Origin of the sequence: Acinetobacter sp. VT 511, assembly GCF_001077515.1 — a bacterium.
Lineage (GTDB): Bacteria > Pseudomonadota > Gammaproteobacteria > Pseudomonadales > Moraxellaceae > Acinetobacter > Acinetobacter schindleri.
Genome location: NZ_LFRE01000062.1, coordinates 1 through 57,671 on the forward strand (window position 1 = coordinate 1; position 57,671 = coordinate 57,671).

49 protein-coding genes, 5 tRNA genes and 1 riboswitch (1 of these 55 running past the window's edge) are annotated in these 57,671 nt (G+C 43.4%); of the genes, 23 read left to right on the plus strand and 31 right to left on the minus strand.

Annotated elements, in window-relative coordinates:
- The 10 genes from ACS72_RS09395 to secA all read right to left on the minus strand — a co-directional run.
- Nucleotides 1-373, minus strand: a 373-nt coding sequence (locus ACS72_RS09395) for a transposase family protein (protein WP_048881957.1), incomplete at its 3' end; no start/stop codon positions are given.
- Nucleotides 321-716 (minus strand): transposase family protein, encoded by a 396-nt coding sequence (locus ACS72_RS17475; RefSeq protein ID WP_081405847.1) that lies wholly within the window; start codon nucleotides 714-716, stop codon nucleotides 321-323. The genes ACS72_RS09395 and ACS72_RS17475, both read right to left, overlap by 53 nt.
- 501 nt (nucleotides 717-1,217) lie before the next feature.
- Nucleotides 1,218-1,294: transfer RNA gene (locus ACS72_RS09400), tRNA-Pro, on the minus strand.
- 17 nt (nucleotides 1,295-1,311) lie between these two features.
- Nucleotides 1,312-1,387 (minus strand) — tRNA-His (locus ACS72_RS09405).
- Between the two features lie 34 nt (nucleotides 1,388-1,421).
- Nucleotides 1,422-1,498 (minus strand) — tRNA-Arg (locus tag ACS72_RS09410).
- 35 nt (nucleotides 1,499-1,533) lie between these two features.
- Nucleotides 1,534-1,610 (minus strand) — tRNA-Pro (locus tag ACS72_RS09415).
- Nucleotides 1,611-1,763: 153 nt separating this feature from the next.
- On the minus strand, nucleotides 1,764-2,831 hold the full coding sequence (nadA, locus tag ACS72_RS09420; protein ID WP_048881958.1) for a quinolinate synthase NadA: 1,068 nt from the start codon (nucleotides 2,829-2,831) through the stop codon (nucleotides 1,764-1,766).
- A 159-nt stretch (nucleotides 2,832-2,990) separates the two neighbouring features.
- Nucleotides 2,991-4,211, minus strand: coding sequence for a bifunctional glutamate N-acetyltransferase/amino-acid acetyltransferase ArgJ (gene argJ, locus ACS72_RS09425; RefSeq protein WP_048881959.1), 1,221 nt, complete (start codon nucleotides 4,209-4,211; stop codon nucleotides 2,991-2,993).
- A gap of 154 nt (nucleotides 4,212-4,365) precedes the next feature.
- Nucleotides 4,366-4,719 carry a hypothetical protein gene (locus ACS72_RS09430; protein ID WP_048881960.1) on the minus strand — a complete coding sequence of 118 codons (354 nt, stop codon included), beginning with the start codon at nucleotides 4,717-4,719 and terminating at the stop codon, nucleotides 4,366-4,368.
- A gap of 135 nt (nucleotides 4,720-4,854) precedes the next feature.
- Nucleotides 4,855-7,581 (minus strand): preprotein translocase subunit SecA, encoded by a 2,727-nt coding sequence (gene secA, locus ACS72_RS09435; RefSeq protein WP_048881961.1) that lies wholly within the window; start codon nucleotides 7,579-7,581, stop codon nucleotides 4,855-4,857.
- A gap of 322 nt (nucleotides 7,582-7,903) precedes the next feature.
- Between secA and ACS72_RS09440 the strand changes: the two genes are divergently transcribed.
- Entirely contained in the window at nucleotides 7,904-8,545 is a 642-nt protein-coding gene (locus tag ACS72_RS09440; RefSeq protein WP_048881962.1) for a peroxiredoxin, read from the plus strand.
- Nucleotides 8,546-9,012: 467 nt separating this feature from the next.
- Nucleotides 9,013-9,594, plus strand: coding sequence for a dual specificity protein phosphatase family protein (locus ACS72_RS09445; RefSeq protein ID WP_171249858.1), 582 nt, complete (start codon nucleotides 9,013-9,015; stop codon nucleotides 9,592-9,594).
- A gap of 12 nt (nucleotides 9,595-9,606) precedes the next feature.
- Here ACS72_RS09445 and ACS72_RS09450 read toward each other — a convergent pair whose 3' ends face one another.
- Genes ACS72_RS09450 through trpA form a run of 4 tightly spaced genes read right to left on the minus strand, consistent with a single transcriptional unit; the run spans nucleotide 9,607 to nucleotide 13,614 of the window.
- Entirely contained in the window at nucleotides 9,607-10,638 is a 1,032-nt protein-coding gene (locus tag ACS72_RS09450; protein WP_048881964.1) for an SPOR domain-containing protein, read from the minus strand.
- Nucleotides 10,635-11,921, minus strand: a complete 1,287-nt coding sequence (gene folC / locus ACS72_RS09455; protein ID WP_048881965.1) for a bifunctional tetrahydrofolate synthase/dihydrofolate synthase — start codon at nucleotides 11,919-11,921, stop codon at nucleotides 10,635-10,637. Before folC ends, ACS72_RS09450 begins: the two co-directional genes overlap by 4 nt.
- Nucleotides 11,918-12,814 (minus strand): acetyl-CoA carboxylase, carboxyltransferase subunit beta, encoded by an 897-nt coding sequence (gene accD / locus ACS72_RS09460; protein WP_048881966.1) that lies wholly within the window; start codon nucleotides 12,812-12,814, stop codon nucleotides 11,918-11,920. Before accD ends, folC begins: the two co-directional genes overlap by 4 nt.
- Nucleotides 12,811-13,614 carry a tryptophan synthase subunit alpha gene (gene trpA / locus ACS72_RS09465; RefSeq protein WP_004891514.1) on the minus strand — a complete coding sequence of 268 codons (804 nt, stop codon included), beginning with the start codon at nucleotides 13,612-13,614 and terminating at the stop codon, nucleotides 12,811-12,813. The genes accD and trpA overlap by 4 nt, the downstream gene beginning before the upstream one ends.
- 367 nt (nucleotides 13,615-13,981) lie before the next feature.
- On the opposite strand from trpA, the gene ACS72_RS09470 reads away from it, so the two are divergent.
- On the plus strand, nucleotides 13,982-15,316 hold the full coding sequence (locus ACS72_RS09470; RefSeq protein ID WP_048881967.1) for a Na+/H+ antiporter NhaC family protein: 1,335 nt from the start codon (nucleotides 13,982-13,984) through the stop codon (nucleotides 15,314-15,316).
- Between the two features lie 47 nt (nucleotides 15,317-15,363).
- On the opposite strand, the gene ACS72_RS09475 is transcribed toward ACS72_RS09470, so the two are convergent.
- Entirely contained in the window at nucleotides 15,364-16,404 is a 1,041-nt protein-coding gene (locus ACS72_RS09475) for an AraC family transcriptional regulator (protein WP_048881968.1), read from the minus strand.
- A 143-nt stretch (nucleotides 16,405-16,547) separates the two neighbouring features.
- Between ACS72_RS09475 and ACS72_RS09480 the strand changes: the two genes are divergently transcribed.
- Entirely contained in the window at nucleotides 16,548-17,426 is an 879-nt protein-coding gene (locus tag ACS72_RS09480; protein ID WP_008304233.1) for a metal-dependent hydrolase, read from the plus strand.
- Between the two features lie 59 nt (nucleotides 17,427-17,485).
- Here the strand turns inward: ACS72_RS09480 and ACS72_RS09485 are convergent, their stop codons facing one another.
- The 4 genes from ACS72_RS09485 to ACS72_RS09500 form a co-directional block, all read right to left on the minus strand.
- On the minus strand, nucleotides 17,486-18,478 hold the full coding sequence (locus ACS72_RS09485; RefSeq protein WP_008304231.1) for a DUF2804 domain-containing protein: 993 nt from the start codon (nucleotides 18,476-18,478) through the stop codon (nucleotides 17,486-17,488).
- An 84-nt stretch (nucleotides 18,479-18,562) separates the two neighbouring features.
- Nucleotides 18,563-18,811 carry a hypothetical protein gene (locus ACS72_RS09490; protein ID WP_008304229.1) on the minus strand — a complete coding sequence of 83 codons (249 nt, stop codon included), beginning with the start codon at nucleotides 18,809-18,811 and terminating at the stop codon, nucleotides 18,563-18,565.
- Nucleotides 18,812-19,140: 329 nt separating this feature from the next.
- Nucleotides 19,141-20,370: a tryptophan synthase subunit beta gene (gene trpB / locus ACS72_RS09495; protein WP_004816119.1), complete on the minus strand. Its 1,230-nt coding sequence runs from the start codon at nucleotides 20,368-20,370 to the stop codon at nucleotides 19,141-19,143.
- Complete coding sequence (locus ACS72_RS09500; RefSeq protein ID WP_048881969.1) at nucleotides 20,354-20,995, minus strand: phosphoribosylanthranilate isomerase; 642 nt, start codon at nucleotides 20,993-20,995, stop codon at nucleotides 20,354-20,356. The genes trpB and ACS72_RS09500 overlap by 17 nt, the downstream gene beginning before the upstream one ends.
- Before the next feature lie 145 nt (nucleotides 20,996-21,140).
- A riboswitch (cobalamin riboswitch) is annotated at nucleotides 21,141-21,347 on the plus strand.
- Between the two features lie 37 nt (nucleotides 21,348-21,384).
- On the opposite strand from ACS72_RS09500, the gene ACS72_RS09505 reads away from it, so the two are divergent.
- From ACS72_RS09505 to ACS72_RS18890, 6 genes are all read left to right on the plus strand, one after another.
- Entirely contained in the window at nucleotides 21,385-23,223 is a 1,839-nt protein-coding gene (locus ACS72_RS09505; RefSeq protein WP_004816113.1) for a TonB-dependent siderophore receptor, read from the plus strand.
- 94 nt (nucleotides 23,224-23,317) lie between these two features.
- Nucleotides 23,318-23,899: a cob(I)yrinic acid a,c-diamide adenosyltransferase gene (locus ACS72_RS09510; RefSeq protein WP_004891496.1), complete on the plus strand. Its 582-nt coding sequence runs from the start codon at nucleotides 23,318-23,320 to the stop codon at nucleotides 23,897-23,899.
- A 148-nt stretch (nucleotides 23,900-24,047) separates the two neighbouring features.
- Nucleotides 24,048-24,761 carry a glycerophosphodiester phosphodiesterase gene (locus ACS72_RS09515; RefSeq protein WP_048881970.1) on the plus strand — a complete coding sequence of 238 codons (714 nt, stop codon included), beginning with the start codon at nucleotides 24,048-24,050 and terminating at the stop codon, nucleotides 24,759-24,761.
- A 515-nt stretch (nucleotides 24,762-25,276) separates the two neighbouring features.
- Nucleotides 25,277-26,443, plus strand: coding sequence for an acyl-CoA desaturase (locus ACS72_RS09520; protein ID WP_004816108.1), 1,167 nt, complete (start codon nucleotides 25,277-25,279; stop codon nucleotides 26,441-26,443).
- Between the two features lie 125 nt (nucleotides 26,444-26,568).
- Nucleotides 26,569-28,014 carry a YdiU family protein gene (locus tag ACS72_RS09525; protein WP_048881971.1) on the plus strand — a complete coding sequence of 482 codons (1,446 nt, stop codon included), beginning with the start codon at nucleotides 26,569-26,571 and terminating at the stop codon, nucleotides 28,012-28,014.
- An 805-nt stretch (nucleotides 28,015-28,819) separates the two neighbouring features.
- Nucleotides 28,820-30,127, plus strand: coding sequence for a KGG domain-containing protein (locus tag ACS72_RS18890; RefSeq protein ID WP_048881972.1), 1,308 nt, complete (start codon nucleotides 28,820-28,822; stop codon nucleotides 30,125-30,127).
- 133 nt (nucleotides 30,128-30,260) lie between these two features.
- On the opposite strand, the gene ACS72_RS09535 is transcribed toward ACS72_RS18890, so the two are convergent.
- The 4 genes from ACS72_RS09535 to baeS all read right to left on the minus strand — a co-directional run bounded on the left by ACS72_RS09535 (nucleotide 30,261) and on the right by baeS (nucleotide 36,376).
- Nucleotides 30,261-31,943, minus strand: a complete 1,683-nt coding sequence (locus ACS72_RS09535; RefSeq protein WP_004816099.1) for a carboxypeptidase regulatory-like domain-containing protein — start codon at nucleotides 31,941-31,943, stop codon at nucleotides 30,261-30,263.
- A 429-nt stretch (nucleotides 31,944-32,372) separates the two neighbouring features.
- A complete protein-coding gene (locus tag ACS72_RS09540; RefSeq protein ID WP_004816097.1) occupies nucleotides 32,373-33,728 on the minus strand; it encodes an amino acid permease in 1,356 nt (451 codons plus the stop codon).
- A gap of 293 nt (nucleotides 33,729-34,021) precedes the next feature.
- Entirely contained in the window at nucleotides 34,022-34,708 is a 687-nt protein-coding gene (locus ACS72_RS09545) for a response regulator (protein ID WP_004891477.1), read from the minus strand.
- A gap of 12 nt (nucleotides 34,709-34,720) precedes the next feature.
- The gene (gene baeS / locus ACS72_RS09550; RefSeq protein ID WP_004816093.1) at nucleotides 34,721-36,376 is read right to left on the minus strand and encodes a sensor histidine kinase efflux regulator BaeS; all 1,656 of its coding nucleotides are present in this window, start codon (nucleotides 36,374-36,376) and stop codon (nucleotides 34,721-34,723) included.
- A 139-nt stretch (nucleotides 36,377-36,515) separates the two neighbouring features.
- On the opposite strand from baeS, the gene ACS72_RS09555 reads away from it, so the two are divergent.
- The 3 genes from ACS72_RS09555 (at nucleotide 36,516) to ACS72_RS09565 (ending at nucleotide 41,229) form a co-directional block, all read left to right on the plus strand.
- On the plus strand, nucleotides 36,516-37,145 hold the full coding sequence (locus ACS72_RS09555) for a hypothetical protein (protein WP_048881973.1): 630 nt from the start codon (nucleotides 36,516-36,518) through the stop codon (nucleotides 37,143-37,145).
- 329 nt (nucleotides 37,146-37,474) lie between these two features.
- Nucleotides 37,475-39,277: an acyl-CoA dehydrogenase C-terminal domain-containing protein gene (locus ACS72_RS09560; protein WP_004816089.1), complete on the plus strand. Its 1,803-nt coding sequence runs from the start codon at nucleotides 37,475-37,477 to the stop codon at nucleotides 39,275-39,277.
- 170 nt (nucleotides 39,278-39,447) lie between these two features.
- Nucleotides 39,448-41,229: an acyl-CoA dehydrogenase C-terminal domain-containing protein gene (locus tag ACS72_RS09565; protein ID WP_008305513.1), complete on the plus strand. Its 1,782-nt coding sequence runs from the start codon at nucleotides 39,448-39,450 to the stop codon at nucleotides 41,227-41,229.
- 54 nt (nucleotides 41,230-41,283) lie between these two features.
- Here the strand turns inward: ACS72_RS09565 and ACS72_RS09570 are convergent, their stop codons facing one another.
- Nucleotides 41,284-41,490: a hypothetical protein gene (locus ACS72_RS09570; protein WP_004891465.1), complete on the minus strand. Its 207-nt coding sequence runs from the start codon at nucleotides 41,488-41,490 to the stop codon at nucleotides 41,284-41,286.
- 181 nt (nucleotides 41,491-41,671) lie between these two features.
- On the opposite strand from ACS72_RS09570, the gene ACS72_RS09575 reads away from it, so the two are divergent.
- On the plus strand, nucleotides 41,672-42,166 hold the full coding sequence (locus tag ACS72_RS09575) for a phosphate-starvation-inducible protein PsiE (RefSeq protein WP_004891463.1): 495 nt from the start codon (nucleotides 41,672-41,674) through the stop codon (nucleotides 42,164-42,166).
- A gap of 215 nt (nucleotides 42,167-42,381) precedes the next feature.
- On the opposite strand, the gene ACS72_RS09580 is transcribed toward ACS72_RS09575, so the two are convergent.
- A complete protein-coding gene (locus ACS72_RS09580) occupies nucleotides 42,382-42,804 on the minus strand; it encodes an RcnB family protein (RefSeq protein WP_008306040.1) in 423 nt (140 codons plus the stop codon).
- A gap of 181 nt (nucleotides 42,805-42,985) precedes the next feature.
- Between ACS72_RS09580 and ACS72_RS09585 the strand changes: the two genes are divergently transcribed.
- Complete coding sequence (locus ACS72_RS09585; RefSeq protein ID WP_008306039.1) at nucleotides 42,986-43,438, plus strand: hypothetical protein; 453 nt, start codon at nucleotides 42,986-42,988, stop codon at nucleotides 43,436-43,438.
- A gap of 165 nt (nucleotides 43,439-43,603) precedes the next feature.
- Here ACS72_RS09585 and ACS72_RS09590 read toward each other — a convergent pair.
- Nucleotides 43,604-43,690 (minus strand) — tRNA-Leu (locus ACS72_RS09590).
- A gap of 168 nt (nucleotides 43,691-43,858) precedes the next feature.
- Here ACS72_RS09590 and queA point away from each other — a divergent pair.
- The 8 genes from queA to secF all read left to right on the plus strand — a co-directional run bounded on the left by queA (nucleotide 43,859) and on the right by secF (nucleotide 52,110).
- Nucleotides 43,859-44,893 (plus strand): tRNA preQ1(34) S-adenosylmethionine ribosyltransferase-isomerase QueA, encoded by a 1,035-nt coding sequence (gene queA / locus ACS72_RS09595; protein ID WP_048881974.1) that lies wholly within the window; start codon nucleotides 43,859-43,861, stop codon nucleotides 44,891-44,893.
- A gap of 15 nt (nucleotides 44,894-44,908) precedes the next feature.
- Complete coding sequence (locus ACS72_RS09600) at nucleotides 44,909-45,937, plus strand: hypothetical protein (protein ID WP_048881975.1); 1,029 nt, start codon at nucleotides 44,909-44,911, stop codon at nucleotides 45,935-45,937.
- 24 nt (nucleotides 45,938-45,961) lie between these two features.
- A complete protein-coding gene (locus tag ACS72_RS09605) occupies nucleotides 45,962-46,528 on the plus strand; it encodes a LemA family protein (protein ID WP_048881976.1) in 567 nt (188 codons plus the stop codon).
- A gap of 111 nt (nucleotides 46,529-46,639) precedes the next feature.
- Nucleotides 46,640-47,455: a DUF4303 domain-containing protein gene (locus ACS72_RS09610; protein WP_048881977.1), complete on the plus strand. Its 816-nt coding sequence runs from the start codon at nucleotides 46,640-46,642 to the stop codon at nucleotides 47,453-47,455.
- 158 nt (nucleotides 47,456-47,613) lie between these two features.
- On the plus strand, nucleotides 47,614-48,744 hold the full coding sequence (tgt, locus tag ACS72_RS09615) for a tRNA guanosine(34) transglycosylase Tgt (protein WP_004816067.1): 1,131 nt from the start codon (nucleotides 47,614-47,616) through the stop codon (nucleotides 48,742-48,744).
- Between the two features lie 102 nt (nucleotides 48,745-48,846).
- Complete coding sequence (gene yajC / locus ACS72_RS09620; protein ID WP_048881978.1) at nucleotides 48,847-49,176, plus strand: preprotein translocase subunit YajC; 330 nt, start codon at nucleotides 48,847-48,849, stop codon at nucleotides 49,174-49,176.
- Between the two features lie 52 nt (nucleotides 49,177-49,228).
- On the plus strand, nucleotides 49,229-51,127 hold the full coding sequence (gene secD, locus ACS72_RS09625) for a protein translocase subunit SecD (protein WP_048881979.1): 1,899 nt from the start codon (nucleotides 49,229-49,231) through the stop codon (nucleotides 51,125-51,127).
- A gap of 8 nt (nucleotides 51,128-51,135) precedes the next feature.
- Nucleotides 51,136-52,110 carry a protein translocase subunit SecF gene (gene secF, locus ACS72_RS09630; RefSeq protein WP_171249859.1) on the plus strand — a complete coding sequence of 325 codons (975 nt, stop codon included), beginning with the start codon at nucleotides 51,136-51,138 and terminating at the stop codon, nucleotides 52,108-52,110.
- A 50-nt stretch (nucleotides 52,111-52,160) separates the two neighbouring features.
- Here the strand turns inward: secF and ACS72_RS09635 are convergent, their stop codons facing one another.
- The 5 genes from ACS72_RS09635 to cysM all read right to left on the minus strand — a co-directional run.
- Complete coding sequence (locus ACS72_RS09635) at nucleotides 52,161-52,811, minus strand: hypothetical protein (RefSeq protein ID WP_004891409.1); 651 nt, start codon at nucleotides 52,809-52,811, stop codon at nucleotides 52,161-52,163.
- A gap of 103 nt (nucleotides 52,812-52,914) precedes the next feature.
- Complete coding sequence (locus ACS72_RS09640; protein WP_005223232.1) at nucleotides 52,915-55,224, minus strand: bifunctional (p)ppGpp synthetase/guanosine-3',5'-bis(diphosphate) 3'-pyrophosphohydrolase; 2,310 nt, start codon at nucleotides 55,222-55,224, stop codon at nucleotides 52,915-52,917.
- Nucleotides 55,225-55,268: 44 nt separating this feature from the next.
- Complete coding sequence (gene rlmD / locus ACS72_RS09645) at nucleotides 55,269-56,645, minus strand: 23S rRNA (uracil(1939)-C(5))-methyltransferase RlmD (RefSeq protein WP_008304938.1); 1,377 nt, start codon at nucleotides 56,643-56,645, stop codon at nucleotides 55,269-55,271.
- Between the two features lie 6 nt (nucleotides 56,646-56,651).
- Complete coding sequence (locus ACS72_RS09650; RefSeq protein ID WP_008304936.1) at nucleotides 56,652-57,470, minus strand: 3'-5' exonuclease; 819 nt, start codon at nucleotides 57,468-57,470, stop codon at nucleotides 56,652-56,654.
- A gap of 18 nt (nucleotides 57,471-57,488) precedes the next feature.
- Nucleotides 57,489-57,671: the 3' portion of a cysteine synthase CysM gene (gene cysM, locus ACS72_RS09655; RefSeq protein ID WP_004891398.1), read on the minus strand. It continues 747 nt past the right edge of the window; only the last 183 of its 930 coding nucleotides appear in the window; its start codon lies beyond the right edge, outside the window; its stop codon occupies nucleotides 57,489-57,491.

The window sequence follows — 57,671 nt, forward strand, 5'->3', positions numbered from 1 at the left end:
TGAAGGTTTTCAGGCTGCCAAATACATGCTCAATTCCGATTCTTCTTTTATTGATTTCCTGATTATAGATTTTCAATTCAGGATCTAATTTACAGTGTCTTTTGGCTTTTAATGGTAACAGGCTATTCGGATACAACACATAAATCCCCTGATAGCCTTTATCTGCAAGGATAAAAGCCTTAAAAGGAATCTGGTTTAAATTGCGTTTGAACAACTCGAAATCATGCACTGCACCGCGACTGGTACATAAACTCAGAATTTGCTGAGTTTTGTAGTGAATCATGGCCTGTACTTTAAAGGTATGGGTCTTTTTCTTGCCGCTATAGCTTTTTTTCTGTTTTTTTAGGCCTTTGGATTGGAATTTCCGTGGCATCCACGATCACAACATTCCAGTCGATGCCTTCGCCCTCGGGTAAATCTTTGGGTAAATTAAACAGATTGGACCGAATCAGGCAGTCTTCAACATGACGGACAATTCTTGAGGCTGTGGGCTCTGAAATCCCGTAACTCGTCGCAACGTGAAATAAGGTTCGGTATTCCCGCCAATAGCTCAGACAGAGCAGAACCTGATCCTCCAGGCTTAACTTGGGCGGTCTGCCTTTGGCAGAGACATGCTTCTGCAATTGCTCAACCATCAAATAGAAAGTTGACCATGAGATGCCTGTGTATCGCTTGAACTGAGGATCAGAGAGCTTGTTTGAATCGATGTATTTCATCCGCAGATTATGCACGAATGCCAAGAAATCCGGAGTGCAAATATTAACCAAAAAGAAGATCGTTTTTTGATTTATGAAAGAGATCTTTTATCTTTATCTTTATCTTTTACCAGCCACTCACTCTTATCATTTCAAAAAATAATTTTTCATACTTTTAAAACATCCTCAAGAAAAGCCCCGATAAATATCTTTTAGCGAAATATAGATAATTACTTCAAGCTTGTTATTTTCAATAAGTAGTGTCGCAATGATGGTTTTCAGCATCGTTATTATTTATGGTTATGTTATAGGGCCAGCAATCTGGATCAGTGATCACATCAGACCAAAGCAAAGTTATCTCAATAAAGTCAGACAATATACAAAGCAGAATATTTAAAGAAACAATTAATCTAATTGAGAAGTAATTTAAAAACTCATTCTAATTTTATTTGAATTATTAAATTTCAGGCATAAAAAAACCGCTTAACGCGGTATCTTTTATCTCGACCATCTTTAAGGAGATGGTCGGAGCAGTAGGATTCGAACCTACGACCCCCTGGTCCCAAACCAGGTGCACTACCAGGCTGTGCTATGCTCCGATTTCAACTTTAAAAGTTGGGGTGAATGACGGGATTCGAACCCGCGACAACTGGAATCACAATCCAGGGCTCTACCAACTGAGCTACATCCACCATCATTTTGATTCTAAAATACCAGGCAACCAAATGGCGCGCCTGACAGGATTCGAACCTGTGACCATCCGCTTAGAAGGCGGATGCTCTATCCAACTGAGCTACAAGCGCTTTACCGATGATACTTATCATCCGCCTTGAAGAATTGGTCGGAGCAGTAGGATTCGAACCTACGACCCCCTGGTCCCAAACCAGGTGCACTACCAGGCTGTGCTATGCTCCGATTCATCTCAGCTTTCGTATCAAGCTAATCGCTTGGTACGGTGTGCATTCTAGGCGCGACGCCCAAAGACGTCAACACCTATATTTAAAAAAAATCAAAAAATCGCTTCAAGCGTATATTTATCAAGCATTTCAGACATTTTTTATACAAATTCTAACGTTTTAGACCTGCACTAAAGTCCAACATCCGGTCAAGTGGTAATTTTGCCCGTTCTGCCAAAGCAGGATCGACATGAATTTCCTGATCGCCATGTTGCAACACATGCAGAATACCATCAAGTTCATTCATCGCCATCCAAGGACAATGCGCACATGAGCGGCAGGTAGCTCCCTCGCCAGCAGTTGGTGCTTCAATCAGGATCTTGTTCGGTACAGCCTGCTGCATTTTGTAGAAAATACCGCGATCTGTTGCCACAATCAGTCGCTCATTAGGCAAAGTCTGAGCAGCTTTAATCAGTTGCGAGGTACTTCCAACTGCATCTGCAATTTCAACTACAGACATAGGAGATTCAGGATGTACCAGTACCGCAGCATCTGGATACAGCGCTTTCATATTGGCAATGCCACGTGACCGGAATTCTTCATGCACAATGCACGCACCATCCCATAGCAACATATCTGCACCGGTTTTCTTTTCAATATAACGACCAAGATGCTGATCTGGTGCCCAAATGATTTTTTCACCTAAGCTATCTAAATGCTCGATAATTTCTACTGCACAGCTTGACGTCACCACCCAGTCCGCACGTGCTTTTACAGCTGCCGAAGTATTGGCGTAAACCACTACAGTATGATCAGGATGAGCATCGCAGAACTTGGTAAATTCATCGACAGGACAGCCGAGATCCAGTGAACAGGTCGCTTCTAATGTTGGCATAAGTACAGTTTTATTCGGTGATAAAATTTTTGACGTTTCCCCCATAAATTTTACACCAGCGACGACCAGAGTGGACGCTGGATGATCGCGACCAAAACGAGCCATTTCCAATGAATCAGACACACAACCACCGGTGAGTTCTGCCAGTTCCTGAACCTCAGGATCACAGTAATAATGTGCGACCAGTACAGCATCACGCTTTTTAAGCTCTGCCTGGATCTGTGCAAACTTTTCCTGCTTGGCCTGTTCACTCAACTGATGCTCTTTCGTTTCACCCAGGCGGTCTAAATGTGCCTGCACAATTGATTTGGCTTCATTGGCTATCAGTTTGGTTGCATCATTCATAACAACATCTTCTCTTTTCCTATATGCCTGCCTTACGTCAGACATCCACCCTACATCACATACCGGTCAGTTTTGGCAATATGCCTTTTTTGACCATTCAATAAAAATTTAAAAAGTATAAAAAAGCCTCCAAACGGAGGCTTTTGAATTAAATCAGCATTATGAACGGTAGTCCGCATTGATTCGGACATAGTCATAAGACAGGTCACAGGTATAAACCGTATCTTTCGCTGTCCCTCGTCCAAGGTCAACACGAATGGTCATTTCTGCCTGAGACATCACTCGCGCACCAGCTTCTTCCGTATAATCTGCCGCTGCACCACCATCTTTACAGATTTGTACATCATCTAACCAAACCTGAATTTTTGCAACGTCTAAGTTTGCCACACCAGCATAACCAATCGCAGCCAGGATACGCCCCCAATTTGGATCAGAAGCAAAGATCGCTGTTTTTACCAGCGGAGAATGGGCAATACTATAGGCAATATCACAGCATTCTTGTGTATTTGCTCCACCCTCAACTGCCACAGTGATGAATTTGGTCGCGCCTTCACCATCACGTACGATCAATTGAGCCAAACGTTTCATGGTACGTGCAAGTACTTCAAGAACTACTGCATAACGTGGATCTTCAGTAAAGCTAATTTCAGCACCGCCCGCCTGTCCAGTCGCAATAAAAATACAAGAGTCATTGGTTGAAGTATCGCCATCAATGGTAATACGGTTGAATGACACGTTCACTGTTGTAGATAGCAACTGTTGAACCAGTTCACGGCTAATCGGTGCATCAGTGGCTACATACCCTAACATGGTCGCCATATTCGGACGAATCATGCCCGCACCTTTAGAAATACCAGTCATGGTATAGGTGATGCCATCCATTTCGAACTGTTCAGAAGCACCTTTTGGTGTGGTGTCTGTGGTCATGATCCCAGTCGCTGCATCTCCCCATGCATCATCACGCAATGAGTCTAGTGCTGGCTGTAAACCGCTCAATAGGCGCTCCATTGGTAGTTGCTCACCAATCACACCTGTTGAGAATGGAAGCACTTGCTCTGGTTTTACGCCAGCAAGCTCAGCAAGCTTTGCACAAGTTGCTTCTGCATTTGCCAGACCGGTTGGGCCTGTACCAGCATTTGCATTACCCGTATTAATCACTAAATAACGTGGATTGCCTACTGTCAAATGTGCCTTAGACACATGAACTGGTGCTGCACAAAAAGCATTTTGGGTAAATACACCTGCAACATTGGAGCCTTCAGCCAGTTCAAATATCACCAGGTCACGTCGGTTCTGATAGCGCACATACGCTTCTGCCGAACCAATTTTTACCCCTTTCACCACATGCATCTGTGGCATAGATACGTCACCAACTGCCATTTTAAAATGTCCAATATTGAAGTTTTAGAAAAATACAGCTTAGTTGATCTGAGACAAAAAATCGAGCCAAAGCCTGATAGACGCTCACTTTTCTTATGGTTTTTCACAATAAAAAACCAGTCATAGTGACTGGTTTTATTAAGCTCAGCAAAACTTAGTTTTTTGCCAGCTGGGCAGCTTCATTTAGCAATGCTTGTTTCGCCTGTTGCTGACTAGTCGCGGACAATGCCGGATTAGATGCCACAATACGATCAGCATTGGCTGCATTGGCAGCAGTAATTGCAGCAGTTTGTAGTACGATCGGACGGTTCGGATTGGCAAAGGTATAACGGATACCTGTACGAGGGCTTTCCACAGTCACCTGACCGCTTGCATCTACCTGAACAGGTGCAGTCGTTGGGCCAATGGCTTGTTTGACTTTATCTACAGTTGTGGTTTCTGAAGCTGCAAAACTCAATGTAGGGATTGCCAAAGCAGCAATCATCAACGGTTTTAATACTTTTTTCATTGTCTGTCCGCAATTTGATGTCCAATGAGCAACTAAATAACACTTAATGTTATGGACTGCAATTCAAAATGTGCTTTTGAAAAACTTTTTCACATAAAAAAATCAGAGCCCTAGAGCTCTGATTTTTTATATCACTTAAATTTTACCGTGACACTGTTTGTATTTCAGACCTGAACCACATGGACACGGTGCATTACGGCTTGCAGGCGCTTCAAATACCGGTGCAACTGAAGTTGTATTGGCATTTTGCAGGGTATGATCCTCTTCCCCACCCTCCAGCAGACTGTCAAATTCCTGATGAGACAACTGGATACGCATTGCTTCAGCCTGAGCCTGTTGCTGTGCTTCCATCTCAGCCAGTTCTTCAGCAGTTGGTACATGGATACGGGACAGGTCCATTACCACATCAGATTTGATCACACCCAGCATATTCACAAACAGGTTGTACGCTTCTTTCTTGTATTCCTGTTCCGGATTTTTCTGTGCATAACCACGTAGATGAATACCTTGACGCAGGTAATCCATCGCAGCCAGATGCTCTTTCCAATGACGATCCAGAGAATTCAACAGGAAGTGACGTTCCAAAGTTGCTGCAGATTCAGCACCCATCTGTTCACGACGTTCGCGGTAGCGATTAATCACCTCATCGGTAATACGTTCAACCAGACCTTCTTCATCCAGACGACGGTCCTGTTCTAACCATTGACCTATTGGTAATTCGAAGTTCAGGTCTTCTTTCAATGCCTGTTCCAGACCTTCAATATCCCACTGGTCATGAATAGATTCTGGCGGAACATAGTTGGCAATCATGCCCTTCATGACATCGCGGATCATTTCTTCGATGTAATCTTGTAAAGAGCTTTCAGCCAGAATATCATCACGTTGAGAATAAATGATCTTACGCTGTTCGTTATTTACGTCATCGTATTTCAACAGGTTCTTACGAATATCGAAGTTACGCGCTTCAACTTTACGCTGCGCATTTTCAATTGAGCGCGATACCATCTTGTGCTCAATCGCTTCATCTTCTTGCAGACCCATGGCACGCATCATGGCAATGATACGGTCACCTGCGAAGATACGCATCAAGTCATCTTCAAGTGACAGATAGAAACGGGATACACCCGGGTCGCCTTGACGACCGGCACGACCACGCAATTGGTTATCGATACGACGCGATTCGTGACGCTCAGAACCAATAATATGCAAGCCACCTGATGCCAATACGGCTTCATGGTTCTCTTCCCATTCAGCTTTCAAGCGAGCTTCATCTTCAGCTGTTGGATTTTCAATTTTAGCGAGTTTGGCTTTCCAGTTACCGCCCAGCAAAATATCGGTACCACGACCTGCCATGTTTGTGGCAATGGTTACTGCACGTGGTGCACCAGCTTGGGCAATAATATCTGCTTCACGTTCGTGCTGTTTTGCATTCAGAACTTCGTGCTGAATGCCCGCTTCTCGCAATTTGTCAGAAAGAATTTCAGAAGCTTCGATAGTTGCAGTACCAATTAGAATCGGTGCTACACCAGCTTCATGAACACGTTGAATCTCCTGAATAATGGCGTTGTATTTACCTTCACGATTCAGGTAAATCAAGTCATTCTGGTCATTACGGATCATCGGACGGTGGGTTGGAATCAGCACCACATCCAGACCATAAATTTCTTTCATTTCCGCAGCTTCAGTATCCGCTGTACCGGTCATACCAGACAGTTTTTTATAAAGACGGAAATAGTTCTGGAAAGTTGTGGTTGCAAGCGTCTGGTTTTCAGGCTGGATTTCCAGACCCTCTTTCGCTTCTACCGCTTGATGCAAACCTTCAGACCAGCGACGGCCCGGCATGGTACGACCCGTGTTCTCATCAACAATGATGACTTCACCTTCATGGATAATGTAATGCACATTGCGTTGATACAGGTAATGCGCACGAATTGCCGCAGTCACGTGGTGCACAAGATTCAGGTTAGATGCTGAATACAGACTCTCGCCTTCAGCTAGCAAACCCATAGAGATCAGTTCATTTTCAACAAATTCAAAACCGGTTTCGGTGATTTCTACAGAACGCTGTTTTTCATCAATCCAGAAATGACCGCCATCCGGCACTTTCTCTTCTTTTTGCGGATGTAATTTTGGTGGAATACTATTGATTGCAGAATAAAGCTGAGAAGAGTCTTCACTTTGACCAGAAATGATCAATGGTGTACGTGCTTCATCGATCAGAATCGAATCGACCTCATCGATAATCGCATAAGTCAGACCACGCTGCTTTTTCTCTGCCAGCGAGAACACCATGTTGTCACGCAGATAGTCAAAACCGAATTCGTTATTGGTACCGTACGTGATATCGGCTTTATAAGCTTCAGCTTTTTCTGCCGGGTTTTGCATGGAGTAAATGATACCAATGCTCAAACCCAAGAATTCGAATAATGGACGGTTTAACTCAGCATCACGCTGTGCCAGGTAATCGTTCACAGTAATGACATGTACGCCCTGACCACTTAAAGCATTCAGATAACAGGCCAAGGTACCCATCAGGGTTTTACCTTCACCAGTACGCATCTCGGCAATTTTGCCTTCATGCAGGGTAATACCACCGATCAGCTGTACGTCGTAATGACGCATTCCCATAATACGTTTACCTGCTTCACGGCAGACCGCAAACGCTTCAGGGAGTAATTTATCTAGACTTTCGCCGTTATTATATCGTTGTTTGAATTCTTCAGTTTTTGCAGATAAGTCTGCATCGCTTAGGGCTGATATCGTCGGCTCGAGCGCATTAATCTTTTCTACGATTTTACGCATGCGTTTGAGTTCGCGCTCATTTTTGGTACCGAAGATTCCTCCGATCAGACTTGCCAACATGAATAGACTCTCTAAATCTTGCTTGTCAAATGAATATGTTCTTAGTCGTTTATTATGGTGCTAGAAATTTGAACTACAAGGGTTTTAATAAAAAAACCTTATTCCAGCTTCCAGCCCGGAGATCTAAGGCAACGTAATGTAGCAAATTTTGAACACGCAATATAGTAAAATGCATGGCTGTTTGATTCAAAAGCAGATAGATGGATTTTATCTTTATGCACTTTTTCTCATAAGAAAAGCTAAAAACGCTATTTTTAATTATAAAAAAACTGGTTCATATTAGTTTTATCCAAACCAATAACAGAATTTTGAGGCACATATCATGACTTTACGTTTAGGCGATACCGCACCGAACTTTGAACAACAATCAAGCGAAGGTCTAATTAATTTCTATGACTTTTTAGGTGATAGCTGGGGCATTCTGTTCTCGCATCCAGCGGACTATACGCCAGTATGTACCACTGAACTTGGCTTTACTGCAAAGCTTAAAGATGAATTTGAAAAGCGTGGTATAAAAGCTATCGCCTTATCCGTAGATGATGTAGATTCACATCATGGCTGGATCAAAGACATTAATGAAACTCAAAATACCAGCGTGAATTTTCCGATCATTGCAGATCAGGACCGTAAGGTGTCTACCCTATATGATTTTATTCACCCCAATGCAAGTGAAACACTGACCGTACGTTCTCTGGTGATCATTGATCCGAACAAGAAAGTGCGTCTGATCATCACTTACCCCGCATCGACTGGTCGTAACTTCCACGAAATTCTACGTGTGGTTGATTCACTTCAGTTGACTGATAACCATAAAGTGGCAACGCCTGCCAACTGGCAACAGGGCGATGATGTAGTGATTGTTCCTTCATTGAAAGACGAGGAAGAAATCAAACAGCGCTTCCCTAAAGGTTATAAGGCAGTAACTCCTTACCTGCGTTTAACGCCCCAGCCTGAGCAAAATTAAAAGGACTCCTTTTTAATTTTGCGCAAGACAAACGAAGTGCGTAGTAAAGGATCAGCAAGGCGCTGCCTTGCCCTGAGGAATATTCCGCAAGAAGACGAGAAGCTATGCTTCGAGTTAAAACTAAAGCGTTGCTTTAGTTTTTCGCAAGACAAGCGAAGCGCGTAGTTTCCAAATAGAAACCATGTTCCGTCCTGAGGAATATATTCCGCATGCAGACGAGAAGCCATGCTTCAAGCGGTAAACTAAAGCCGAGTTGCTCATTAAACTAAAATTAAGCTGTAATCAACTCTCCACCATGGAAATCAAGATAGTCAAAATCATAAATATTCATTTCGATGTTTTGATTAAAACCCATTGACGAGCCGGGTTATCGAGCTTTCTATTAAGCCTGTCTTCAGACAGGCTTTTTCTTTGTGAAAAGTTTTATTCTGTTTAAAATAGTGATTAAAACTACAATTCAGAGCACCATGAAAAATTATTATTCATTTTTTATCGTTTCTATCTTTGCCTTAGCTGGCTGTATGACTACACCTGCCTTGCCAGAATATCAGCGTCCTGCGCATTGGGGACAGGAAATTCATCAACAATATAATTTCTATCAGATTAGTAATGAACTCTATCGCAGTGAACAGCCCAGCCATGAACTGAAGCCTTTGTTGAAACAGTATGACATTGATGTGGTCATTAACCTGCGTTCACGTGATAAAGATTCTGAAATACTCGACAATGAAAATCTAAAGCTGAGACATATACCCATTCATACCTGGGCTATGCAAAGTGAAGATTTACTCAAGGTGATGCAGCTGATTCAGCAGGCACGGCAAAATAATGAAAAGGTATTATTACACTGCTATCACGGTTCTGATCGTACCGGTGCCAGTGTAGCCATGTACCGGATTATTTTTCAGAACTGGAGTATTGATGATGCGGTAAAAGAAATGAAACATGGCGGTTATGGTTTTCACAGTATCTGGCGCAATATTGAAAAATTATTTACCCCTGAAAATGTAAAATGGATCCGAGAGCAACTCACGGATCCATCTGTTTAAAGCAGACTTAAATTAACGTTTATCTAAAGGCACCCAATCGTTAACCCAGGCTGATTTCATGTTCAGACTGGCATCAGAGGCGATTTTCTTACGGATCGCATCAGCTGCTTCACGGTCTTTCGATGGACCCACCATAATCCGTATTCCTTTTGAGGTTGGGCTCTTGGTCACCTTATAGCCTTTGGCACGCAGTTTTGCGGCAATTGCATCAGCATTGGCTTCATTGGCAGCCAGTGCCACCTGAACCATCCACTGCTTGTCATCTTCACCTTCTAGCAACTTACGTGCTTTTTCAGCTTCAGCCTTTTTCTTGGCTTCTTCAGCTTTACGTTTTTCCTCAGCCTTACGTTTCTCTTCGGCAGCTTTTTGTTCAGCTTCTTTCTTCTCAGCCGCTTTACGCTGTTCTTCTGCTTTCTGCTGTTCGGCTTTATGCTTTTCTTCCGCCTTACGTTTTTCTTCAGCAGCTTTGCGCTCAGCCTCTTTCTTCTCAGCCGCTTTACGCTCTTCTGCCTTGCGCTTTTCCTCTGCAGCTTTACGCTCAGCTTCTTTCTTCACAGCATCAGAAGAATCTTGCTGCTGGGTTAAATTCTGTTGCTCAAGCTTTTTTTGCGCGGCCGCTTTGTCTTCGGCTAAACGTTTCTGTTTGGTCTGTTCATCTTCTACCAGTTCTGGCGGAATATTGTCTGAGCTTTGCTGGCCCATACGGTGTGCATTTAGGGCAGCATATTCTTCAGCCGCCTTACGTGCTGCATCCGCTTCAGCCTGCTGTTGCATCGCCAGGAATTCTGCTGCACGTGCTTCCTGCTCAGCTACGGCCTTTTCACGGTCACGGCGCTGCTGCTCCAGAAGACGTTTTTCAGTTTCAACATCTACCGTCAATGAACTCGGACCACCTACATCCCGACTTTCTACCTGAGCTGGCTGTTCTGGCACATTCACACTATGATGATCAATTTCTGCTTTGCCTTTCAGGAGTAATGCTGCCAATAAAACACCACCACCTAATAAAACAACGCCTCCCATCCAGCGTTGTTTGTTATTCATTGACATTCTTCCAAATACTCCCATACCGCTTCTAACGTATGAAATGAACCACACACTAAGATCAGCTGATTATTATTCGTTTCATCCAGCGCTGATTGAAAAGCTAATTTAACATTGTTATAGGTTTCCACCGCTTGCCCGGCTAAAGCATCAGTCAATACCGACAGCTCTGCTGCACGTGGAACATTTAACGGTGCAATTTTCCATAATCGGATACTGTCTTTCAATAACCCGACTACAGAATTTATATCTTTATCACCTAACATCGAAAAGACACAGACTACTTCCGAAATCTGCGAATGATGATTTAAATAGTGACTTAACTGTTTTAACAGGAATTCGACCCCATGCGGATTATGCCCGGCATCAAATATCACAGTTTTATTTGTAATTTCACGAATCTCAAAACGACCTGGCAATTTTGCCGTCTGAATTCCTTGTGCAATGGCTTCCTGACTGACTTCCAGACCACTCACCAGAATTGCTGCAACAGCTGTCGAGATATTATCCAGTGCCAATGAACCTGTCGGAAGTTTCAGTGTTGTCCCGGAAGATGCAAAGCCCCAGGATGCACCATCTTCAAAGGCTTCATAAAAATAATCACGATTGATGGCATATAACGGCGCTGTACATTCGGCAGCCTTATCTAAAATCGCTTGAGGAATGTCCTGCTGTCCGCCAAAAACCACCGGAATATTTGAACGGATAATGCCGGCTTTTTCAAAGGCAATTTTTTCAATAGTATCACCGAGCCAGTCGGTATGGTCCAGACCAATATTGGTAATCACTGCAACGTCTGGATTGACGACATTGACCACGTCCAGACGACCACCCAACCCTACTTCCAGCACCCATACATCACACGCTTCATTTTTAAAAATAACAAAGGCAGCGAGTGTGGTTGCTTCAAAGAAAGACAGGTTCAAACCACATTCGCGGCGAGCCTGATCAACTTCAACAAAAGCATCTACCAGCAACTGATCTTCAACTTCAATACCGCATAGTTTGACGCGCTCATTAAAGCGATACACATGCGGGGATTGATACAGACCCACCTTCAAACCTTGTGCATTTAGAATGGCGGCCAAGGTGGTCGTGGTCGAACCTTTACCATTGGTTCCAGCAACGGTCAGCACTTTGGCTTCAGGCTGTGTAACGCCCAGCTTTTCAGCGACTGGAATGACCCGTTCCAGACCTAAATCAATACCCGTAACGTGAACATGGCTCCAATAATCGAGCCATGTATCTAAAGAATCTGTTGCTAAAGGTGCTGCTGTGTTCAAGGCAAATTCATCAATTTCGTGACAATACGATAGACTGTATCACGTAATGCATGACGGTGAACAATTTGGTCGATCACACCATGATCAAGCAAATATTCTGCACGTTGGAAAGGTTCTTCCAGCTTTTCACGTACTGTTTGTTCGATGACACGTTTACCCGCAAAACCGATCATTGCTTTCGGTTCAGCAATATGCACATCACCTAACATAGCCAGAGATGCAGTTACACCACCATAAACCGGATGGGTAAGCACGACTACGTATGGCAGACCTGCTTCTTTCAGACGCTGGATTGCAGCTGATGTACGAGCCATCTGCATCAAAGACAACATGCCTTCCTGCATACGTGCTCCACCTGAAGCGGCAAAACAGATCAATGGCTGTTGAAGTTCAATCGCACGTTCAGCGGCTTGCACAAAACGGTCACCCACCACAGTACCCATTGAACCGCCCATGAAATCAAATTCAAAAGCAGTTGCAATCATTGCTACGCCTTTCAGCTGACCCTGCATCACAACTAAGGCTTCAGTTTCACCCGTTTTCTTTTGTGCTTCCGACATACGCTCAGGATAAGCTTTGCTGTCGACAAATTTCAGTGGATCTTTGGCCGTAAATTCCTGACCCATTTCAGTCTGTACCTGATCAAAGAACCAGTTCAGACGGTCACGTGCCTTCATTCTCAGATGTTCATCACATTGTGGACAAACATAGGCATTAAATGACATCGCGGTACGTGTCACCAAAGCATGACATTCTGGGCACTCAATCGTTGGCTCAGTAAATGTCGCCTTAAGTGCGGTTTGCTCATCAGGAACATCAATACCTGGAACTGTACGTTCCGTCCATGGGGTCGATGGGCTCAGAATTTTGCCTGATTTGACTGGTTGACTCATACTAACTCATCGAGCGCTGCTCGAAGCTCCTTGACTTTATTCACCGTTTCGACAACGGCTTGTTCTGGCGCGAGCGTTGCAAACTGCTTCACGAACGCACTTCCTACAATCACTGCATCGGCAGCAACACCCATCGCTTTCGCAGATGCGGCATCACTGATACCAAAACCAACGCCAACAGGAACATCTGTCTCGGTCTTAATTTTCTGAATGCGAGCGGCAGCTTCAGATACATCTAAAGTTGCTGCACCGGTCACCCCTTTTAGTGACACATAGTAAATAAAGCCGCTGGCCTGTTTTACCACGTGCTGAATACGGGCATCGGTTGAAGTTGGCGCCAGCAGGAAGATTTGATCCATGTCGTATTTTTGCAATACGATTTTCAAATCATCTGCTTCTTCAGGTGGCAGATCCACCAGAAGTACACCATCGACTCCACATTCATGAGCATAAGCCACGAACTTTTCATAGCCAATCACTTCAACAGGGTTTAAATAACCCATCAGAACCACAGGAGTTTCGTTATCTTTCTGACGAAACTCTTTCACCATTTCCAGAGCATTCAGGGTATTGGTTCCGCCTGCAAGTGCGCGTTCAGCAGCAAGTGCAATCACGGGACCATCCGCCATCGGATCTGAAAATGGAAGACCCAGTTCAATCACATCGACACCGGCATCTACCATTTGATGGAGCAGAGGTACAGTCACCTCAGGATGCGGGTCACCAGCCATAACATAAGAAACTAAAGCTTTACGTTGTTGAGATTTAAGTTGTCCAAATCGTGTGGCTAAACGTGACATAGGGTTGTGCGTTCCTTAACGTGTTTTCAAACTTGAAGCGTTGACTATTGTAGAAATACAAGACACCGCATTGTAACGCTATTTTTTGTTCATTGAACAGTACACAGCGAAGCGGTATTGTATTTCATTTCCTGCGCGAAGATTTCAGAACAACCCGAAAGACAGTATTTACGAATATTTTGATTTTTTTCTCAATGATCAAAGATGACTAATTTCGCTATTCTGTAAAATATTGAATGTTTAGATAAACTTATTTTTATCACTAAAAATTGAATAAAAACACAGGTGTTAGCGCATATATTTAAAGTTTTCTGAAATTGCAAAACCTGCTTTATACTACGCGCACTTTTTTACTTTTCTATCTCCTATGCAGACTGATTCAGAAGCTACAGTGCAGGCACGGGCCATTGCACTGTTGCCGCTTATTGTATTTTTAACAATCTTTTTAGGCAGCGGGATTTATCACACCATGATCGGAACCGAGTTCGCGTTCTATCAGGTGAAAGCGCCTGTTGCTGCCCTGCCTGCGATTATCTTGGCTGCATTAGTGTATCGCGGCAAACTCAACCAGGGTATTGAAGAATTTCTTAAAGGTGCCAGTCACCCTAACCTGATTCTGATGTTCATGGTGTTTATGCTGGCGGGAGCATTTGCCAGTGTTAGCAGTGCTATTGGCAGTGTCGATGCCACCGTGCAAATGGGCCTGTCGGTGATTCCACCAGAATTTGTCTTGCCGATGCTATTTATTATTTCGGCATTCATTGCCACCGCAATGGGCACTTCAATGGGAACGATTGCTGCCTGTGCACCGATTGCCTTTGGCTTTACTCAAGCCACAGATATTACCGTGATTCATGCCATTGGTGCTGTCGTCGGTGGTGCGATGTTTGGTGATAACCTGTCGATGATCTCGGATACTACGATTGCGGCGACCAGCAGCCAGAAAGTCCAGCTACGGGACAAGTTCCGGGTCAATGTCTGGATTGCGGTGCCGGCATCAATTGTCACTATTGCGATTTATTTCTTTCACACCAGTACAACAAGCAGCGTGGAATATAAGGAGTTTAACTGGCTATTAGTCCTGCCTTATATTGCGGTTTTTGTCTTGGCCTTTAGTCGTCTGCATGTACTTGCGGTCTTGGCAATTGGCGTATTGCTATCGGGCTTATTTGGTCTGTTCGCGACATCAGAGTTTGACCTGCTCAAACTGAATACTTCAATTTATGATGGTTTTGTGGGGATGTTCGAAGTCGCTTTGCTATCGATGTTCCTCGGTGGCTTGTCCGCCATCATGCAACGTGAAGGCGGTTTACGCTGGCTGATCGAACGGATCTATGCGCTAACCAGTTTATTTAAAGTTGGCCGTCAACGTGCCGGTGAAATTGGTATCAGTTTTCTGGTAATTTTCTCGAACCTGTTTGTGGCCAATAATACCGTGGCGATCATCTTGTCTGGTGATATGGCACGTGAAGTGGCAAAAGAATATGGCGTTGATCCAAAACGGTCTGCTGCCTTGATGGATATTTTCTCTTGTGTAGTTCAAGGCCTGATTCCTTACGGCGCACAGCTATTGCTGGCCTGTTCGATTGCCAAGCTGTCTCCGGTAGAATTGATTGGTGGCGTTTATTATTGCTGGATTCTAGCGATCTTTGCAGTACTGGCAATTGCGTTTAGGTTTCCCCGACTCAAAGCAAATGCTTAAGCAGTAAAAGTAAAAATCAGCGATCCTTATGGATGGCTTTTTTATTTCTATTTTTCTTCCTTTGTTTTGAAGAGTTTTCGTGCCTGTAAAAGTGTTTGCCCAGTTGCAGCTTTATAGGCACGCGCCAATGCAGATTGATCAGAATAATCCAGCTGCTGAGCAATTTCAGTCAGGCTAAGTCCCTGCTGTAATAGCGTCTCACAGCGTTTCATTCGCTCCTGTTCCAGCAACTTTTTAAAGGAACTGCCCTGCTTGCTTAAATAACGCTGCAAGCTGCGTGATGACATCCATAGCTGCTGTGCCAGTTGCTCAATTTTAATTGCTTGATATTCAGTACGTAGCTGATCAGCAATAATTTTTCGTGCCTGCTGTAATATTGATTCATTTGAAGACCTGGTAGCAATGGCTTCTTCAGCCTGGCGGACGAGCAGCTGTAACAGCATCGGATCAGCCTGTTCTGACCTGAATTGTAAATCTTGTAAGTCCAGCTCAAAACTATAATAGGCCTGAGAAAAACGCACGTCCACGCCAAAGAATTTCTGATAATGCCGTTGTGCCATCAACGGTACATGAGCTAACCGAACACAACGTAGTACCAGCGGATGATCCTGTAAAATATAACGACCCAGTTGCACCATCGCTGCAATCGTTAATTCATTCAGCAACTGATATTTCTCATGCAAAAAATCCCAGTACAGTTCAATACTTTGTTCATGCTGTTTTATCTGCAGAGGGACAAACTCACTACCATCCACTACTAGCCGTTGAAAACGCATGATATAACCGATCATCTCGGAAATACTGCTACTTTTCGAGGCCATATAACCCAATACCCCAAAATGCTCCGGACGAATAGACTGGACAATTTCAAAAATTAATTGCGGACAATGCAGATACGTTTGGGTTCTTTCAATAACTGTGTTTAATAACTCAAGAGGAACTTCAGTATCAAAAGGCTGGTCAATTAAATGGCGCAATGAGGTATTTAGATCTTTAAGAAAATCAGCCTGCAGGGGTTCTATATCCAGGCCGCGCAGATGCGTAGCCCACAGTTGAATATAACCATTTGATATTCGTATGTCCTGCATGTGTAATTCTCTATGAGTGCAGCAATTTGACAAGCTTTATTTTCATTTGGCGTAAAATGTATAAAAATTGGCAATAACTGTCAAAACAATTTGTGTAATAGTCGACATACTGTCAGCATCGACATCAACAAGAATGACAAAAGATGAATGCACCATTAAAAACAACTGTACAGCCGGTGGTTCGCACCAATCTTGACTTTAAACTTGATGAAATTCCTCGCTTCTGGTTTGGCGGTGATCCTTTCCTAACCCGTATGTTTGACGCCTTGAGCCTGACTTTTCCGGATGGTGAACGCTACTTCATTCAAAGCGTACGCCTATTTCGCGATAAAATTACCGATCCTGACCTGCAAAAACGGGTAGCAGACTTTATCCGTCAGGAAGCACAACATGGTATTGCCCATGAAAAGATGAACCAGATCATGAAACAGCAAGGTATGCCAGTAGATCAATTCATTCAGCGTTTAAACAGAATTTTTAAATTCGAACTGGAAAAACGCTCACCTCAATACAACATTGCCATGACCGCTGCGGCTGAGCATATGACTGCGCTGATGGCAGAAACCTTCTATGCTTATAAAGACACCTTGAAAGAAGCGCATCCTTATGTGCGTGCCCTGTTTGCCTGGCATGCAATCGAGGAAATGGAACATCGTGATGTTGCGTTTGATGTAATGAAACAAGTGGGCGATGTACCAGAAAATCTACGAAAGTTCACCTTAGCATGGACCAGTGTATTGATGATCGGCTTTACCATTTATCGGGCCAATGTGATGTTAAAGCATGACGGGTTTACGCCACGCCAACGTCTGCAGATGAATATTCGCGGCCTGCCATGGTTCTTTGGTAAAAAAGGCAAGCTGACCCGTATGGGCAAACAGTATCGTGACTGGTTTAAAAAGGATTTCCATCCTAGCCAGCATCCTGTAATTGCTCAATACGACGTCTGGGTAAAAACACTGAGTGAAACCGATGATCCAATTCAGGCTGGTGAAGCATTCTGGCGAGCAGCTAAAGACTAAAAAAATAAAAGTAAGAAAATAAAAAAGCCTTTAACTAAAGGCTTTTTTCTTGCTGATGATTACCATTTGGCATAATGCTGTTCAAGCAAAGCATATTCATCTAGCAATACATATTCCTGATCATCCTGCTGAATGGTCCCGGATACTCGTGCCTGCCATTGGCTAAACTGGCTACCGACCAGACGCAGATTCAGATTTTCATAACGGCGCCAGCCCGTCGTCACACGCAAATTTAGCTTCTCATCCAGTGAGTGTATACTCCACTGATTTTCTGATTCCTGCTGAAACAGCACGTCGGTCAAGGCATAAATCTTGCCGTTAACCCATAGACAGTTTTCATTGCCAAAGCTTTCATTTACGCCTGATGCAAGATTAATTCCAATCCGGTTCTGCTTGGTATCCCAAAAATTACAGGATAACCAGAACCATGCTGTTTCGGGACGCAAAAAACCACAGGTATCATCCAGTGAAGCAAAGGTACGTTCATTAAACTGGATGGTCTGCCCTTGTTTGTTAACAAAATGTCCTTCACAGCCCAAAGTCGTTAATTTCTGGGTATAAGTCCAGCCATTAATACCTGTTGGACTACACATACTGAGTGGATCTGTTCCGGCACAGAAAATCCGGGCACTCAGCTTTATATCTCCATATTTGGTCACAGTGATATAACGCACACCATTGGCATGCTGAATTTCAATCTGGTATGGAGATTTATGAAAATAACTATGATTAAACAGCGGCTGTTCATCTAAAACAGTGTGACGTGACAGAAAATTGATCGCATTCCATTCCCGCACTTCATTGGTCTGATGATCATAGATATAGAAGAAACCATGCCCTGCCCAGGCAATATCAGCGATCGCTACGCCAATACTGTAGTGTTCATGCTGAATGCTACAGAATTTGAATTTTTTGTATTTAAGATGCTTACGCCAGCCGGCAACAATCTGGCCATAAGGAGTTTTGTACTGGTAAGCATTGTAATCGATACTTTTGGGAATCTCTTTGAAACGTCCGTAACGGGGTTGTCCATTTGCCTGAATTAAATCCATATAAGGCATTCCATCTAAGTCGGAGAGTTTATACAGCCGTGTTCAATATTATGCTAATTCCTTAGTCTTGATAAGGAAATTTTTCTACCGTTTATCGCCAAATTGTGAGCAAGAATTTGATTTCATTTGAATCTTATTCTTTTTCTGAGGATCCAAAATTTTAATTATCTGTATAGGAGACTTTTTTTGCGACATGGATGTCGCCCATTGAGCAGCATTATCAGGATGTAATGTCTGCTGATTAAAAAGCCTTTGGTTACTTTGGGCTTTTCCAAAGTAATATCTACCTGCAGAAAAGTTTTTGAAGCATTTTTCTCGCACACCCATTTTCATTATAAGTCGGCATATTGATTCTTTAGTAAATCATTACTTTTGTTTCGGCAAAAGTAACAAAACTATTTTGTAATGGCTGCAAGTATATCCCTATACCTCAGCCTTACGGCAACATCTATATTGTCTAACCGATCTGCTCATACGTAAGCATTAAAAAAGAAGGCTGTAACTCTCAATCCTTGCCTCCCCCTCCTTTTACAAAGAAGGAGGATTTTTATTGCATAAAAAAATCGCACTCAATTGCTTGAATACGATTTTTAAATCGTCCCAACCCTCCTTTTTTAAAGGAGGGCTATTCCCTCTTTCGTAAAGAGGGTTAGGGAGATTATTTACATCTCAACCATTTCCACGCCATCAATGCCTGCAACAGTCATCAAGTCTTTGTCACCACGACCTGAAACAGTGGCAATGATGATCTGGTCTTTAGACATCGTTGGAGCAAGTTTAGTCACATATGCCATCGCATGTGAGCTTTCTAGCGCAGGAATAATACCTTCGATCTTGGTGAGGTCACGGAAACCTTGTAATGCTTCTTCATCATTGATCGGTACGTATTTCACGCGATCCATATCTTTCAGGAAGCTGTGTTCCGGTCCAACACCCGGATAATCCAGACCCGCAGAAATCGAATGCGTTTCGATAATCTGACCTTGTTCGTCAGACATCAGATAAGTACGGTTACCGTGTAGCACACCGACATGACCAGCATTCAATGGTGCAGAATGCTTACCACTTTCGATACCATGACCTGCTGCTTCAACGCCATACATTTTCACATCTTGATCATTCAGGAATGGATAGAATAAGCCCATCGCATTTGAACCACCGCCGACGCAAGCAACCAGAGCATCCGGAAGACGACCCGCCTGTTCCAGAATCTGACGGCGTGCTTCACGACCAATAATCGACTGGAAATCACGAACCAGTTGTGGATATGGATGTGGGCCTGCTACCGTCCCGATTGCATAATATGTAGTATCAACATTTGTCACCCAATCGCGCATTGCTTCATTCATGGCATCTTTCAAAGTTTTAGAGCCACTTTCTACTGCAACAACTTTTGCACCCAACAAACGCATACGATACACGTTCATGGCCTGACGTTTTACATCATCTGCGCCCATATATACAACACATTCAAGACCCAAACGCGCTGCAATGGTTGCCGTTGCAACGCCATGCTGACCTGCACCAGTTTCCGCAATAATACGTTTTTTACCAGACAGTTTTGCCAGCAGCGCCTGACCAATCGTGTTATTTACTTTATGCGAACCTGTATGGTTTAAGTCTTCACGCTTCAAGTAAATTTGCGCACCACCCAACTCTTTCGACCATCGTTCAGCATGATAAAGCGGACTTGGACGACCTACGTAGTAAGCGAGGTCACGGTCGAATTCTGCCAAAAACTGTTCGTCATTTTTCATACGGAAATACAGCTTCTCCAGGTCTTCCAGAGCTGCCATAAGTGTTTCTGACACAAAACGCCCGCCATGAATACCGAAATGCCCTTTTGCATCAGGGAATTGGGTATAGTCAATCACATTATTTTGCTGATCCACGTAGGACTCCTTGCATAAAGCGTTCGATGAGTTGTTGGTCTTTAATACCTTTTGCGGACTCGACACCGCCGCTCACGTCCACCGCATACGCATGTGTGGTGAGAATTGCCTGTTCGATATTGTCAGGATTTAATCCCCCTGCCAAGATCAAAGGAATATTGAGTTTAGGGAAAGTGGTCCAGTCAAAACTATGCCCTGTTCCACCTTTTAAGTCTGGATGCCATGCGTCTAACAGCACTGCACTTGCGCCTACATCCTGATATTTTTGAATTTCAGCTACTACATCCAGACCGGGTTTGACCTGAATGGCTTTGTACCAACGGCGTCCAACCTGTCTGGCAATCGACTGACACTGCTCTGGTGTTTCATCCCCATGAAATTGCAGGATATCCAGCGGCACGGTTTTTAAAATAGTCTGAATTTCATCGGCACTGCTATTTACGAATAATCCCACTGCCTGTACATAGGCAGGAACTGTCTGAATCAGTATTTCAGCGTGCGCTAAAGTCACACTACGCGGACTCGGCGGATAAAATACAAATCCAATCGCATCACAGCCTGCATTGACTACAGCATGTACATCTTCAACTCGGGTAATTCCACAAATTTTGGCACGGGTTCGCATATTGATTTGGCTCGAAAATTTCCTCAATGTCATAGCCGATCTATAAAATTGAGCAAATCATTGTAAAGCAATTTTTATAGCTTGCGTAAAGTTCGATCTGATATTTATTTATTCAGATTGTTTAAATGACATGCTCGACTTATACTGCGCTCAACTTGCAACAAGTCAAAGCTTTCTGCTTTAGGGAAGCTGGTGTAAATCCAGCACTGCCCCCGCAACGGTAAAAAATGAAATGTCAATCAGTTTACACCACTGCATACAACGATATAGAGATGTGGGAAGGTGGATTGGCAGCATGGCAACGGCCCTGCACATTTAAGTCCGGATACCTGCTTGTTGTGTTCTTTAACTCAATCATTCACGGGGAGTGAATGTATGGAGCACATATCATGAATATTCAATTTCAGCCTGCTGCTTTAGCGGGTTCGATCGCACTTGCGTTGGGTTTCACATCTTCTGTTCATGCTGCTGAACAAAATATTGCTAGAGCATCTTTAAATACGATTGTAGTGACCGCTACACGTTCTGAGGAAAAAATTGAAAATGTGCCAGCGCGAATTTCGATTATTGAGCCACAAGTCCTTGAGCAATCTCCTATAGCCTCATTTCCTGAGCTTTTAAAATCAGAAGCTTCAGCAAATATTGTCCAATTAGGTGACTTGGGACAGCAATCCTCAATTTTTCTTCGGGGTACAAACTCGACTCAAACGCTAGTTCTACGGGATGGTGTCCGCTTAAATACCGCAACTACAGGTGCTGCAAGTATTCCTTTCCTTGATACGACCGATATCAAGCAAATTGAAATTCTCAAAGGCCCAGCATCTGTACTTTATGGAACAGATGCTATTGGTGGTGTGATACAACTCATTTCGAAAACGCCTGAAAAAACAAGTGCATTTGTTACTGGAGAAATCGGCGAAAATAAAACTTATAAATCATTGGTAGGCGCTGATCTGGCCGAAGACGGACTTTATGCCCAAATCCGTGGTCAACGCTTAGAAACAGATGGAACAGCAGTTAAAGAAATTAAAAATAACCCTAAAGCTGCTTTCGAACAAAAAGGCTATAGTGCCAAAATTGGTGTAGATAAAGATGCTTACGGTCTGTCTTTAGACTACAGCCAAAATGAAGGCAACAGCCAATATGATAATTTTGGTGCTTTGACCGATCAGGATTTCAAAAATGAAATTATTAACCTGAAAGGTCATATTCAAGTCCAGCCTTCTATTGAACTAAATGCACGATTATCTCAGTTCAAAGATGATCTGTATCAAAATGATCCTAATTACCTTGGCGAACTTGATTATGTATTAAGTAAAACTCAGGAAGCTGAACTATACGGTAAATGGCAAATCACCCCTCACCAAAATATTTTACTTGGTTCCACTTTCCAGAATATTAAAGGTGACGTTTTATCATATGGCAAAAAATATGATACCGACGTAGATTCTCAAGGTTATTACATTCAACACCAATACAATCATTCTGGCTTAAACACACAGGTTGGCCTTCGTATTGAAGATCATGAACAATATGGTACTCATACAATAGGACAGGCTGCTGTTCGCTATCAGATTCTGCCACTAACTAGTATTTATACAAATATCGGTACAGCTTTCCGTTCACCCACATTGAATGAGCTATATAGTTCATCTGGCAATCCGGATTTAAAACCGGAAGAAAGTATTTCTTATGAAATCGGTTTAGATCAAAAACTTACTTATGGGTTTAGTAGTGGTATTTCCCTATATCGAAATCAAGTAGATCATTTAATTGATGCGACTGGTGCAACGGGTTATAAATTTAAAAACTTGGACAAGGCGACATTTGAGGGTACTGAAGTTTACCTGAAATGGGCTGGCGAACATCTTTATGCGAATGCAACATACAATTATGTACGGGCCCAAGATGATTCCACAAATGAAGATTTGAGCCGTCGCCCTCGTCAAAAAGCAGCATTTACGACTGGTTGGCAGGAACCAACTTTTGGTTTTTCTACTACCCTGACTGCTAACTCATCTTCTGATAATAGCGCATACGATAATGTCCGTATTCCAGGTCATTTCAATATTGATATGCATGGTTATTACAACGTTAATGAAGCTGTGAAGTTATTTGCTAATATTCAAAATGTGGGTGATAGCAAATATCGTACAGCTTATGGTAGCGGCAGTTACTACATCAACGGCGGCCGCCTTGCCTCTGCCGGTGTAACTTTCAAATACTAATTTCATCCAGCTTGAACAAATACTTTTGAGAATCATGTCATGCCTATGGCATGATTCTTTTTATTTACAGCATTTAATTATTTAAGGATCTATTATGGGCCACCGTTTAAGTAAGATCTATACCCGTACCGGCGATTCAGGTACCACAGGTCTGGGTGATGGTTCACGTGTTGCCAAGGATGATTTACGTATCACCGCTTTGGGTGATGTCGATGAACTCAACGCAACCATTGGTGTATTACGCTCCCAGATCAGTATAAGTCCAATTGAAGATAAAGCGACTTGGGACAAATCACTTAGCCTGATCCAGCACTGGTTGTTTGATTTGGGTGGTGAGGTCTGTATTCCCGGTTTTAACTTGGTTCAACCGGTATCTATTGATTTTTTAGAAAATGATATTGACCGTATGAATGAAGCCTTACCAATGCTGAAAGACTTTATTTTGCCGGCTGGTTCATTGTCTTGTAGCTATGCCCATCAGGCGCGCGCTGTTTGCCGTAGAGCTGAGCGCAGTGTCATGTCTGTACACAGCCGTGACCAGAATATTCAGGCAACCTCACTTCAACTACTTAACCGCCTATCAGACTGGTTATTTGTAGCTTCACGTACTTTACAACGTGCTGAAGGCGGTTCTGAAGTACTATGGCAGAAAAATATCAATGAAACTATTGATTAATAAAACCGCTAAAACTTATTAAACTCCACAGAAAAATCTGCGTCGACGATCTTTGCAATAAAGTTCCAATGGCGCAGAATATCGTCATTGTTCCGTCATAATTATTCGACATCATGTATTTATCTTTATTTTTTCAGGTTATCGCAACATGCGTATAATCGGCCATCGTGGTGCGCGTGGGGAAGCACCAGAAAACACCCTCGGTGGATTTCAATATATTCAGGAAATCGGGATTCGCGCGGTTGAGTTTGACGTACGTCAACTTAAAGACAATGCCTTGATTATTATGCATGATGATGATTTTGTACGTACCACAGGCCAGCAAAAGCATCTTTATGAATGCAGCCGTGAAGAACTGTCCCCATATAATCATGCCGTACAATGGTCTGAATGGAATCAGGTTGAACCAACTCCCCTTTTAAACCAGACTTTAAATGTCATTCAGAACTTTGATCATATCGAAGTCGAAATCAAAGAAGTGGCTTCCGAAGCTGCCGCGGAACAAATCACCCTGGAATTACAGCAACAACTCCAGGGCTTTGAACATTCAGCTATTATTACCAGTTTTGATGCCAAAATTCATGCTGCACTGCAACAACAAAAATCACAGTTTAAGCGTGGTTTATTGATTGAAACTGATGTAAAACATAAAGCCATTGATCAGGCACTTGAACTGGGTTGTTGTCAGATTGGTTGGATGAATGAATTGGCCAACAAAGAAATGATTAAGGCAACTCAAACTGCCCAACTGAATATCAGTGTATGGACAGTCAACGATATTGAGCGTGCCAAAGAATTACGTGATTTAGGTGTGCAAGGTTTAATCACTGATTATCCTAAACTTATGCTGCAACAACTCTAAAGATAATAAATTTTTTGTTTTCTCCACCTCTTAGATTTAAGAGGTTTTCTTTTAATTGTCAGATAGTGAAAAGCTGAGTAAACGTATTGCTATACATCTGTATCTAATCTTATTAACAGTGTACTCATTATGGAGAGCTTCCATGAAAGTACTGACTTGATGGTCATGACTGATAATACATTCTTAGAACTATTTGTTTTGAACTTATTTTTATATGGCTAATACTGATACACGCATGAACTAAATAGAAATTTTCTGCTTCATAACAGGTCAAATTCTTAATTTTGATGGTTAAAAACTGCACCTTGTCACAGCTTAAAATGTCACATTTCGTTTTAATTATTCTGTTACTCATAAGTACAATACACCTGTGCAATAAAGCTAGTGCCACCCTATTGCCCATGTTAATATGCATAAGTTCAATTCCCTATAAAGCTTAGAGGATTTGGCCTTTTAGATATACCTTCCTAGGTTCAGAAACATCTTCTTCCTAGGTTCCAGGAGTGCTGTTGGAGATGAATGCTCCCCTACCTCAAGCCCCAATTAACTGGGTCGCTGTATTTGCTTTGGTTGCATTGCCAATCGTAGCTGTCATTGCGATCCCGTTGTATGCGTATCACCATGATTTCAGTCTTGCTGCCTGGATCAGTATGTTTGTTTTACTTGGCGTTAGTAGCCTTGGTATTACAGCGGGTTACCATCGTCTTTGGGCACATCGTGCTTATGAAGCGACTTTACCACTAAAAATCATTCTGATGATCATGGGTACATTTGCTGTACAAAACAGTATTTTGTACTGGGGCTCAGGTCACCGTACCCATCACCGCCATGTCGATGATGTCGAAAAAGATCCATACTCGATCAACAATGGTTTCTGGTATGCGCACCTGGGCTGGATGCTTCGTGATTATCCGGCAGCAGAACCGAACTACAAAAATGCACCTGACCTGCAGAATGACAAAGTCGTGATGTTCCAGCACAAGTACTATGTACCGCTGGTGATTGCTGTGCATGCTGCGATTCTGCTTCCTATTGGCTGGGCAGTAGGCGATGTGTGGGGTGTATTGTTACTCGGTGGTCTGGTTCGTCTGATCCTGAGCCATCACGTGACTTTCTTCATTAACTCATTGTGTCACATGTGGGGTTCACGTCCATATACCGATGAAAATACAGCACGTGATAACTTCTGGTTAGCAATTGCCACCTGGGGTGAGGGTTATCATAACTATCATCACATTTTCCAGTACGATTACCGTAATGGGGTGAAATGGTGGCAGTATGATCCAACAAAATGGTTAATCTGGACCTGCTCTAAACTGGGGCTGGCAAAAAACCTACGCCGTATTCCAAGCTTTAACATCAAGAAAGCTGAGCTGGCAATGAAGTTTAAATATGCCGAGCAAGATCTTGCCGTGTATGGTCATGATGTTAATGAAGACATTGCCAATGTCAAAAGCAAGATTGCTCTTGAATATGATGCTTTCACACAGACCTTGAATGACTGGGCTAAGCTGAAAGAAAAAGAAATTCAAGTGAAAAAGGCAGCAGTTGCTGAAAGAATCCATCAGATGGATGACAAGTTGAAGATGGAATTCCAGCTGGTGGAACAACGCCTGTCTCATCACCGTGAAACTCTGAATTTACTGGTTCGTAACCTGAAAAAAACGCCAGTATCTGAATAATTTAGATACTGTACAAATGCTCCGAATTCGGGGCATTTTTTATTTATAGCTGGTCAAAAATGATCAACAGTTTTCGTTATCATTCTTTGTTATAGTGAACTAAACATACGTTAAATCTGATTGCTATGCACTTTAATGCCCGTTATAACACGCTCCCTTCCCGCCTCTATCATCATCAACAACCGGTTCCATTAAAAGGACCTAAAGCAGGTCATTTCAATGAGGCTTTGGCTGATCAGCTGCAGTGGTCAGAACAGGACAAAGCTGAATGGATAGAAATTTGTAGTGGTCAGAAAACTTTCGCTGAATTTGAACCCCTCGCAATGGTATATGCCGGGCATCAGTTCGGCCAATGGGCGGGACAGCTCGGTGATGGACGCGGTCTGTTGATTGCGCAAATTCTGGATAAAAATAATCAGACTATTGATCTACATTTAAAAGGTGCCGGATCTACACCATATTCCCGCATGGGCGATGGTCGTGCTGTATTACGTTCAGTCATTCGTGAATATCTTGCAGGCCATGCCCTAAACTGTTTAGGTATTGCTTCCAGTAATGCTGTTGGTTTTACCTCCTCTGCTCAAGGGATTCAGCGTGAAAAACTTGAACCTGGCGCGATGATGTTACGGACCTCCGACTGTCATATTCGTTTTGGTCATTTTGAATGGATCAATCAGTATCAACCTGATCTTTTAAGTGAATTTGCCCAGAAATGTATGGAGTGGCATTATCCAGAATGTCTTGAAGCAGAGCAGCCGATTCTGGCGTTTGCAACAAAAGTTATTCAACGTACGGCTGTGATGATTGCGAAGTGGCAACTGGTCGGCTTTGCTCATGGCGTCATGAATACCGACAACCTGAATATCACTGGTTCTACACTGGACTTTGGTCCTTATGGATTTATGGAGCGTTTCCGCCCGAACTGGATCAATAACCATTCGGATTATCAAGGGCGTTATACCTATCAACAGCAACCAAGTATTGCTCACTGGAATTTATGGCAATGGCTGAATAATCTTGTACCACTCTGCCCTACTGACTATGACAGGGAACAATGGAAGCAGGATTTAGCAGCTTGTTTAGAGCATTACGAGCCGACTTTCCTTGAGCACTATAAACTCGGTCTAAATCAGAAAATGGGCTTGCCAGGTTTTCATAAAGACAGTTTTGATTGTGCCATGGCGTTCCTGCGTATCTTGCAATCTGAGCAATTTGACTACACGCAAAGCTTTATCCGTTTGCATAATAAAGAGTATGACGTCATTAAGGATGATTGCTTAGACCGTCGTGCTTTTGAAAGTTTCTTGAGCCAGTATGAAACTATTCGCGAGTTTCAAGATACCACTGAGCTGGATACGCAAATGACTAAAGCTAATCCATATTATATTTTGCGTAATCATATGGCCCAGAAAGCTATCGAGCTTGCTGAAGCAGATGACTTCTCAGAAGTAGATCGCCTGTTCAAGTTACTTGGCCAGCCATTTACCAAGCAATCAGAACTCGAACAGCCTGAAGATTTAGGCCCTTTACCAAGTGATGTCCCAGAAGTCATGGTGAGTTGTTCATCTTAATTTATTCACAACTTTCCACTAAGCTGTGGATAATATTTAAATTATCCACAACTTTTCTTTAAATTATTCAAAGCTTATGACCTTGTACCCAATAGCATCTGAAAATCACACTCTCTCCATGAGGTCAGTTGTACCCAATCGTTCAGTGAGAGCAGTGATGTATACAGTTAAGCTGAAAATTGAATATGGAGAAATACTACGAGATATTTACCCTTGTATCCGCACCGGTTAGCATATGAATAAAAAACATTAAATTATAGGATTGGAAGAGCCAAATCTCGATGCATCTCCAATCAAAGAGTTGATAAAAAACTCTTATCAACAGGTGGCTTTTAATTTATCTCGAATGAAGCAGAAAGATATTGAACTATTGAAGCAGATCAAATTATTTGCCTTCTAAAAAAATTATTTATTATCTCCTATATTATTGTTATTTTTTATTTTCTTAATTCTTTTTAAATTTATAAATGAGCTTATTCCTCAATTATTTTAATAAAATAATTAACAGACTTAACCTAGTAAATTTAAATATATAGTTAGACATCTCAGAATATATACATAACTCCTATTTTTCTACTCTCTTTATTTTTATGCGTAAAATAATAAGATTGAATTGTCGTTCTCTGTAATTAAAAAATACAGATCGAATACTAACTCTTCATTTTCTAATAATAAAAATAAAAACTGGTATTACTATTTTTAAATTCAGTCACATAATATCCATTCTGTATTTAGCTTTTAGCTCCTACCTTAGTACAGGCAAATTAACCTTTGCTGAAAAAAATAATTTAAAGGAAGGAAAAAAATGGCAACTCAAGATAATGATAACGATACAGGTACTTCAAATCGCGGATTTGCAAGTATGGACTCCGAAAGACAACGAGAAATAGCAAGTCAAGGCGGTCGAGCTGCCCATGCCAGTGGAAATGCTCACGAATTTAGCTCTGAAGAAGCCAGAGAAGCAGGACGTGCGGCTCATCGAAGCGGTAATGCACATGAATTTACCTCAGAAGAAGCCCGTGAAGCTGGTAGCCGTAGTCATTCAGGACGCCGCAGCAGCTATGATGACGATGATGATGACGATCGGGATCGTTCCAGCGGTCGTGGTCGTGGTCGTAACCGTGATGACGATGATGAGGACGATCGCGGTCGTTCCAGCGGTCGTGGTCGCAGCCGTGATGACGACGATGATGATGACGATCGTGGCCGCTCAATTGGTCGAGGCCGTGGTCGTAACCGTGATGACGATGATGAGGACGATCGCGGTCGTTCCAGCGGTCGTGGTCGCAGCCGTGATGACGACGATGATAATGACGATCGTGGCCGCTCAAATGGTCGAGGCCGTGGTCGTAACCGTGATGACGATGATGATGACGATCGCGGTCGTTCCAGCAGTCGAGGTCGTGGACGCAGCCGTGATGACGACGATGATGATGATGACGATCGTGGCCGCTCAAATGGTCGAGGCCGTGGTCGTAACCGTGATGACGACGATGATGATGACGATCGTGGTCGTTCCAGCGGTCGTGGCCGTGGTCGCAGCCGTGATGACGATGATGATGACGATCGTGGCCGCTCAAATGGTCGAGGCCGTGGTCGCAACCGTGATGACGACGATGATGATGATGACGATCGTGGTCGCTCAAATGGTCGAGGCCGTGGTCGTAACCGTGATGACGATGATGATGACGATCGTGGCCGCTCAAATGGTCGAGGTCGTGGTCGCAGCCGTGATGACGATCGTGGCCGCTCAAGTGGTCGTGGCCGTGGTCGTAACCGTGATGACGATGATGATGACGATCGTGGTCGTTCCAGCGGTCGAGGTCGCGGTCGCAACCGTGATGACGACGATGATGATGATCGTGGCCGTTCAAGTAATCGTGGACGTGGTCGCAGCCGTGATGACGATGATGATGACGATCGTGGTCGCTCAGGTGGTCGTGGACGCAGTCGCAGCCGTGATGACGACGATGATGATCGCGGTCATTCTGGCGGTCGAGGCCGTGGTCGCAGCCGTGATGACGATGATGATGACGATCGCGGTCGTTCGGGAGGTCGAGGCGGAAGAAATACCCCGCCACGCGATGACCGAGGTCGTTTCACTTCCAGGTAAGTTATTTAGGAGCAACCGGAAAGATATAGATGAAAGGTTTATATTTTTCTAAAAAACATTTTGAATTTCTTATAAATTTAAAGCGAGCAGATTAGTCTGCTCGCTTTTTTATATGATTTATTTACATGCTATTTTATTGAATACGCTCTGGCGGATTTTCTATCCATCGGGAACTCGATGCCGATTGCATTAAAGCTTTCGCTGCTTTTGCGACAAACATCGAAACCTCGTCATCTACTTCCTCATTGTCGCTATAAAGCGGGAAAGTACCAGGCTGGTTTTGAATAACAATGTCATCAATAATCCAGCCACGATATGCATTATAGTACTGATCGACAGTATCGAATTTAAACCGGATTTTAACATTGGATTGCCCCGCATATTCATCTAAAGAAATAGCTTCTTGCTGGGCAAATTGAGGTGCAAGGTTAAAGCCAAAGTTTGAGAATGGAATTGACCAGCGGTTATAATCTGTTTGCGGATCAGACAGCGGATTTAATCGCGCCAGTTTTTTAAATTCCCCTCCATTGACTGAAACTTCCACATCCATGGCATCATACCCTCTGCTACTTGGATTTACTGATTCAATTTCCCACCAGGTTTTAAAACTTAAGCTGATTGGTTTTTGTGTAGTGCTCAGGTCAATTACTGGTGAAGTCAGTGTTCCATAATACGCCTGTGCTGACGTTCCACCATTCAGTCTTGTTTCTACTGGCTGCCCTTCCTCGGTTAAAAGACTGGCTTCTTTATTTAAGAAACTACCTGCAACACCATTGCCATACCAATATGCATAATTGCCTTGAGCAGGATCTGGCAGTTTGCCATTACTGCTATCATCTGGTGCCAAGGTCACTAAACGATTCATATCTTTATTAATAATCTTGTGATTTTTTTGCAGTAAAGACCATTTTGTTTCTTCAACTGTAGAGGCATTTTCCCATTCATCTCGGGTAGCAGAGTCTTCTTCAAAAGTTTCCTGCCAAATACTGGTCGTAGCTTCAGTATTTTGTATCAAGGTAAATTGACTACCCCCTGAAATAGAGGACGTCACTGCAACCTGCTTTGTTAGACTTATATACCCGGGTGCGCTGATCATAAGCGTTGCATTTTTTAAGGTATCGCCAAGCTCATCAGATACATTAAAAGCTAGACTGAAATATCCTTTCGCATCAGTTAATGCTGTAACGAATGCGCCATTGGTAGCGGCACCACCTGATAATGAAACCTGTGCATTTGCCAAAGGCTGACCTTGCGCCAAAACTTGCCCTGATAGTGTCCCAATAATTGCTTCATTTACCGGATGAATCGTTTCACATTCAGCATTATTACAAGTCAAAGGCACATTGATCGACAATTCCTTATTGGTATTTGTCGGATGAATAATGAATGGCACGATTGCAGTTTCAGAATGCTTTCTGACCAAAATATAGTAAATACCTGGTGCTAAATGAACTGAACCAGAAACACCCAAATGGTCTGTTGTATATTCTCGTGCCGAGGAAAAATCATTAATCACCGGAAGACGGTCATACTGGACAAAGAGACTGTGATCAACCGTATTATTATCAGAAATACTGGTGACGTTATTACTCCATTGTGCAGCTGATAAAATTCGAATGTCAGCATCTGCAAGCGCCAGATGACTTGCATCGGTAATGATTAATCGTTCTACTCCATTTGCTGGCGTTACGGTTTCTTCCGGGGTCGTTTGAGATGGTGGTGTAGAGCTACCAGAACTGCCTGAATCTGAACCACAGCCAGTCATTATCATTCCCGTAGAGGCAAGCAGCATTGTTGCTATAATATTGAGTTTCATGAGTAAAATCCTTATTAAAATAATAAATTAATTCTTATAATTCGCCTTTTAATAGGTATTTATTTTTATTATTAAGAAGCCTAAAAAATATATAACAAATCCATAGAAAATAAAAATATAAATTATTTCAAACCCAATTATTCAAAAAGTATTTATTAATATAAAATTCTATTTTTTTTGATTCAATCAACCCCTCAATTAAATTATCTTTTAATACTTATTTTTTATGAAAATAATTCTAATTATTTACTACATTTATTCTTAATAAAAACTTTATCACCTTGTTTTAAATAGAATATAGACAAATCAATTTATTCCAATTTCAATTAATCAAGCAAATATAAATCACATTATTATTTTCTACTAAAGCATGAAAAAAGGCACATAAAAATGGGCTCTAATGAACCCATTTTTAAAAGGATAAAAAATTTAAGTTTTCTTGGCTTGTAATATTTTGAAAAAAATAAATAATATTACAATCCACACTGGCAGCATCAGCACTGACAACATGAAACCTTGATCCCACATGATATAGAGCACTGTCAGCATAAAGACTAAAACCAGATAGTTACTCAGGGGTGAAAACAATGCAGGGAATTTAGTTTGTACAGTTTGGAGGCGAATGGCTTGCTTAAATTTAAGATGAATCAGTGTAATCATGATCCAGTTCAGTACTGCTGCTGCCACCACAATGTAAATTAGATAGCTTAGTGCTTTTTCAGGTACAAAATAGTTTAATAAAACACAGCCAAAAATCAGTAATGCTGAGAATAGCACCGCTGGCACTGGAATTCCTCGTGCATTCACCTTCTTAAAGGCTTTTGGAGCATTACCCTGCTCTGCCAGACCTAATAGCATTCTGCTATTGGCATACATCCCGCTATTACACACCGATAGCGAGGCTGTCAAAATAATAAAATTTAATAAGTGGGCGGCCCAATCAATACCCATCAGATTAAAAATCATCACAAACGGGCTATGCTCTAAATCACCTAAATTCAGCTGATTCCACGGCACAAGTGATAATAGAATTGCAAGTGAACAGATATAAAATAGAAATACACGAATTACAGTTTGATTTACAGCTTTTGGAATATTCTGATCCGGATTTTCGGTTTCCGCAGCAGCCATACTGATCAGCTCAATCCCGCCAAATGCAAACATCATAAAGGCCAGCATATAAAATAGGCCTTCAAAACCATTCGGGAAGAAACCGCCATGTGCCCATAAGTTCGTTATTGAAGCAGTAGAATCAACATCAGCAGTGACCAGCAAATAAATCCCAAATAAAATCATCGCGACAATCGCAAGGACTTTTATCATTGATAACCAGAATTCAGATTCGCCATAAATCTTTACATTGGTCAAATTCATGCCAGTGACCAGAATAAAGAAAAATAAAACCGAAACCCATGCCGGAATTTCTGGCCACCAGTAATTGATATATTTACCAACCGCAGTCAGCTCAGTCATCGCTACCAGAATATACAGAATCCAGTAATTCCAGCCCGTTAAAAATCCTGGAAAATTCCCCCAATATTTAAAGGCGAAATAGCTAAATGAACCGGTTACAGGTTCATGTACAATCATTTCACCGAGTTGGCGCATAATCAGGAAAGCAATCAAACCGCCCATCAGATAACCCAAAATAATGGATGGACCAGCAGACTGAATAATATGAGCTGAGCCTAGAAATAGACCGGTACCAATCGCACCGCCCATGGCAATCAGCTGGATATGACGATTCTTCAAACGGCGTTGAAGCTGCGGTGTTTCACTCTCCAAAACATATTCCCATGATGAATAAAAAATGGGATTGTATCGAGTCTATTGCCAATCAGCTAATCTATAAATTTAAGTGATTAGTTCTTAAACTTTTATTTTTTATTTAAGAAGGTTTCTTTCATTAAATTTTTACGTGCTCGAGTATCGATCTGCTATTCCTCACCAATTCAGATATTCATTTAAGTTGCTTTTATCGCGCTATTTTTATAGTAAAACGTACCACAGTATTCTTTAGTGAATAAAAAAGCGAATAGAGAAAATCTATTCGCTTTCGTGATTTCCTTGAACCAGAGTTAGTCCTCAGGATATTCAAAACGGTAACCTACACCATAAACTGCCTGAATCCACTCATGACGGTTACCCGTTTCAGCAGCCTCGGAAATCTTGCGGCGCAGGTTCTTGATATGACTGTCAATCACACGGTCTGCCACATCGAAGCTGTCCGGGTTAATATGATCCAGCAATTGCGCACGTGAATACACCTGACCCACATGTTCCAAAAACAGTTCTAATAAACGGAATTCTGTTGGGGTCAGGTTCAGCGCTTTTTGTTGATACCAGATGCGCTGTTGTGATTTGTCCATACGGAACAAATCATTGCTTTCCGGTTCGGCTTTGCGATCCAGACGGCGTAGAACTGCCTGCACGCGCGCGACCAGTTCCTTCGGACTAAATGGTTTACAGATGTAGTCATCTGCACCCATATTCAGGCCGAGTACACGGTCAATTTCTTCAGTACGTGCCGTCACCATAATAATCGGTAGATCGGACTGCTCACGCACCTTACGGCAGATGGTCAGGCCATCCATACGTGGCACCATCAGGTCCAGAATCATCAGGCTCGGCTTACGTTGAGTGAAACTGTTATAAGCTTCCTGTCCATCATGAAACATGCTGACTTCAAAACCAGCAGCTTCTAGATAGTCTCGCACCAATTGTGCAAGTTCGACTTCGTCTTCAACCAGCATAATGTGTTTCATGAATAAACTTCCTTATGATTTTATTTGTTTAGGAAAAGTCAGCTTGCAACGTAATCCACCGAGTGGCGAATGATCGAAGCTTAAACTTCCACCTAATGCTTGCGTAATTTTACACGATAATGCCAAACCCAGTCCGGTACCACCAGTGGCACGGGTACGCGAGTCATCTACACGATAGAAACGTTCACCTATTCGGGCCAGCTGTTCATCGGTCAGACCAAACGGACTGTCATCGACATATAAGGTCCATTCTTTGTCATTCTGTTCAGTATGAATATGTACCTGTCCACCCGCTTCAGTATAGCGAATACTGTTGCTCAGCAAATTAGCCACGATCTGTTTAAAGCGGTCCAGATCCAGCTCTACATCTGCGCCTTCACCTTCCGCAGTCACAGTTAATTGCGCCTGTTCAAACTTTGGATGGAAGTTCATTAATTCCTGCTGTACCACATCCCATGGATTAATCGTACTGACATACATCTGCAATTGCTGGGCATCAGCCTGTGCCAGGGCTGCCAAATCTAGAGTCAGTTTTTTCAGACTGCTCACCTGTGCCAGCATCGAAGCAAAATGTTCTGGGGTTGGCTTACGGATTCCATCCTGCATCGCTTCAATCTGTGCCTGCAACACGGCTAGTGGTGTTTTCAGCTCATGTGAGGTATCCGCTACCCATTGGCGACGTGAAGTCTCATGTTGATTGAGAATGACAGCTAATTGATTTAACTCATTGGATAAATCACCCAGCTCATCATTGCGGTTGACTTTAACCTGATGCTGATAATTACCTTTGGTTAACTCACGTGTACCTTGCAACAAGCGTTGAATCGGCTTTTTGAAATAAGTCGCTAACAGGAGTGCAGCGATCAGACTGGTCAGGATACTGAGGCCATATACCAGGAACAGGTAACGTTTCTGATTACTAAAGAAATTGATACTTAATGCATCTTCCTGATCCAGTACCGGTTTTAGCCCCAGGTAACCGACAATTTTATCGTCTACCATAATCGGGCGATAAGAAATCTGCTCATCCGAAGGTTCACCCACGACAAAACGGCGTTTGGCATCATAAAGAGATAAACGTGAGCTCAGACCCAAACGGTCAGGCATCTGGATAAACTGTTTTTTACCCGCTTGCGGCTGCGTTGTTAACTGCGAGCCATTTTTACGATCGGTTCTAAACAGGTTCTGATTAGAACTCAGCGGGAACTTCAAACCTTCAAAAGGCTGAAACTGCGAAGGTAAATTTGCTGCCAATACACGCAGTTCTTCCTCATTTACAGTACGTTGTTCAGCATCTGTGCCCATCAGGCTTGGTGCTACATTGGCTAGGGTGTGATCCTGAAAATAACGTTGCTGTAAGGCAATATCATACTGACGACGTAACCACCAGCGTGACAAACGGTCATAATCGTCCGGCGCTGCCTCACCTTCGATCTGTAGGATCTGAGCCTGAATTGCATTGCCCCAGTCATTATAAACGCCATAGACTTCGGCCAGGTTTTCAATGACATGATCAAGTTTCTGCATTTCCACATCGGCAACATAGCGGGTGAAATTACGCTGCATGTTGAGATGAAGCACACCGAGACTCACCGTGGTAATCACCAAGGTGGTAAACAGCACTGTTAAAAACAGCCGGAGTGCAATCGGAATGCGGCGAATATTCAAAAGCAGAGTCTCAGTTTTTCCTCTAGATTCATTATTGTAGCGAACACAAGCTGAAAAAACTCTTCATTGTTTCTTCATCTTTATTGTTTATTCTTTGCAACATAATACAGATCAAGCTCGTGGCTTGGAGACAAATACAATGAAAGCAATGACAAAAATCATCGTCCTGGGTACAAGTGTGTTATCAATGGGGGCATTGACCGCGTGTCAATCGACTAAGCATGCACCAAGTGAAGATCATCCGCAAATGATGAAACATCAACAAGATCATAAAGGTCGTCATCTGACTCCAGAGCAGCGCGAACAGTTCAAGCAAATGCGTGCACAACGTATGCAGCTGCATAAGCAAATGCAACAGGCCTGTGATAACAAAGCTGTTGGCAGTGCAGTTCAGGTGAAAGCCGGTGATAAAACTGTAGACGGTATTTGTCAGATCTCTTTCAAAGCAGACCGTAAAGATATGAAAGCTGCGCGTGGCGAGTTCCGTGGCATGAAAGGTGAACATCGCCCAATGCGTGGTGACTTCCGTGGAGCATTAAACCGTGGTGAAACATTAACTGATGCGCAACGTGCAGAGATGGTAAAACAGTTCGACCAGCGTCTGGCTCAACGTCAGGCACAGCAAAAAGCTGTTGTTCAGGCCTGTCAGGGTAAAAAAGATGGCGCAGCTGTACAGCTCAAAATAGGTGAAAAAACCATTAATGGTCAGTGTCACGTCCGTTTCCAGCCAAATGCTTCAGTTAAAGCACCAGCCGTTAAGACTTCTTAACTGAACGTTTCAAATTTATTGTTAAAAAAGGCACTTCCGGGTGTCTTTTTTTATGCGTGTTGATTGTTAGAACTAAGTCTATCTAAGTGTGCAGGTTTTTGACCATTCGTGTCAGATATTTTTTTATAAAAACGTTTACACTCAATATACTTAAGATTTCAAGGGTAATTATCTTTGACTTTACAGTCACCAAGAAATAGCCTTGAAATGCTTGTGCCAACAAGGAAGATGTTGCACGATTAGACCATGTCAATACGTGTCAATGAAGGCACGTTTCAATTTAATTCAGGATTATAACGCTGGTATAAACCAGTATTGAGGAAACCGATATGCCACAATACAAAGCGCCCTTACGTGATATGCAATTTGTTTTGCATGAGCTTTTAAATGTTGAACAACATTATGCCAGCCTGCCTGCATTCCAAGACAACGTAAGCCGTGAGCTCGTGGACCAGTACCTGGAAGCTGCCGCTGATTTCTGTGAAAATGAATTATCTCCTTTAAACCAGGTGGGTGACCGCGAAGGCTGTACCTGGAACGACGGTGTTGTAACGACTCCAACAGGCTTCAAAGAAGCGTATCAAAAATACATCGAACTTGGCTTCCCTTCTCTTTCTGCGGAAGAGCAATATGGCGGTCAAGGCTTACCGAACTCTTTAGGTATTACCATTTCTGAAATGGTCGGTACTGCGAACTGGGCATGGGGCATGTACCCTGGCCTGTCTCATGGTGCTGTACGTACTTTAGAACACCATGGTTCTCAAGAACAAAAAGATGCTTACCTGCCTAACCTGGTATCAGGTGTCTGGACAGGTACAATGTGTCTGACAGAATCTCATGCAGGTTCTGACCTGGGTATTATCCGTACTAAAGCTGAGCCACAAGCGGACGGCAGCTATGCAATCTCTGGCGAGAAGATCTTTATCTCTGCTGGTGAACATGACATGGCTGAAAACATCATCCATATCGTACTGGCTCGTCTACCGGGTGCACCTAAAGGTACTAAAGGTATTTCACTGTTCATCGTACCGAAGTTCAACCTGAATGCTGACGGTTCTATCGGTGAGCGTAATGGCGTACGTTGTGGTTCGATCGAACACAAAATGGGGATCCATGGTAATGCAACGTGTGTCATCAACTTTGATAACGCAAAAGGCTTCCTGATTGGACCTGAAAACCGTGGTCTGAACTGCATGTTCACTTTCATGAACACTGCACGTATCGGTACTGCTGTACAAGGTTTGTCTGCATCTGAGTCTTCTTTCCAAGGCGCGTTAGCTTATGCGAAAGACCGTTTGGCAATGCGTTCTTTAACTGGTCCTAAAGCACCTGAAAAAGAAGCAGACCCGATTATCGTTCACCCAGCAGTACGTAATATGCTGTTAACTCAAAAAGCATTTGCTGAAGGTGGTCGTGCACTGGTTTACCTGTTAGCGCAATATGCAGATGTGGTTGAACATGGTGTAGAAGAAGCAGACCGCAAATTTGCTGACAACATCCTGTCTCTATTGACGCCAATTGCGAAAGCATTCCTGACTGAAACTGGTTCAGAAGCTGCTAAACATGGCGTACAGGTATTTGGTGGTCACGGCTTTATCTCTGAGCACGGCATGGAGCAAATCGTACGTGATACACGTATTGCCTGCCTGTACGAAGGTACGACTGAAATCCAGGCGCTTGACCTGTTAGGCCGTAAAGTTTTGGGTACTCAAGGTGCAATGTTGAAAGACTTCACCAAGATCATCCACAAGTTTGCTGAAGCGAACAAAGACAACGCTGGTCTGAAAGAGTTCGTTGAACCATTGGCTGCACTGAACAAGGAATGGGGCGACCTGACCATGCAGATCGGTATGCGTGCAATGCAAAACCCTGAAGAAGTGGGTGCTGCTGCAGTAGACTACCTGTACTTCTCTGGTTATGTAACGCTTGCTTACCTGTGGGCACGTATGGCACTGGTTGCTCAAGAGCAATTGGCTGCAGGTACCACAGACGTAGACTTCTATAACGCGAAGCTGACGACTGCACGTTTCTACTTCAAGAAAATCCTGCCACGTGTTCGTTCACACGTTGACCTGATTGCGACTGGTGTAGAGCCGTTAATGAGCCTGGATGCGGAACATTTCGCATTCTAAGCTGATGCAATTTTAAATGCAGAAACAAGGAAAAGGACGGTTACTTTTAAAGCGTCCTTTTTCTTTATAAAGCGTTACAGAATTAACCTTTAGTCGTCTAATAATAAGATTTTTAATGCATTAGACTGACTCAAAATCAATCGATTCAAACAAGAAACAGGTGACCCACTATGCCAATTTATAACGCGCCACTTGCCGATATGAAATTCATCCTGAACGATGTATTCAATGCTGAACAATTCTGGCAAGCCAATGAAAATTTAGCCCATTTAGACGCTGCAACAGCAGAAGCAATTCTTGAAGAAATGGCTAAATTTGCGCAGAACGTCACCCTTCCATTGAACCGTACCGGTGATGAAGAAGGCGCGAAATATGAAAATGGCGCTGTGACCACACCTGCAGGCTTTAAAGAAGCATTCAAACAATATGCTGAAGGCGGCTGGATTGGCCTTGGTGCTGATGCTGAATGGGGCGGTCAGGAAATGCCAAAAATGCTGACCGTTCTGTCAGATGAAATGCTTTTCGCTACTAACCCCTCTTTCATGCTGTATCCATTGCTGTCTGTCGGTGCGGGTATGGCATTGAACAGCTATGGTTCTCAAGCGCAAAAAGAAACTTACCTACCAAAAATCTATTCTGGCGAATGGTCAGGTACCATGTGTCTAACCGAACCACATGCGGGTACTGACCTGGGTATTATCAAAACCAAAGCTGAACGCAATGGTGATGGTACTTATAGTATTACCGGTACCAAAATTTTCATTACTGGTGGTGACCACGACCTGGCTGAGAACATTATTCACCTGGTATTGGCAAAAACACCGGATGCACCTGCGGGCTCTCGTGGTATTTCCCTGTTCATCGTGCCTAAATTCTTGGTGAATGAAGATGGTTCAATGGGCGAACGTAATCCGGTAGGTCCAGGTTCGATTGAACACAAAATGGGGATCAAAGCATCTGCCACTTGTGTAATGAACTTCGACGGTGCCAAAGGTTACCTGGTAGGTAAAGAAAACGAAGGCCTGGCAGCCATGTTCGTAATGATGAACTATGAACGTTTATCTATGGGTATCCAGGGCTTAGGCGCTTCTGAATTCGCTTACCAAAATGCGGCACAATATGCGACAGATCGTCTGCAAGGCCGTAGTGCTTCTGGCGTTCAGTCTCCAAACAAACCAGCAGACAGCATTTTAGTACATGGCGATGTACGTCGTATGCTTTTAAATGTACGTGCAAACAATGAAGCCTCTCGTGCATTCGCTGTGTACGTTGGTCAACAGCTTGACATCACCAAGTTCTCGACGGATGCAGAAGCAATCAAGAAAGCCAATGATCGTGTTGCCCTGTTAACACCGATCGCGAAAGCGTATCTGACTGATACAGCCTTCAATGCAACACTTGATGCACAAATGGTCTTCGGTGGTCATGGTTATATTCGTGAATGGGGTATGGAACAGTGTATCCGTGATTTACGTATTTCACAGATTTACGAAGGGACTAACGGTGTTCAATCACAAGACTTGATTGGCCGTAAGACCATTAAATGTAATGGTGAATTTATTGCTGAATACATTCAGGAAATCCGTGATTTTACCAATGCACTGGATGCTGACCTGAACTTCATTAAAGATGCGACCCTTGATGCGGCTGCAGAAGTTGAAGCAGTAACCCAGCATATTATTGAAGCTGCGAAAGAAAATCCAGAATATGCGAATGGTGCTGCAGTAGATTACCTGCATGCAGTAGGTCTGTTGAGCTTCTCTTATATGTTCGCACGCATTGCCCATGCTGCGAAAGATAAACAAGGTGAGTTCTATCAGAACAAACTGGGTCTTGCTCGTTATTTCGTACAACGCATTCTGCCTGAACTGGCACTGCGTATTACTAAAGTCAAAGCAGGTTCAGAAGCATTAACACAGTTCTCTGAAGAATACTTCACAACTCAGTCTTAAAATATTTAAGCCATAAAAAACGCCTGCAATTGCAGGCGTTTTTTTATTATGCTTTTAAACTTTTTCGATCAGAATCGTATCTGGCTGATTGGCCACCTTAGGATTCAGATGCTTGTTCACAATTCGGATTTCCCCTTCAGACTGCAAAGATTCACACAACTCTAATACTTTCTGCATGTCATCACTTTTAATCCCTGTACCCAGAATTAATTTTTTGCCTGTTTCTAATTGATTAATCTTATTTTGGATTTTTTCTAACATCTTTTTTCTCCCTCATTATTCGATGTATAACTTCTACAATATAGCAATTTGGTATGAAAAAAGTACACTTTTTCATCTTTTTACATTTTTATTTTCCATATTTTCATTTTCTTTGCATGAAATTTGCAGAAAATTTCCTAAGATTTATAAATTATTTATTTTTAATCAGGAGGACATAGTGATGAAACCTAATTCCAAAGCCAAGAAAATAGAAGCCCTCCTCGACCGCGGCGGTAATCTTGCCGTAGAAAGTTTTCATTATCTCGCCCTGTTCATTATTGGCTGTATGGTGATCTGGTCTGCCGGTCATACCGTCATCGACATTTTGACAGTCAAAAAATTTGCCAGTATTGATGATATTCTGCTGTTATTTATTTATCTGGAATTAGGCGCGATGGTGGGTATTTATTTTAAAACCAATCATATGCCAGTTCGATTCCTGATCTACATTGCGATTACTGCGCTGACACGTCTCTTGATTTCTGATATTCAACACACACATAAAGCCAGTATGGATCAAGTGATTATTACGGGTTCTATCCTCATTTTGGCTTTCGCCATTTTAATTGTGCGTTATGCATCCTGGAACTATCCATCAATTATCCGAGACAAACATACTGAAAAACCAGTTCCTCAAGGCAAGACCCCTCGCCCTGAAGATGATGAGTTGGCATAAAATGTTTTATTCATAACTGTATTGAAGAATCCTCTCTGCCTTTGGGAGAGAGTTAGAGAGAGGGACTTAATGTATACATGTCAATCTCTTTTAGAATTTGAGAAACATATTATTCCAGATCACCTCTCCCTAGCCCTCTCCTCACCGGTGAGGAAATTATTTTGTTTTTTTGAGGTATTGACGCATAACCTCAGTATCTCTTCATTCAGGGCGGTTTAACGATTATTCACCAACACATAACGTCCATTTTCATAGATCCAGTGCATTCCAGTAGGCGGATCAGGCAGACCCAAACGGCGCCAGTCATTGATCAGTACATAACGTGAGCTTTCAATATGTGCCACGTTCGGATCGCCATTTACCCAGCTATAGCTGGTCGAGTTTTGATAAACAGTGGTCGGTGCCTGATAACGAATACTCACCCCATTTTGAATCGGTGGGTGGCTCCACTGATTCGGATAATGATGGGCAGGCGGTCGCGGACGCTGCGGATAATGCTGCTGTGGTGGTCGTGGGTGCTGCGGGCGTTTATAAGTCTCTTTGCTGGTATAGCCGACCCAGTTATTTCCTGCTACAGCTGGGACAGAAGCTCCAAATAATAGTGCAGCTAGACAGGCGCTGGACAAGATGATTTTCATAGGAACTTCCTTTGATAGGTTTGCCTATATTTTATACAGAATTTACGGAGGAAATATGAATTTATGCAGTTATACCACAAGGTTTTACAGCCGATAGTGAAAAGACATTTGTGCTGCGGCTCAGGTGCTGCGTGCATGCTTTGTGCTAAACTTTGATTTTCCGAATTTTGAGTCCAACATCGTGTCCGATTTAAGTTTTGATCGTTTATATGAATATTTCTGTAAAGTCCCAAGTGTTCAAAAAAACCTGATTGATAGCTATGGATCTGATGGCAAGCAGGCATGGTGGTTCAAGTTTCGTATTGATGTAGACCATCCGCTGGCTTGGCAAACTGTACAGGAACTCGGTCATGTTCTGAATTATATTTCCAAGAATGAACGCCTGCCGACGCAGTTTTTACCGGTATCCCCTCCTCCGTATATGAATGGTGAAGCGAAGGATTTCCTGTGCTGGGTGATTCAATGCAATCATGCAGATTTCCCGCCGGATGTGGTATGTGACTGGTTAGAAGCACGCCTGCCGAATCCGGTGGATGATGAATCTCAATGGAAAATCAAAACTGATATTGCTGAGCTCGACCAGATGTCCGATAAAGATTTGGATAAACTGGTTCCACCAAATCCTGCACCCTAAAGCTTTTTAAATAAAAAAATCCCTCTAAATTTAGAGGGATTTTTTTATAGCAAAGAATTCATTCAACACTTTAGTTACTGAAATTAAAGGAATTAAAATAGTTAAATTAAATATCAGGCAATAAAAAACCCCAAGACTGAATATGCTTAGGGCTCTTTAGAATTTTGGTCCCGAGGGTCGGACTCGAACCGACACGTCATCGCTGACAGTGGATTTTGAGTCCACCGCGTCTACCAATTTCACCACCTCGGGAGTGGATGAAAGGTATATTACTCGGTTTCAATCAGATGTCAACGCAGATTCTCTGCATTTGTTTAATTTTAAAACAAAACTCATTTTTTTGATCTATAAAGCTGCAATTTCCTCCTTAAAAAGGAAAAAAGTTTATACTACGCCCAGTTTTTATTACCGTAACTTGTCATGCAACTTTCTGATTTTAGCTTTGATCTCCCAGATGAGCTGATTGCTCGCTATCCGCTTGAACAACGTAGTGCTTCTCGCCTTTTACACCTCGATGCTGAAGGTCAATACCATGACCACCAATTTACCGACATTCTGGATTTATTGAATGAAGGTGATTTGCTGGTTCTGAACGATACCAAGGTGATGAAAGCCCGCCTGAAAGGTAAACGTGCTTCAGGTGGTGCAGTTGAAGTTCTGGTTGAACGCATGATGGATCAGTTCATCGCGCACTGTCACATTAAAGCCAGCAATACACCGAAAGCCGGTGCTGAAGTGTTTATTGGCCCGGATGCCGTTAAAGTGACTGTTCAAGGCCGTCATGAGAATCTGTTTGTTGTGGAATTCTCCCAGCCGATTTTAGATGTCCTGGATCAATACGGCGCCCTGCCTATTCCACCTTATTTCAACCGTGAAGCGGAAGAGATTGATACTTTACGCTATCAGACGGTCTTTAACGATCCGACTAAAATTGCCAGCGTTGCCGCCCCGACCGCATCATTGCACTTTGACGAAGATTTATTGAAAAAACTCGAAGAAAAAGGCATTCAAAAAACGTTTGTGACCCTGCATGTTGGCGCAGGTACATTTTTACCCGTGCGCACCAGTGATATTGAAAATCACATCATGCACAGTGAATGGTGTCAGGTCTCTGATGAATCCATGGCCCTGATCAAAGCTACGAAAGAACGTGGCAATAAAGTCATTGCTGTCGGTACCACAGCCACACGCGCAACTGAAAGTGCAGCTCAGGCCAATGGCGGTGAACTCAAAGGCTGGACCGGTGATACCCAGATTTTCATTTACCCGGGTTATGAGTTTAAAGTGGTTGATCGTTTGATTACCAATTTCCATTTGCCTGAATCTACCCTACTGATGCTGGTCTCAGCGTTGTCAAATCGTGACAATATCCTGAATGCCTACAAACATGCCGTAGAAAGCAGATACCGCTTCTTCAGCTATGGTGATGCCATGCTGATTGATCAGGCCAAATAATTACAGGACCCATCTATGCCGATCGATGCAGTGCAACGCTCCATTCATATTCGTCGTAAAAAAAATGAAGTGGTGTTTAAAAATATCGATCGGCTGTGGCACTTATCAAGTGATGCCAAAAGCCATCAGGACATTCTTAATGGCTTGCATCCATGGCAAGGTTCAATTTCTCTAAAGTTTGAAAACACCCTGCCGTGGTTCCTGGCACTCTTTGGCTTGATGCAAGTATTCAGCCTTATCATTGCACCGCACAATTTCTGGCTGCAATGCAATTTTGCCTTGGGTTTTGGCATGTTGTTTTGGGCCTATCTGATTTATGAGCAAGAGCGCTCCATCAATGATGTGATTGAATATTTAGAAGAACGTGTGCTGACGCATAAATATCATCTCCACTTTCAACAACAGCCACAGCATATTTCAATGCCACTTAATCCTCGGCAATTTATTGGCAATTTAAAACGCCTTTTTCCTGTGTTCGAACGTGGCTCATTACGCAATGACATCTCACGTTATGCCAGCACCACATGGTTAGATGAAAATGAGCAAGAACACCAAGTCTTGTTGTTTGAATACCACTATGTAGATGAAATTAAAACCATCGACAAAAATGGCAATACCGTCAAACTCATTGAACAACATAAAAATTTGTGGGGTGCATTTGTCTTTGATGTCTCTGTGCAGGGGCTTGCGATTAGCACATCAAGACGTCCATTCCCCTCACCTTATCGCCATCCTTGGCATAGCAGTGATATACGCACCAATCAGCGTTTAAAATTTTATGGCACAGATCCCATGCAAATGGCCAAACAGCTCAGCCCGGGTTTTGTGCTCCGATTAAGTCAATTTTTCCAATACCGTGAAGGCGATCTTATTTTTCATCCCCAACAACGTGTGCTGTGCTATTTAGGGCCACATGACATTTTTAATGCGCCTGAACGCAAGCAAAATATCCAGGATATTTCTGCATTGCGTGGACATCTGAGAACGTTTAAATTAGTAGAACTGGAAAAGCTGCAAACTGACCTGATTCAGTTTTTAAAATAATTATTTTCTCTGGGGACTGCTTTTATGGGATTTGTTGTTTTTGTCATTATCCCGATTCTGCTGATTGTTGCCATCATCATGATCCGTAACAGCATCGTACGTTATCATAATGCCACAATTCGGGCATGGTCTGATGTTGCCAGCTATGAACGGCAGAAACTGAAAATTCTAGATGGCCTGCAACCTTTGGTCGAACAGTATTCCAGTTTCGAAAAAGGCACGCTGGAGAAAGTGACTGAACTGCGTCAGAACATCATGAACCTGAATATTAAAGATGCCGATATTGGGCAATTACAACGGATCGAAAGCCTGAACCAGGAGCTGATGCATAACCTGAATGTGGTGATCGAAAACTACCCTGAATTGAAAGCCAATGAAATTTATCTAAAAATGATGAACGAAATTGAAGAACAGAATGAAAATGTCGGTGCCGCAATCAGTATCTATAATCGTAATGTTGAACTGTTTAATAACCAGATTCAGGTTTTCCCGCATAATATAATCAATAACATGCTGCTACAAAAGAAAGCTGTGCGTCCTTTCCGCGATCAGGCGGTGACCCAAAGTTTTGACTATCGTCCGAATTTTTAAACCCTGACGTATATTTATGCGATGATAAGAAATACCCAACTGCCTTAGCGATGAATCAGGAGATTCCAGCTAAGGCACTTTGCTTCAGAATAAAAATAAAGAATTAAAACTATGCTAGATCATCTCGATACCTTAAAGGAAGTCCTGATCAAGGAGTTTTATCAACTCTATGATCATTATAGTGACGACGGAATATATGCCTGTAGCCTGGTCTTTGACGAGTTTCTGCGAGTGGATTACCTCGCCATATCAACCGAACGCAGTATTTTTAATGATCAGGAAGATCGTGCACAGTATCTGTCTGAAACTGAACGCTGGAATGTAGCGAAATGGCGTTACCGTACCGTCCATAGCTCTAATAACGGTATGACGCAGTTTCGTGCACTGCTGGACAGCTATTTCAAGAACCAGCATAGTTTCGGCAACCCTTTGCTGGAACATAGCAAGACCGATCAGGCCAATACACTGGATGTACTGTTAAAGCTCTTTCAACAGGCACGTGATGCTTTAGAACAGGATTATGGCCTGGACTTAAACCGGATTGTGTTTTTTATCCATATGCCAACACAGCCACAAATAGAATTTCAATCGGCTATTTCTCTAAATCCGGAAAGTCCATTAAGACAACAGTTTCTGTTCAGCAAACAGCCTGCAAATCAACCTGCTATGTCAAAGTCATTTAAGCTAAACCAGAACGATAAAGATCTGCTGATTGATCTGGCGCAGCTGGTCAAGTTAGAAGCTTATGATTATTTACATGTTGCCCATCAGGCCTATTTACTAACGCTGGAACCGCATTTTGTCGATGCCAATCTTTATATCCAGAAACTGATCCAGCATATCGCAGCAATGGCAACTGAGATTGATGGCAGTTGTGCCATGACACAGGCGGAAATTCAGGAGCGCATCCGCCAGTTTGAACGTTAGATCGCAAACTTATTCTTCATTTTTCATTCATACAGGCAACATAAATAAACAGCCCGGACTGGATGGAGCGCTGGCGTTTACGGTCAGAATCAAGGAAAATAGCCGGTTTTAGCATTAACAATCAGCGAACTGTTTTTTCGCCTTGATTTGGAACTCCTATGAAGTTTGAAAAATTAGCGCAGTCGGGCCGTGCCCGTCGTGGCCGTTTAACGCTTGAGCATGGCGTGGTTGAAACCCCAATGTTCATGCCGGTGGGGACTTATGGCACGGTAAAAGGCATGTTGCCTCGTGACATTAAAGAAATTAAGTCTCAGGTAATTCTGGGCAATACCTTCCATCTGTACCTGCGTCCAGGTCTGGATGTCATCCGTGAACATGGTGGTCTGCATCAGTTCATGAAATGGAACAACCCGATCCTGACCGATTCTGGTGGCTTCCAGGTGTTTAGCCTCGGTGCGATGCGTAAAATCAAGGAAGAAGGCGTGACCTTCCGCTCGCCGATTGATGGTTCTAAAGTATTCCTGTCTCCTGAAATCTCGATGGACATTCAGCACACCCTGAACTCTGACATCGTGATGATTTTTGACGAATGTACGCCTTATCCGGCAACGCATGAAGAAGCACAGAAATCGCTACAACTGTCTTTACGTTGGGCCAAACGCTGTAAGACTCAACATCACGACGTACTGAAAAACCGCAATGCCCTGTTCGGGATTATTCAAGGCGGTATGTACGAAGATTTGCGTGATGAATCCTTAAAAGGCCTGCTTGAAATTGGCTTTGATGGTTATGCCATTGGTGGTCTGTCTGTTGGTGAACCGAAAGAAGAAATGATCAAGGTGCTGGATTATCTTCCAGAGAAAATGCCGGAAGACAAACCACGTTACCTGATGGGTGTCGGCAAACCGGAAGATATCGTGGAAGCAGTACGCCGTGGTGTCGACATGTTCGACTGCGTAATGCCAACCCGAAATGCACGTAACGGTCATTATTTTGTGACCGGCGGTTTAGTACGTATCCGTAACGCGAAATACCGTCATGACCAAAGTCCGCTTGATCCAGCCTGCGATTGCTACACTTGCCAAAACTTTAGCCGTGCCTACCTGTTTCACCTGGAGAAATGCGGTGAAATGCTAGGTTCTATGCTGGGTACGATTCATAACTTGCGCTATTACCTGCGCCTGACTGAAGCGATGCGCGAAGCACTGGATCAAGGCACATTCGAGCAATTTGTTGAGGACTTTTATGCCCGCCGTGGCATGCAAGTGCCGCCTTGTCCTGAAGATTAATCTTTCAGTATTTGCGCTAAAGAAAAAGACAAGGTAAATTGCAGAACAAGTCAATTTATTATCATTCAGTTAATTAACCATTTTTAGTTTAGGAAAATGTAAATGAGCCTATTTATTTCGACTGCTCACGCTGCAGGTGAAGCTGCACAACAACCAAGCCTGATGGCGAACCTTTTGATGATTGCGGTATTCGTAGCAATCTTCTATTTCCTGATCTGGCGTCCTCAATCTAAACGTGCCAAAGAGCATCGTGCACTGATTGAAAGTCTGGGTGTTGGCAGCGAAGTGGTATTTGCAGGCGGCTTAATGGGCAAAATCACAAAAATTGAAGGTGACTTTGCTGTGGTTGAACTCAACCGTGGCGTGGAAGTAAAAGTTCAGCGTGCGAGCGTGGTCTCAGTACTTCCTGAAGGCACTTTAAATAACATTTAATCAAAAGTAGTCGTGCTCCCTGCACGACTTTTTAATTTTAAGAAGAAAACAAATGCGTTACCCAGCATGGAAATATGTACTGATCCTGGTTGTCCTGGTGATCAGTACATTATATGCCCTGCCTAGTTTGTATCCAGATGAACCTGCCGTACAGATTTCGGGTGCCAAAGCCGGCACTCAGATCGATGCGGGCATCGTACAAAGGGCAGAGCAATTATTAAAAACTGAAAATATTGCAACTCATGACAACAGCTTCAGCAACAATGCGGCCTTACTTCGTGTTGATTCTAGCGAAGCACAGCTCAAAGCCAAGGAAGCACTGCGTCGCGGCCTGGGCGATGATTATGTTGTAGCATTGAACCTTGCACCAACAACGCCAGAATGGCTGCAAAAAATTGGCGCCAAGCCAATGAAGCTGGGTCTGGATTTGCGTGGTGGTGTTCACTTCCTGCTAGAAGTGGATATGGACAAGGCGATTGCGCAGCGTATGGAAACATCGGCAACTGACCTGCGTCGTCAATTACGTGATAACAATCTGAAATTCAACAGCCTGACCCTCAGCAACAACACCATTACCATGCAGTTTGCCAATAATGATGATCGTTCTGCGGTAATGGACTTTCTGCGCCGTAATGACAATGAGTTCACCCAGCAGGCTGTAGCGACGGCTACCGGATCTACCCTGCGCCTGAACTATACCGATGTGCGTAAGCAGGAAATTGAAAGCTATGCAGTCAACCAGAACTTAACCACACTGCGTAACCGTATTAACGAGCTAGGTGTGGCTGAAGCACTGGTACAAACTCAGGGCAGCAACCGTATTGTGGTTGAACTTCCTGGTGTTCAGGATACTGCTGAGGCAAAACGTGTCCTTGGCCGTACTGCAAACCTCGAGTTCCGTCTGGTCTCAGATCTGAACGATCAATATATTGATCCATATACGGGTCAGGTAACAGGTACATTACCCCCTGGTACTGAAGCATTTGCTTATGAATCTCTGGACAGCGGTCGTCAGTTATTGCTGAACCGTACCCGTATTCTGACGGGTGAACGTGTTCAAAATGCTTCAAGTGGCTTTAGCCAGGACACTGGTGGTGCTGAGGTGAACATTACCCTCGATGCTGCGGGCGGTAAGCTCATGTCGGATGCCACACGTAATGCCGTTGGCAAACGTATGGCTGTACTGTTCATCGAGAACAAGCAGAAGATCAGCTATGTTGAAGATCCTGCAACAGGTCAGCAAACTGAAGTTCGTACGCCATATACCGAATCTGTGGTAATTAACGCGGCAACCATTCAGGCGGTATTGGGCTCTCAGTTCCGTATTACCGGTCTGGATTCTCCACAGGAAGCATCTGAACTTGCCTTGATGTTACGTGCCGGTGCACTGGCCGCGCCAATGTACTTTGTTGAAGAACGTGTGATTGGTCCAAGTCTGGGTCAGGAAAACATTGATAAAGGTGTATTGTCTACCCAAATCGGCTTTATCTTGGTGGCGATTTGGATGGTCGTGTTCTTCCGTCTGTTTGGTGTGATTGCCAACTTTGCGCTGGTATTTAACCTGGCGATGATCCTGACAGTCATGTCATGGATTGGTGCTTCGCTTACCCTTCCAGGTATTGCCGGTATCGTGATTACCATTGGTATGGCGGTCGATGCCAACGTCCTGATCTGTGAGCGGATACGGGAAGAAATGAAGTGGGGGGCCTCGCCGAAACAGGCGATTGTGGCCGGTTATGACCGGGCCTATAACACCATTTTCGACTCGAACTTAACCACGTTCCTGGTGGCGTTCATTCTGTTCGCGATTGGTACCGGCCCGATCAAAGGCTTTGCCGTGACCCTGATGATTGGTATTGTCTGCTCGATGTTTACAGCAATTACTGTAACTCGTGCGATTGTACAGATCATCTATGGCAAAAAACGTAACTTGAAAAAGTTGAGCATTTAAGGAGATCACTGATGACTGAGAATACTCAACCTAATTCAAAACAATACGGCCGCCCAGATCACGAACGTGTTATCCCGTTTATGAAAATTGCTTTGCCTGCGGCATTGTTTTCAATTTTATTAACGGTTGCCAGCATCTTCTTTATTGCCACTAAAGGCTTGAACCTGGGTCTGGACTTTACTGGTGGTGTGGCAGCAGAGCTGAACTATACCAATCCGGTTCAGCCAGAATCAGTTACTCAGGCGCTGAGTCAAGCTGGTTTTAATGATGCTGTGGTACAAACCTTAGGCTCAGATCGTGACCTGATGGTGCGTATGCCTGTTCAGGAAGATGTTGAAGCGGAAGATTTGACCAAAGCCATTACCACAGCAGTTCAGCTGCCAGGTAATGCAGCTGAAGTACCAAAAGTTGATGTGGTTGGTGGTCAGGTCGGTAATGAGCTGTACGTGCGTTCTGCAGGTGCGGTTGCCCTTGCCCTGCTGCTGATGCTGGTTTATGTCACCATCCGCTTTGAATTCAAGCTGGCGATTGGTGCAGTACTGTCCTTGTTCCACGATATCGTGGTGACACTGGGTATCTTTGCCATGATGCAATGGCCATTCGACCTAACCGTACTGGCAGCGTTATTGGCGATTATCGGCTTCTCACTCAACGATAACATCGTGGTCTCTGACCGTATTCGTGAAAACTTCCGTAAAATCCGTGGTGCTGAACCATTGGAAATCATCAATATTGCCTTGACTGAAACTTTACGTCGTACCATTCATACCTCTATGACGTTATTGCTGGTAGTCGTAGCCATGATGATCATGGGTGGTGATGGTTTGAAATGGTTCTCGATCGCAATGTTTGTTGGTGTTTTTGTAGGTACCTATTCATCCATCTATATCGGTACAGCCTTTGCTTTATGGCGTGGCCTGAACCGTCAGGATTTCATTGTGCAAGTGAAACCTGAGTTTGATGAAGAAAACGAAATTCCATAATTTCAGCCTTCTTTTAAAATATGAAAAGCCCATCTACAGATGGGCTTTTTTTATCGCCGTTGAATCTGTTCTGGATGCAGGATGGCGATCACTACCTCAGCTTGCTGAACGTCCTGTTTCTGAAAACGAACCTGACGTTTGCCATCCAGACTTTGACATTGTAACTCCTGCTCAGTTTCTCGCTGTAATTCTAAAATTAAACAGAATTTATTGATGAACTGTATGCAAAGCCAATCAGCTGTTTGAGCTGACTGCTGACGGTCACATAGCAACCACCAACCCGATTTTAGTGTAGGTGCATAGGCTTCACCATTAATCTGTATCGCATAGTGATTCGCCTGCAACTGAATAGTAGGCTCTATTTCATAATGAACAGCATTCAGAGGCTTTAAGCAAAACAGTTCCTGCTCCACCGCCTGCATGCTATATAAATGAGGAACCAGAGTATTTTTTACTTGTTCTATCTGAAGCTCTTGCTGATCCAGACTCATAGATTTCAAGCCGAGTTGCTGTTCCAGTTCCCGAGCCGCCTTTTCTCCAATCTGGCGCTTGCTATTCAGCAACTGAGCGACATAAGTCGCAGACAGGCCATAATATTCACAGATCTCTTTGCCTGTTTTAAAGCGCTGACTGGCAATCCATTGATCAATGATCCTGCTCAGATTTTCCCGTCTACGTTCAAATAGTTCTGTCGTACTCATCGCAATTGGGTGACTTCATTTTTATTAAGTGCTACTGAGCACCTTACAATAAAAAAGCCCACCAATAAATGGCAGGCTTTTCTAGACAAATTAATCAGTAGATTTAATTACCTTGTACCAAACGACGGGCACTGATAATCCCTGGCTGCTGTTCTAATCGAGCCAGCAGTTTGGACAGCTGGGCCAGACCTTTGACTTCGATCAATAGTTTCATATTGGCAATACCATCAGCTTCTGAAATAGTATTTACCTGACGGATATTGATCTGATCAGAGAAGATCACTTGCGTCAGATCTTTGAGCAGACCGCGGCGGTCATAAGCTTCTACTACAATCTGGACACTCTGACCACGGGTTGGCTGCATTTCCCAATCAGCTTCTACCGCACGTTCTGGTTCCTGCGAAATCATACGCACATAATCCGGACAAGCAACCTTATGGATGCTTACTCCACGATTGAGCGTGATATAGCCCCCAATCGACTCGCCATGTACAGGCTGACAGCATTGCGCCACATGTAGTTCAACATTGTCTAAGCCATCAATCAGAATACCATGAGCAGACAAAGTATGACTGGCACGTGGATTCAGCGCCGGCTTCAGTACCAGTTCAGGTTCATCCTGATCCAGGTGCATATGGCGATTCACCTGATTGATCAGCGCATGCAGGCTGATATCGCCATTTACGATACCAATCAGAATGTCTTCGCCACTCTTCACATTAAAGTGATTGCAATAGTCACCCAAATCGATCGATTTCGGGTGGATTGCCAGACGTGAAAGTTCTTTATTCAGAATTTCACGGCCAACTTCCAGATTCTTGCTACGATCCTGCTGACGGAACCAGTGACGTAACTTGTCACGTGCACGTGCAGTCTTGATATAACCAAGCGAGTTCACCAGCCAGTCACGGTTTGGCTCACGGTCTTTTTTGGTCAGAATCTCGACCTGTTCCCCGGTTTTCAGAGTATAAGTCAGCGGCACATAGCGCTGGTTCACTCGTGCGGCATAGCACTTGTTACCCACTTCGGTATGGACATGATAGGCAAAATCCAAGACTGTTGAGCCACGCGGCAATTCTTTAATATCTCCATCGCGGCTAAACACATAGATTTTCTCAAAGCCTTCAAAGTCTTGAATCTGTTCAAAATTCTCAACTTCTGCCTCAGAATCTTTATGTGCACTGGCATCATTACGTTCCTGGTAATGCTCCAATACGGCACGTAAAGAATGCAGGCGATGGTTAAAGGAATGGTCTGTGGTTTTTGCCCCTTCCTTATAGTTAAAGTGTGAACATACTCCTAACTCTGCCTCTTCGTGCATGTGATAGGTACGAATCTGCACTTCAAGCGATTTGTTTTCTGCAATTACGGCAGTATGCAGTGAGCGATAACCATTGGCTTTCGGATTGGTAATATAGTCGTCAAACTGGTGCGGAATATGACGCCAGATCTGATGTACGATACCTAAAGTGTGATAACACTCAGGTACTGAATTTACCAGGACACGTACAGCACGGATATCATAGAGCTGATCAAAACTCAGATCCTTACTCTTCATTTTTCGATAAATCGAATAAATGTGTTTGACCCGACCGGTAATTTCGGCCTCAATGCCATGCTCAGCCAGTTCACCACGCAACTTGTCGATCACAAACTGAATATAATGTTCACGCTCCAAGCGCTTTTCATTCAGTAAAGAAGCAATTTCTTTATAACGTTCTGGTGCCAGATAACGGAAGGCCAGATCTTCCAGCTCCCATTTCAACTGGGCAATACCAAGACGATGGGCAAGTGGCGAATAGATGGTCAGAATTTCGCGTGCAACACGTTCCTGACGGTCTCGAGGTGATTTCGCCAGTTCACGCAATGCATAGGTACGCTCGGCCAACTTGATCAGTACCACACGGACATCTTCGGTGACTGAGATCAGCATCTTGTAAATGCCGGTCAAATGCTCACGCTGGTTATTGTTGAAATGGTCTTCCAGACGTTTGTTATTTTCAATCAGCTCGGACAGCTTACCCATCGACAGAGTGCCTTTCACCAGGCCATGTACACTCTCACCGAATTTCTCCAGTACGTCTGCAAGCGGTGTGACACCTTCACGTACCGAACGATACAGCATGGCTGCAGACAAGGTATCTTCATCAACATGCAAATGGGCAAGGATATCCGCCATCTCAATACCGGTATAGAAAGTATTGGAGCGATGCTGAACCGTGGTTTCTAACTCATTTTCTAAAGTGAGATGGGCGACTTCTTCGAGCTGTTTTAATGGGGCCCCATCTAATATGCCGCGTACACGATCTAACCATTCGGTCATATCCTGCAGGGCTTGATCGGCATGTTCTACAGTCGCCTCCTGTGACAACTCATTCAGTCGCCCAGGCAGCTGTTCACGTACTGTGACCATACCATTCTCCTACTTTTATATACATCATCTCTTTAATCGTTTATTTAATTTTCTTTTTCGAACAAGGCAATCGACTCAACATGGCCCGTATGTGTGAACATATCCATCACACCGGCCCTGCTCAGACGATACCCCTGTTGTACCAGCAATCCAGCATCTCTGGCTAGAGTTGCCGGGTTACATGATACATAAACGATTCTTTTTGCACCAAACTTAGGAATATATTGCATCACTTCTTCTGCGCCTGAACGAGGCGGATCAATTAGTAATGCATCAAAACCCTGATTTGCCCAAGAATGATGCGAAAAATCCTGGGTTAAATCCTGCGAATGGAATGAAAGTTGTGCAATACCATTTATTTTGGCATTTTCCGCACCACGTTGCACCATTTCTTCACTACCCTCAACCCCTACGACGCTTCCACTCGCACCAACACAGCGCGCCAATGGCAAGGAAAAGTTTCCTAATCCGCAAAACAGATCCAGAACACGCTCTCCTGGTTGTAGTCGTAGCAAATCACATGCCAGACGTATCATCTGCGGGTTTACTGTGGAATTGACCTGGGTAAAATCTAGCGGATCAAAGCCAAACTCAACATCAAAATCATCCAGACGGTAATGCAGCCGCGCAGGCAATTGCGGTTGATCAATACGCGTCAGTTGGTTTTGACCTGCTGGCTGAATATAAAGCTGCCACCCCTTCTGTAACGCAAATTCGCGTAATTGGTTGACATCCTGTTCAGGTAATTGTGCAGTTTCACGAACTACTAATGCGATTTCCTGATCACCCATGGCCAATTCTATATGACCAACGTCAGCCTTACCATTTAGACTTTGGAGCAATTGTTTAAGACGTGTAACCGAGCCAAACTCCTGATCCAGAATCATGCAGCGATCAATCGAAGTCAGCTTGTTACTTTGGCTTTCACGGAATCCCACCACCAGCTTGTCTTTACCAGGTAAATAGCGTACGCCAATACGGGCTTTACGACGGTAATCTTCGCGCTGTGAACGCAATGGCGCTAGCCATTCATCCGGCTGAATCCCGGCAAAATGTTGCAGATGCGATTTCAGCACATTCTGTTTAAGTTCAATCTGTGCATCCGGAGCGATATGCTGCATATTGCAGCCACCACAAATCCCAAAATGTGGACAAGGGGGCTGTATGCGAATTTCTGATGCTTCACTCAACAATTCAAGCGAGTCAGCTTCTTCCAGCTTTTTCACTTCACGGGTGATTCGGGCACGCACTGTTTCACCGGGCAGTGCATAACGAATAAAAACTTTTTTACCGTGCTTGTCCGCTGGATGGTCCGGATGTGAACCATAGTGAGCAATGCCACGCCCCTCGTGCGATAGTGACTCAACCTGGAAGATGTATTCGGGTTGCTGCTTGGGCCGTGGTTGAGCTCGATGTTTCATGAAAACCTAATGTGTGGAGATGGGAAAATCAAATTGAGTAAATTCAGTCCGTCGTGACGTTTCACGCCAGACCGATAAAAAGTCCGCATGCTGCGGTTGCGTTTGCAAATACTGGATCGTGCTTTGTAACAGATGTTGATAATCAGGCAGCAATAACTGTCCTTTTAACAACAGCCAGCGAATATAGACTAGCCAGGTATTCAGGACATCACCTTCACAATAGCTGGTGAGCTTGTCCCATTCCTGATTACGCACATATTCAGGCACATGGTAGCCACCATCGCCACGCTTGCCTGGATAACCGAGCAAATGCGCAACGTCATCCAGTTTCTGGAAATGACGGGCATGAAACATGGCCATCACATCCATCAAATCGACATGACGCTGATGGTAGCGGTTCTGATAGTTATTATAGCGCTTTTGCGTATCAATTTCGCCCTGATCAAACAGACTTGGCGCAGACAAACCATGGTACATGGCCCGGTAAAGAATCACGGGCAGATCAAATTGTGAACCATTCCAACTCACTAGGGTTGGATGACGCTTATCAAAAATCGATAAAAATTTTCGTAAAATTTCAGCTTCTGAATTCTGTTCCCGGCTAAAGGAAAACAGTTTCATGCCCTGCTCATCAATCCACAGTCCGGAAATACAGACAATTTCATGTAACGGCAGACGCTGAAAGTCAGAACCCGATTCCTGACGACGCAGTTTGGTCAGGGCCTGATCCAGGCTTTGTTCCGGCAGGTCCAGGCCAAACAGATGTGCGCCTGACTTAAGATCGGTCTGGGTTTCAATATCAAACGTTAAAACAGGCAAGCGCATAAATTGATTACTCAGGAATTATTCAGGATCTTGTACAGAGAATAAACCTGTAGACAGATAACGGTCACCACGGTCACAAATAATGCACACGATTACGGCACCTGGATTTTCTTCTGCCAGCTTGATCGATGCCCAGACTGCACCACCGGAAGAAGTTCCAGCACTGATCCCTTCTTTTTGTGCCAGCTTGCGCATGGTTTT

Excerpts from the sequence above, each read along its gene's own strand:
- ACS72_RS09600 (WP_048881975.1), top strand. The coding sequence starts at position 44,909 with ATGCCGATCGATGCAGTGCAACGCTCCATTCATATTCGTCGTAAAAAA.
- ACS72_RS09505 (WP_004816113.1), top strand. The coding sequence starts at position 21,385 with ATGAATATTCAATTTCAGCCTGCTGCTTTAGCGGGTTCGATCGCACTT.
- ACS72_RS09560 (WP_004816089.1), top strand. The coding sequence starts at position 37,475 with ATGCCACAATACAAAGCGCCCTTACGTGATATGCAATTTGTTTTGCAT.
- ACS72_RS09440 (WP_048881962.1), top strand. The coding sequence starts at position 7,904 with ATGACTTTACGTTTAGGCGATACCGCACCGAACTTTGAACAACAATCA.
- yajC (WP_048881978.1), top strand. The coding sequence starts at position 48,847 with ATGAGCCTATTTATTTCGACTGCTCACGCTGCAGGTGAAGCTGCACAA.
- ACS72_RS09515 (WP_048881970.1), top strand. The coding sequence starts at position 24,048 with ATGCGTATAATCGGCCATCGTGGTGCGCGTGGGGAAGCACCAGAAAAC.
- ACS72_RS09490 (WP_008304229.1), bottom strand. The coding sequence starts at position 18,811 with ATGAAAATGGGTGTGCGAGAAAAATGCTTCAAAAACTTTTCTGCAGGT.
- ACS72_RS09480 (WP_008304233.1), top strand. The coding sequence starts at position 16,548 with ATGAATGCACCATTAAAAACAACTGTACAGCCGGTGGTTCGCACCAAT.
- ACS72_RS09605 (WP_048881976.1), top strand. The coding sequence starts at position 45,962 with ATGGGATTTGTTGTTTTTGTCATTATCCCGATTCTGCTGATTGTTGCC.
- ACS72_RS09430 (WP_048881960.1), bottom strand. The coding sequence starts at position 4,719 with ATGAAAAAAGTATTAAAACCGTTGATGATTGCTGCTTTGGCAATCCCT.
- ACS72_RS09640 (WP_005223232.1), bottom strand. The coding sequence starts at position 55,224 with ATGGTCACAGTACGTGAACAGCTGCCTGGGCGACTGAATGAGTTGTCA.
- ACS72_RS09500 (WP_048881969.1), bottom strand. The coding sequence starts at position 20,995 with ATGCGAACCCGTGCCAAAATTTGTGGAATTACCCGAGTTGAAGATGTA.
- ACS72_RS09570 (WP_004891465.1), bottom strand. The coding sequence starts at position 41,490 with ATGTTAGAAAAAATCCAAAATAAGATTAATCAATTAGAAACAGGCAAA.
- ACS72_RS09525 (WP_048881971.1), top strand. The coding sequence starts at position 26,569 with ATGCACTTTAATGCCCGTTATAACACGCTCCCTTCCCGCCTCTATCAT.
- trpA (WP_004891514.1), bottom strand. The coding sequence starts at position 13,614 with ATGTCACGTTTAGCCACACGATTTGGACAACTTAAATCTCAACAACGT.
- nadA (WP_048881958.1), bottom strand. The coding sequence starts at position 2,831 with ATGAATGATGCAACCAAACTGATAGCCAATGAAGCCAAATCAATTGTG.
- rlmD (WP_008304938.1), bottom strand. The coding sequence starts at position 56,645 with ATGAAACATCGAGCTCAACCACGGCCCAAGCAGCAACCCGAATACATC.
- tgt (WP_004816067.1), top strand. The coding sequence starts at position 47,614 with ATGAAGTTTGAAAAATTAGCGCAGTCGGGCCGTGCCCGTCGTGGCCGT.
- argJ (WP_048881959.1), bottom strand. The coding sequence starts at position 4,211 with ATGGCAGTTGGTGACGTATCTATGCCACAGATGCATGTGGTGAAAGGG.
- ACS72_RS09510 (WP_004891496.1), top strand. The coding sequence starts at position 23,318 with ATGGGCCACCGTTTAAGTAAGATCTATACCCGTACCGGCGATTCAGGT.
- ACS72_RS09535 (WP_004816099.1), bottom strand. The coding sequence starts at position 31,943 with ATGAAACTCAATATTATAGCAACAATGCTGCTTGCCTCTACGGGAATG.
- ACS72_RS09575 (WP_004891463.1), top strand. The coding sequence starts at position 41,672 with ATGAAACCTAATTCCAAAGCCAAGAAAATAGAAGCCCTCCTCGACCGC.
- ACS72_RS09485 (WP_008304231.1), bottom strand. The coding sequence starts at position 18,478 with ATGGATTTAATTCAGGCAAATGGACAACCCCGTTACGGACGTTTCAAA.
- ACS72_RS09565 (WP_008305513.1), top strand. The coding sequence starts at position 39,448 with ATGCCAATTTATAACGCGCCACTTGCCGATATGAAATTCATCCTGAAC.
- ACS72_RS09635 (WP_004891409.1), bottom strand. The coding sequence starts at position 52,811 with ATGAGTACGACAGAACTATTTGAACGTAGACGGGAAAATCTGAGCAGG.
- ACS72_RS09650 (WP_008304936.1), bottom strand. The coding sequence starts at position 57,470 with ATGCGCTTGCCTGTTTTAACGTTTGATATTGAAACCCAGACCGATCTT.
- secA (WP_048881961.1), bottom strand. The coding sequence starts at position 7,581 with ATGTTGGCAAGTCTGATCGGAGGAATCTTCGGTACCAAAAATGAGCGC.
- ACS72_RS09545 (WP_004891477.1), bottom strand. The coding sequence starts at position 34,708 with ATGAAACACATTATGCTGGTTGAAGACGAAGTCGAACTTGCACAATTG.
- secD (WP_048881979.1), top strand. The coding sequence starts at position 49,229 with ATGCGTTACCCAGCATGGAAATATGTACTGATCCTGGTTGTCCTGGTG.
- ACS72_RS09555 (WP_048881973.1), top strand. The coding sequence starts at position 36,516 with ATGAAAGCAATGACAAAAATCATCGTCCTGGGTACAAGTGTGTTATCA.
- accD (WP_048881966.1), bottom strand. The coding sequence starts at position 12,814 with ATGAGTCAACCAGTCAAATCAGGCAAAATTCTGAGCCCATCGACCCCA.
- ACS72_RS17475 (WP_081405847.1), bottom strand. The coding sequence starts at position 716 with ATGAAATACATCGATTCAAACAAGCTCTCTGATCCTCAGTTCAAGCGA.
- queA (WP_048881974.1), top strand. The coding sequence starts at position 43,859 with ATGCAACTTTCTGATTTTAGCTTTGATCTCCCAGATGAGCTGATTGCT.
- ACS72_RS18890 (WP_048881972.1), top strand. The coding sequence starts at position 28,820 with ATGGCAACTCAAGATAATGATAACGATACAGGTACTTCAAATCGCGGA.
- ACS72_RS09470 (WP_048881967.1), top strand. The coding sequence starts at position 13,982 with ATGCAGACTGATTCAGAAGCTACAGTGCAGGCACGGGCCATTGCACTG.
- ACS72_RS09610 (WP_048881977.1), top strand. The coding sequence starts at position 46,640 with ATGCTAGATCATCTCGATACCTTAAAGGAAGTCCTGATCAAGGAGTTT.
- ACS72_RS09580 (WP_008306040.1), bottom strand. The coding sequence starts at position 42,804 with ATGAAAATCATCTTGTCCAGCGCCTGTCTAGCTGCACTATTATTTGGA.
- ACS72_RS09450 (WP_048881964.1), bottom strand. The coding sequence starts at position 10,638 with ATGAATAACAAACAACGCTGGATGGGAGGCGTTGTTTTATTAGGTGGT.
- ACS72_RS09445 (WP_171249858.1), top strand. The coding sequence starts at position 9,013 with ATGAAAAATTATTATTCATTTTTTATCGTTTCTATCTTTGCCTTAGCT.
- ACS72_RS09520 (WP_004816108.1), top strand. The coding sequence starts at position 25,277 with ATGAATGCTCCCCTACCTCAAGCCCCAATTAACTGGGTCGCTGTATTT.
- ACS72_RS09475 (WP_048881968.1), bottom strand. The coding sequence starts at position 16,404 with ATGCAGGACATACGAATATCAAATGGTTATATTCAACTGTGGGCTACG.